This is a genomic window from Bradyrhizobium sp. 31Argb, from assembly GCF_043638955.1.
GTDB lineage: Bacteria > Pseudomonadota > Alphaproteobacteria > Rhizobiales > Xanthobacteraceae > Bradyrhizobium.
In genome coordinates this window covers 1-40,462 of the sequence record NZ_JBEGDB010000048.1, presented here as the reverse complement: position 1 = coordinate 40,462, position 40,462 = coordinate 1, and the positions used below count along the sequence as shown (strand labels likewise).

Here is a 40,462-nt window from a genome sequence, read left to right as displayed (position 1 = left end):
GGCTTCCTCCTAAAAGAAAGCCTTGAATCACGTTCAATCTGATTTGAGAATCCCAAGAGTCCACACGGCCTAGCGGGGGTTCCCTCGAATTTTACCAAATCCGGGAAAGCCTTCTTGAACCCTTCGTTCTACTTTCACCAGTGGGGCTAGGGGACATTGATGTCTAAAATTAATTTCAACCGCCACCGCGCCAAACTCAAGAATCTTCTGGGTATCCGCGGGCGGCTGGCGCTGCTTGCGCTGTTGCTGGTGGCCCCCATGATGCTGGACCGCGTCCGCACCCTGGAGGATTCGCGGGCCAAGCAGATCGCACACGCCGCCGAGGAATTCGCCGCGCTCGCGGCACACAGCGCCGACGCCCAGCGCGAGGTCATCTCCTCGGTCGAGACGGTGCTGAAATCCGCCGCCTATATCCGCGCCTCTGCCGGCGGCATCGGCAAGAGTTGCGAGATCCTGCGCGCCAGCGTGCCCGTCAACATGCCCTGGATCCGCAGCCTGATGTTCCTCGGCAGCGACAATCGGATCCAGTGCTCGACCAATAACGCCTATGTCGGCATCGATCTCAGCGACCGGCCCTATGTGACCGAAGCCCGGGCGCGCCGGGAATTTGTCTTGAGCGATTTCATCGCGGCCCGCCCCACCGATACGCCGGTCGTGATGGCCGCTTACCCGGTGGCCGCCATCAACAGTGAAACCGACTCGGTGGTTCTTGCCGCGCTCAATCTGGACTGGATGTCCAGGATCATGAGCAATTACGGCGGACGTGCCGGCGTTTCCTCCGTCCTGGTTGACAGCGCCGGTACGGTTCTCGCGGCACCGCTGGATCAGGCAAGCATGATCGGCCGCTCGCTGGACACCCTGCCGCTGATGTCCGCGATCGCGGATAAAGCGCTTAGCTATGGGGAGTCCTCAGGCTCGATTTCCTTCACCGCGGCGGATGGCACGAACCGCACGATCAGCTTTGCCCGCATTCCGGGCACGCGCTCGCGGCTGATCGTCAGCATCGATGAAGCCAAGGTGACGGCGGCGATCGATCGCGATATCCGCACCGCCTATTTGCAGCTCGGCTTCGTCTGCCTGCTTGTGCTGTTCGGTGCGCTGGTCGGCGCGGAGAAATTGATCATCCATCCGATCGACGTGATGACCCGCACGGCCAAGCGTTTCGGCGAGGGCGACTGGTCCGTCCGCGTCGCAAAGAACAAGCTGCCGGCAGAGTTCGTGCCGCTGGCCCGCGCCTTCAATGCGATGGCTGCGCAGCTCAGCCAGCGCGAACGCGATCTCGTCGCGACCAACGATCGCCTGACGGTGATGGCCTCGATCGACATGCTCTCGGGGCTCGCCAATCGCCGGGGTTTGCAGAGCCGGCTCGATTTCGAGTGGATGAAGGCGCAGCAATATGATTGCGAGCTGTCGCTCCTGATGATCGATGTCGATCATTTCAAGCTCTACAACGACACCTACGGCCATCCCGAAGGCGACGCCTGCCTGACCAGGCTCGGCGAGACGCTCTCCGGCATCGCCGCCGATACGCTGGGCTTCGCCTGCCGCTATGGCGGCGAGGAATTCTGCCTGCTGCTGCCGAACACCGGTGCCACACGCGCAAAAGAGATCGGCGAGATCGTGCGCGCCACGGTGCAGGATCTCCGCCTGCCGCACGCAACCTCCAGCCACCAGATCGTCACCGCCAGCGTCGGCGTCGCCTGCACCAAGCCAAGCCCGGCGCTCCGCCCCGGCGACCTGATCGAAGCCGCCGACGCCGCCCTCTACGCCGCCAAACATCTCGGCCGCAACACCGTCGTCGAGCACGGCCTGGTGCGAGGCTCGGGGAGCGCGGCTGAGATGGCGATGGCGAGCTAACTTCGCTGCTGTCATTCCGGGGCGCGACGAAGTCGCGAGCTATGATGTGCAATTGCACATCAGAGAATCCATTGCGCCACCGGCGCGAGCGGAGACATGGATTCCGGGCTCATCGCTTCGCGATGCCCCGGAATGACGGCGGAGAAAAATTCACCAGCGATTCCAACCTGATTTGCCCCGTCCAGCCCTCGCACAAAAAACATTCCGCTTCCGCCGTCGGGCAAATCAGCACTATTAATCCGCGCGTCTCAGCGCGAATGAGGGGCGGCTCGCGATCGTCACGAACGTTGCGGTGAGATGCGGTGGACGTGAAGTGTGTGACTGACGAGCACGCGCATCACGGACGGCGAAGTCGTGTGGTCCTGGCGCCCCGACGCTGGCGCTAAGTTCGTAGAGATAATCTGCGGGCGACGGTGGCAAGAAAGCCCGGTCACCGGGGAGAGCACGAAGTAAGCCGTAAACCATCGCGCAGGGAAAGCCGGAATGCTTCGGTTGAACCTGTGGTCCTACCCCCCGTGCTTTTTGTTGCACGGGACCCACGGGTGCAACCAGCACCCGGCTTTCCCTGCGCCCTCTATTCGATGAGGGTGGAAAGTGAAGCAAAGCTCGGACGCAACGCGCCGCGAGAATGCGGATTCACATTCTCTCACCAACTCCACCGTCATGCCCCGCGCAGGCGGGGCATCCAGTAACCGGCGGCTTCTCGGCTCAAGCACTGCTGCCTCTGGAATACTGGATCGTCCGCCTTCGCGGACGATGACAGCGGGGAGCTGTTTGACATTTGAATCAGAAACCAAACCCACGTCGTCCCGGGCTTGACCCGGGGCCCATAACCACCGATCTGAGTTGTGGCGCGAGCAAGCGGCCCGAGTTTTCGCATCCCGAGCACCTGTGGCTATGGGTCCCGGGTCAAGCCCGGGACGACATCGAGAATGACGTGTAGAGCGGCGCACATGACCTATCTGCCCTTGCCGCGCGGCGAGCCCCAACCCGTTGACCCCGCAGCCAATTCTATGGCCTAGTCCGCCGTCTTCTAAACGGCCGAAAGGCCCCCAAGAGCCCTGCTCCATGACCTCCGAACGTTACAACGCCCGTGAATCCGAGCCGCGCTGGCAACGCCAGTGGGACGAGAAGGCGATCTTTGCGTCGAAAAACGACGATCCGCGGCCGAAATACTATGTGCTCGAGATGTTCCCGTACCCGTCCGGGCGCATTCATATCGGCCATGTCCGGAACTACACGCTCGGCGACGTGCTGGCCCGCTACATGCGCGCCAAGGGGCTCAACGTGCTGCATCCGATGGGCTGGGACGCATTCGGCCTGCCGGCGGAGAATGCGGCGATCGAGCGCAAGGTGGCGCCGAAGGCATGGACCTACGACAACATCGCGGCGATGAAGAAGCAGCTTCGCTCGATCGGCCTGTCGCTGGACTGGTCACGCGAGTTCGCGACCTGTGACCCCAGCTACTACAAGCATCAGCAGAAGATGTTCCTGGACTTCCTGCGCGCCGGCCTCGTCGAGCGCGAAAAGCGCAAGATCAACTGGGACCCGGTCGACATGACCGTGCTCGCCAACGAGCAGGTGATCGACGGCCGCGGCTGGCGCTCCGGCGCGGTCGTCGAGCAGCGCGAGATGAACCAGTGGGTCTTCAAGATCACGAAATATTCGCAGGAGCTGCTGGACGCGCTCGACGGGCTGGATCGCTGGCCCGACAAGGTGCGGCTGATGCAGCGCAACTGGATCGGCCGCTCCGAGGGCCTCTTGATCCGCTTCGCGCTGGATCGCACAACCACGCCGGACGGCGAGCGCGAATTGAAGATTTTCACGACGCGGCCGGACACGTTGTTCGGCGCCAAGTTCATGGCGATCTCGGCGGACCATCCGCTGGCGCAGGCTGCGGCGGCGAAGGATCCGAAGCTTGCCGAGTTCATCACTGAGGTCAAACGGATCGGCACCGCGCAGGAGGTCATCGACACCGCCGAGAAGCAGGGCTTTGACACCGGCATCCGGGCGATCCATCCGTTCGATCCGAACTGGAAATTGCCGGTCTATGTCGCGAACTTCGTGCTGATGGAATACGGCACCGGCGCCATCTTCGGCTGCCCGGCGCACGACCAGCGCGACCTCGACTTCGTCAACAAATACGACCTCGGCAACACGCCTGTTGTCTGTCCGGAGGGGCAGGATCCGAAGACGTTCGTGATCACGGACACCGCCTATGACGGCGACGGCCGCATGATCAATTCGCGCTTCCTCGACGGCATGACCATCGAGCAGGCGAAGGAAGAAGTTGCGAAGCGCTTGGAGAGCGAACTCCGTGGCAACGCGCCCGTCGGCGAGCGCCAGGTGAATTTCCGCCTGCGCGACTGGGGCATTTCGCGCCAGCGCTATTGGGGCTGCCCGATCCCGATCATCCACTGCCCCAAATGCGACGTCGTGCTCGTGCCCGACAGCGCGCTGCCGGTGACGCTGCCGGAGGATGCGACCTTCGACAAGCCGGGCAATGCGCTCGACCACCATCCGACCTGGAAGCATGTCACCTGTCCGCAATGCGGCGGGCCGGCACAGCGTGAGACCGATACCATGGACACCTTCGTGGATTCGTCCTGGTATTTCGCGCGCTTCACCGATCCCTGGAACGAGACCTCGCCGACCACGCCGGCCGTCACCAACCGGATGATGCCGGTCGATCAGTATATCGGTGGCGTCGAGCACGCGATCCTGCATCTGCTCTACAGCCGCTTCTTCACCCGCGCGATGAAGGCGACCGGCCACATCGCGATGGATGAGCCGTTCGCCGGCATGTTCACGCAGGGCATGGTGGTGCACGAGACCTACCAGAAGGCCGACGGCACCTTTGTGATGCCGGCGGACGTGAAGATCGAGGTCATCGGCGGCGACCGGCGCGCCACCACGATCGACACCGGCGAGGAGGTCACGATCGGCCCGATCGAGAAGATGTCGAAGTCCAAGAAGAATACGGTCGACCCCGACGACATCATCGCGACCTATGGCGCCGACGTCGCTCGCTGGTTCATGCTGTCGGACTCGCCGCCGGATCGCGACGTGATCTGGAGCGATGAGCGGGTGCAGGGCGCGGCGCGCTTCGTGCAGCGGCTGTGGCGGCTGGTGAATGAATCCGCAGAGGTCGCGAAGGGTACGCCGGCGGCCCGGCCTGCGTCATTCGGCCCCGAGGCGACCGCCTTGCGCAAGGCGGCCCATGGCGCGCTGGACAAGGTGTCCTCCGGGATCGAGCGGCTGCATTTCAATGTCTGCCTCGCCCATATCCGGGAATTCACCAATGCACTCGCCGAGACCCTGGCCAAGGGCGGCAAGCCTGCCCCCGACGTCGCCTGGGCGGTTCGGGAAGCCGCGGTCATCCTCGTTCAACTGTTCGCGCCCATGATGCCGCACCTCGCCGAGGAATGCTGGCAGGTTTTGGGCCAGGAAGGGCTGATTTCGGAGGCGTCCTGGCCCCAAATCGAACGCGATTTGCTGGTTGAAGACAGCGTGACCCTGGTCGTGCAGGTCAATGGCAAGAAGCGGGGTGATGTTACCGTGCCACGGGCGGCGGAAAATCCTGAGATCGAGGCTGCCGTTCTGGCGCTTGATGCGGTAAAAGCCGCCTTGGACGGCAAGCCCGTCCGCAAGGTGATCGTGGTGCCCATGAGGATCGTGAATGTCGTCGGCTAGGATCCGGATCGCTCTCCGGCTCGTCGCGGTGGCCGCTTTGGCCGCGGTGACGGCAGGTTGTTTCCAGCCGATGTATGCCGAGCATACCGACGGCACGCCGGCGTTGCGCGAGAAGCTGATGGGCGTCGAGCTCCCGCCGATCAGCGACAAGCCGAACGCGTCCCGCGAGGCCCGCATCGGCGTGGAAGTCCGCAATGCGCTGGCGTTCAAGCTCTATGGCAACGCCACCGGCATGCCGCCGACCCATCGACTGGTGATCCGGTTCACGACCAGCCGCTCCTCGCTGATGATCGATCCGAACACCGCGCTGCCGACCGGCGAGAATTTCGGCATCGACGCGCAATACAATCTGGTCGATATCGCCTCCAACAAGTCGGTGATGACGGGCTCCACCTTCTCGCGGGTGTCCTACGACATGCCGGGCTCCTACCAGCGCTTCACCCGCACGCGCGCCTTGCGCGACGCCGAAGATCGCGCCGCGCAGGAGATCGCGGACAACATCAATACCCGGCTGGCGTCCTTCTTCACCGCCGGGACCTGATCGCCGTTGGTCGCGCTCCGCGGAAAAGAAATCGACGCCTTCCTCGCCCGGCCCGATCCAGGCCGTCCGATCATCCTGCTCTACGGCCCCGACGCCGGCCTCGTGCGCGAGCGCGCCGATGCGCTGATGGCTTCCGCAGTCGATGACCCCAACGATCCGTTCTCTCTGGTCCGCCTCGACGGCGACGACCTTGCCGCCGAGCCTTCGCGATTGGTCGATGAAGCGATGACGGTGCCGCTGTTCGGCGGGCGGCGCGCGATCCGCGTCCGCGCCGGCTCGCGCAATTTTGCCAGCGGCGTCGAGACGCTCGCCGATTCGCCGGTGAAGGATTGCCGCATCGTGATCGAGGCCGGCGATATCAGGCCGGACTCGCCGCTGCGCAAGATCTGCGAGCGCGCCAAGAATGCGGTGGCGATCGGCTGCTATCCCGACACCGAGCGCGATCTCGCCAAGCTGATCGACGACGAACTGCGGGCCTCCGGCCTGCGCATCGCGTCCGACGCCCGCGCGGTGCTGATGTCGCTGCTCGGCGGCGACCGCCAGGCCTCTCGCAACGAAGTGCGCAAGCTCACGCTCTACGCCCATGGCAAAGGCGAGGTCACGCTCGAGGATGTGATGACGGTGGTCTCCGACGCATCCGAGCTGAAGCTCGATCCGATCGTGGACAGTGCCTTCGCCGGCAATGCCGCGGCAGTCGAGACCGAGTTCGCGAAAGCGATGGTCGCCGGCACCTATCCCGGCGTCATCATCGCAGCCGCGCAGCGCCAGGCGGCCTGGCTGCACAAATCAGCGCTGGCGATTGCCGATGGTGCGCCGGCCTCGTCGGTGCTGGAGGGCGGATTTCCGCGATTGCATTTCTCGCGGAAAGGCGCGGTCGAAATCGCACTCCGCAATCTCAGCCCGCAGCGGCTGGTCGGCATCATCGAGCAGCTCGGCACCGCGGCGCTCGACATGCGCAAGCAGAATGCGCTCGCCGCCGTAATCGCGCAACGCGCCCTGCTCTCGATCGCCGCGAATGCGCGGCCGCGGGGATGAGACACGACGCACCCCAAGGCGTCATTGCGAGCGAAGCGAAGCAATCCATCTCGCTACTTGCGGCAGCATGGATTGCTTCGTCGCTATCGCTCCTCGCAATGACGAGGCGGGACGAGCGTGGCTAAACTAACCGCCCTCGAGCCGGCGCATCACCTCGTCGAGCTGCTCGAGGCTGCGGTAGCTGATCTGCACGGTGCCGCCGGGGTCGCGATGGTTGACGCTGACGGTCAAGCCCAGCGCATCGGAGACGCGCTTCTCCAGCGCGAGCGTGTCGGGGTCCTTCTCCTTGCCGGCGCCGGCGCGCGCCTTCTGCGGCTTGCGCACCGGCACGCCCTCGTCATGCGCCAGCGCTTCGGCCTGGCGCACGTTGAGGCCTTCCGCGACGATGCGCTTGGCGGCGCTGACAGGATCGGGCACGCCGATCAGCGCGCGTGCATGCCCTGCCGTCAACTCGCCGCTCGCGATGAAGGCCTGCACCTCGGCGGGCAGCTTGGTCAGCCGCATCATGTTGGCGACATGGCTGCGGCTCTTGCCGACGTCCCGCGCGATATCTTCCTGGCTGCGTTTGAACTCGTTGGCGAGCGCGTGATAGCCCTGCGCCTCTTCCATCGGGTTGAGGTCTTCGCGCTGCACGTTCTCGATGATCATCATCTCGAGCGCGTCGCTATCGCTGACCTCGATCGGGACGATCGGGACCTCATGCAGGCCGGCGAGCTGGGAGGCGCGCCAGCGCCGCTCGCCGGCGATGATCTCGTAGCGGTCCTGCGCGCCCTTGACCGGCCGCACCACGATCGGCTGGATCACGCCTCGCTGCTTGATCGAATCGGCGAGCTCACGGAGCTCGGCATCGGCAAAACTGCGGCGCGGATTGCGCGGATTGGCCTTGAGGAATTCGATCGGCACCTTGCGCTGCGTGCGCGGCCGCTCGACATGCGCGGCCTCACCGCCGACGTCTCCGATCAGACTTGCAAGCCCACGGCCCAGTCGCGAACGCGCTTCGTCGGCCATTGTCGCCAGCTCCCTTGGATTCACGTAGCAAACTCCGAAAACAGAATCTTGGATCGTAGGGTGGGCAAGGCGAAGCGTGCCCACCAGGCGGCGTGGAGGAAGATGGCGGGCACGGCGAAGACGCCTTTGCCCACCCTACCCTCGTCAATCCGCGCGCAACTCGCGTTCGCGCTGGATCACTTCGGTGGCGAGCTTGAGGTAGGCTTCGCTGCCGACGCATTTGAGGTCGTAGACCAGCACCGGCTTGCCGTAGGACGGCGCTTCGGAGATGCGCACGTTGCGCGGGATCATGGTGTTGTAGACCTTGCTGCCCATGAACTGCCGGACGTCGGCAACGACCTGGTTCGACAGGTTGTTGCGGGAATCGAACATCGTCAGCACGATGCCGTGGATCGACAGGTTCGGATTGAGCGTCGAGCGCACCTGCTCGACCGTCTGCAAGAGCTGCGACAAACCTTCGAGCGCGAAGAACTCGCACTGCAGCGGCACCAGGATCGCGTCCGACGCCGCCATCGCATTCACGGTCAGCAGGTTGAGCGACGGCGGGCAATCGATCAGCACATAGGTGTAGTCGGCATCCGGCGAGGTGTTGTTGTTGAGCCCGGCGATCGCGTCGCGCAGACGGAACGCGCGGCCCGGCGTCGTGCCAAGTTCGAGCTCGAGACCGGAGAGATCCATGGTGGAAGGAGCGATGTGAAGTCGCGGCACCGCGGTCGCCACTACCGCCTCGCGCAGCGGTGCCTCGCCGATCAGAACGTCATAGGTCGAGCAGCCCCGATTGCGCCGGTCGATGCCGAGCCCGGTCGATGCATTGCCCTGCGGGTCGAGATCGACAACCAGGACCCGCTCGCCGATGGCCGCGAGTGCAGTCCCAAGATTGATCGCTGTGGTTGTCTTACCGACGCCCCCTTTTTGGTTGGCGAGCGACAAAATGCGCGGATGGCCGGCTGGTTGTGGCGGCCTATCCTCTTGATAAACCTCATCAATTACGGTCATATCGTTGCCCTGCTGATCCCCTGCGTGAAGCTCAACGTCGCCCAATGGAGTCGAGCTCGACAATCCAGCCGTGCCCGCCGGTTCGGCTGGGATGAAGTTGCGGCTTAATTGTCCAATATTTAGTGGCTTCGGTCAATTCAGCCCCTACATCTTGGCCCTTGAGAAACAGCGCTTTTGCACCCTTTCGCACAAGCGGTTCCGCGAAGCCGATGAGCTGATGTAGCGGAGCCAGCGCCCGCGCGGTCACGCAATCGATGGGCCCGCTGATTCTTTCCACAATATCCCCGATGTCAGCCAGATGCACCGTCCCCGGCGCATCAGTCACGCGCAACGCTTCGCGAAGAAAGGCCGCTTTCTTGGCGTTGCGCTCAACCAGATGGACGGAGGTGCCAGGCGTATGTGCGCGCGCGCAGGCGAGCACAACACCGGGAAAGCCGCCCCCGCTGCCGAGGTCGACCCAGACCTTGGCCGTTGGAGCGAGGTCAAGCAATTGCAGCGAATCAGCGATGTGACGGGTCCAGAGTTCGGGCAGCGTCGATGGCGCGACGAGATTGGTCTTGGCCTGCCACTCCAGGAGAAGCGCGACGTAGCGATCGAGGCGGGCTTCCGTTTCACGTGAAACGGGGGTGAGGGTGAGTGCCGCCGTCTTATCGGCAACCGCGCTCCGTTGTGCTGTATTCGGCGGTGCTTTGATCATCGGTTCGGGAGTGCCAGTCTGGAAGCAAGCCATCATTGCGAGCAAAGCGAAGCAATCCACTGATTCGATCCGCGAGGGAAGATGTGGATTGCTTCGCTGCGCTCGCAATGACGACGGCGTTGGAGGACCGCGCCTGTTTCACGTGAAACGCCTACGCCGTCGCCTTCGCCATCTTCCGCCGTGCCTCACGGCGCAGATAGGCGGCCAGGATGCCCAGCGCCGCCGGGGTCATTCCGTCGATCCGTCCTGCCTGACCGACGGTCCGCGGCCGCGCAGCCTTCAGCTTGGCGCGCGCCTCATTGGAGAGGCCGGGTACGTCATCATAGTCGACGCCGGTCAAGACAAGTCCCTCGTCGCGGCGGAAAGCGTCGACATCGGCGATCTGGCGCTTGAGATAGACATCGTATTTCGCGTCGATCTCCAGGTGGACGGCAATCGATGGATCAATGGCCGACAGCTCCGGCCAGATGCCGCGGAGCGTCGACCACTCCACTTCGGGGTAGGAGAGCAGTTCAAAGGCGGAGCGACGGACGCCATCGCGGTTCAGCGCGAGCCCGTGTTTCGTGGCCTCGTTGGGTGTGATGGAAAGCGATCTGGCCAGCGCCTTGGCAGCATTCAGCGCCGCCATCTTCGCGGCGTGGCGCCTGGAGCGAGCCTGGCCGACGCACCCCAACGCAATCCCTTTATCCGTCAGCCGCTGATCGGCGTTGTCGGCCCGCAGCGTCAGCCGGTATTCGGCCCGGGAGGTGAACATCCGATAAGGTTCGGTGATCCCGCGCGTGACGAGGTCATCGATCATCACACCGAGATAGCCGTCAGCGCGGTCGAAAACAATCGGATCGGTGCCGCCGGCAGAGAGCGCCGCATTCAAGCCGGCGACAACCCCCTGCCCCGCGGCTTCCTCATATCCGGTTGTGCCATTGATCTGACCAGCCAGGAACAGGCCTGGCAATCGCTTGGTCTCAAGTGTCGGCTCGAGCTCGCGCGGATCGACATGGTCGTACTCGATCGCATAGCCCGGCCGGATCATCCTGACCTGCTCGAGACCCGGAATGGAAGCGAGGATCGCCTGCTGAACCTCCTCCGGGAGCGAGGTCGAGATACCGTTGGGATAAACGGTGTTGTCGTCGAGGCCTTCGGGCTCCAGAAAGATCTGGTGGCCATCGCGGTCCCCAAAGCGGACAATCTTGTCCTCGATCGAGGGGCAATAGCGCGGCCCGGTGCTCTTGATCTGCCCGGAATACATCGGTGATCGGTGCACATTGGCCCGGATCACCTCATGCGTGCTGGGTGTGGTGCGGGTGATCCCGCACTGGATCTGCGGCGTGGTGATCCGATCCGTCATGATGGAGAACGGCTCAGGCGGATCATCGCCGGGCTGCATCTCGACCGCAGACCAGTCGATCGTGGTGCCATCCAGGCGCGGTGGCGTCCCGGTCTTCAAACGGCCAAGCGTAAAGCCCAGGCGCTCGAACGAGGCCGAAAGCCCCATGGCCGGCGCCTCGCCGACGCGGCCGGCCGGCCAATTCTTCTCGCCGAGATGGATCAAGCCGCGCAGGAAGGTGCCAGTCGTGATCACGACGGCGCCGGCAGACAGGACCCGTCCGTCCCCAAGGCGGATGCCGCTGATACGCCCATTGGAGGTCAGAAGATCATCCGCCTCACCCTCCACCACGCTCAGGTTGGCGGTTTCGAGGATCGCGGCCTGCATGGCAGCGGCATAGAGCTTCCGGTCTGCCTGAGCACGAGGCCCGCGGACGGCAGGGCCCTTGCGACGGTTCAGCATCCGAAACTGAATGCCGCCGGCATCAGCGACCCGACCCATCAGACCGTCCAACGCGTCAACTTCGCGGACCAAATGGCCCTTGCCGAGGCCCCCAATCGCGGGATTGCAGGACATCGCGCCAATGGTCGAAAAACGGTGCGTCACCAGAGCCGTCTTCGCGCCCATCCGGGCGGCCGCGCTGGCGGCCTCGCAGCCGGCATGGCCGCCACCGATGACGATGACGTCGAATGAAAGCGATTGGGTAGACATGCGCGAACTTCTAGCGCGGAGCGGTGAAAGTCGAAAGACAAGTTTCAACGATCTGATCTGGCGCTGTTTCACGTGAAACAAGGTGCGAGTCTTGGCTCACGGTCCCATGTGAGCCCCGCCGGCTGTTTCACGTGAAACAGCGACCCGCCCTTTTCACTGACTCAGGGGCCTACTGATCCAGCGGCCTACTTCCCGACGCAGAACTCTCGAAAGATCACGTCGAGGATGTCCTCAACGTCCACACGGCCGAGAAGCCGTCCAAGGCTATAGGAGGCCGCCCGCAGCTCCTCCGCGGCCAGTTCTTCGCCCGCCCCGACCACGTCGATCGCCCGACGCAACGAGTCGGCCGTCTCCTGCAAGAGCTTGCGCTGACGCGTCCGGGTAATTAGACCGCCTTCACCCGATCCGAAATAGTCGTGCGCAAAGCCAACGAGGGCTGTGATCAGTTCCGGACTGCCGTCCCCATTCCGAGCCGAGATCCTGAAGGAGGCGGACGCAGATCCAGATCCCGACAGTCCGGAGGTCGAAGCATCCAGATCGATCTTGTTACGCACCAGCCAAACCGGCACCGATCCTTGATGTGAAATCGCCGCGCTCGTCCGGTCGGTGAGCCACAATACCAGGTCGGCCTCCTCGGCGCGGGCACGGGCGCGGCGCACCCCTTCCTGCTCGACCGGATCGTCGGTCTCGCGGATCCCCGCGGTGTCGATCACCGTCACCGGGTAGCCGTCGAGATCGAGCTGCACTTCAATGACGTCGCGCGTGGTGCCGGCGTGCGGCGAGACGATGGCGACGTCGCGCCGCGCAAGCTGGTTGATCAGGGTCGACTTGCCGACATTCGGGGGGCCCGCGATTGCGACCACCAGGCCATCGCGGAGTCGTTCGCTCTGCGCCTGGGCCGCCAGCACCTGCTGAATTTCAGTCAGTAGCGCTTTGACCTTCCTGAGCGCCGGCGCGATCAATTCCGCCGGCACATCGCCCTCGTCGGAAAAATCGATACCGGCCTCGATCAGCGCCGACGCCTCGATGATCTCAGCGCGCCAGTCGCGTGCGCGATCGCCGAGCAGCCCCTTCAACTGGCGCAGCGCCTGGCAACGCTGCCGGTCCGTGTCGGCATGAATAAGGTCGTCGAGACCCTCGGCCTCGGTCAGATCGAGCTTGCCGTTCTCGAATGCGCGGCGGGTGAATTCGCCAGCCTCGGCGGGCCTAATGCCATCAACCCCAGCTATCGCATTGAACACCGCGCCGAGCACAGCCCGCCCGCCATGGACATGAAATTCGGTGACGTCCTCGCCCGTGGCGCTCGCGGGCGCGGGAAACCAGAGGACCACCGCATCGTCGATCGGCTGGCCGGCCGCATCCTGCAGCAGTGCTCTGGTCGCCATCCGCGCCGACGGAATCCTGCCGGCCAACTTCACCAATACCGGACCGGCTTGCGGCCCCGACACCCTGACGATGGCGATCGCACTTGGCGGCCGCCCCGAGGAAAGCGCAAAGATGGTCTGGTCTCGCGGATGCATCGCGTATTTGTTAGCGAACGGCCGGGAAAGCAACGCACAATTCGCGCGCTTGATTGTTCGCGCTTTTGCTGCGGTGCAACAAACAGTCTCTCTTGTTGTAGCAATTGTGCAGCAATCTGCTGCGACACCCGCGCCGCAAACCTGCCAGCAGGTCCGCCCGTCGAAGAAATATAGGACTTGTCAGATACTTAGATGACAGGAAATTTTGGGCAAACAAACACCCGCTTATGCTGCAGCCGTGCCGCAGCATAAGCGGGTTTATTGCGTCGCAACGTAAGCGGGCCAACCGGCCGCCGCTTACGTGTTCATCGAATCGAAGAACTCGGAGTTGCTCTTGGTGTTCCGGAGCTTGTCGAGCAGGAAGTCGATGGCGTCCATCGTGCCCATCGGATTAAGGATCCGGCGCAGCACGTACATCTTCTTCAGGAGCTGCGGATCGGTGATCAGCTCTTCCTTGCGCGTGCCGGAGCGGGAAATGTCGATCGCGGGGAAGGTCCGCTTGTCCGAGACCTTGCGGTCGAGGATCAATTCGGAGTTACCGGTGCCCTTGAACTCTTCGAAGATCACTTCGTCCATGCGGCTTCCGGTATCGACCAGCGCGGTGGCGATGATGGTGAGCGAGCCGCCCTCCTCGATATTGCGGGCCGCACCGAAGAAGCGCTTCGGCCGCTGCAGGGCGTTGGCGTCGACACCGCCGGTCAGCACCTTGCCGGATGACGGCACCACCGTGTTGTAGGCGCGGCCCAGGCGCGTAATCGAGTCGAGCAGGATCACCACGTCGCGGCCATGCTCGACCAGGCGCTTGGCCTTCTCGATCACCATTTCTGCCACCTGGACGTGACGCACGGCCGGCTCGTCGAAGGTCGAGGACACCACCTCACCCTTCACCGATCGCTGCATGTCGGTGACTTCTTCCGGACGCTCGTCGATCAGAAGCACGATCAGATAGCATTCGGGATGATTGTGCGTGATCGAATGCGCGATGTTCTGCATCAGCACGGTCTTACCCGTGCGCGGCGGCGCCACGATCAAGGCGCGCTGGCCCTTGCCGATCGGCGCAACGATGTCGATCACCCTTGCAGAAAGGTCTTTTCGCGTCGGGTCATCGATTTCCATCCGAAACCGCTGATTGGGAAACAGCGGCGTCAGGTTGTCGAAATTGACCTTGTGCTTGGACTTCTCTGGGTCCTCGAAATTGAGCGAATTGACCTTCAGCAGTGCAAAATAGCGCTCGCCCTCTTTCGGGCTGCGGATGTGGCCTTCGATCGTATCGCCGGTGCGCAGGCCGAAGCGGCGGATCTGCGAGGGCGAGACGTAGATGTCGTCAGGGCCCGGCAGATAATTGGCATCGGGCGAACGGAGGAAGCCGAAACCATCGGACAAGACCTCGACGACGCCTTCGCCGATAATGTCGGTTTCCTGGATCGCGAGCTGTTTGAGAATGGCGAACATCAGCTCCTGCTTACGCATGGTGCTGGCGTTTTCGACCCCATTTTCCTCGGCAAACGAGACAAGCTCGGCCGGCGTCTTGGACTTGAGGTCTTGAAGTTTGATTTCCCGCATGGGGGTGGTCCTGTGGAGCATTTTTTGAGAAGGGTCTTGCGAGGTGGCTTTGAGAAAAAGCGGACGCAAAAATGAAGGTCCGCAGGTCTAAGCAAGGAAAGCGCCGGTGGGGCTTCAAACCTGATGTGGCGGCCGGCCCGTTGATGGAACCGGAACGCGATCACATCCGCCTGCGTGGGGTGGGATTGAGACAAATATAGAAAATCGGTTTGCGCTCCGCAAGAAGGACTGAAGCCTGATTCGTGGGCAATGAGCCTGCCTAGAACGGCTTGACCACCACCAGGATCACGATGCCGATCATCAGGACCGTCGGCACCTCATTGATAATCCGATAGAATTTCTGACTTCGGGTATTCCGGTCGGCGGCAAAATCCTTCATCCAGCGGGCAAAAAATCCGTGGACGCCGGAGAGCACGAGCACCAGCAGAAGCTTGCCGTGAAGCCAGCCGGAGCTGAACCAGTGACCAGCCCAGGCCAGATAGAGGCCCGCGAGCCAGGTGATGATCATCGCCGGATTGATGATCGCCCTCAGAAGGCGCCGTTCCATCACCTTGAAGGTCTCGGACTGCTTCGAGCCCTTCTCGGCCTCGCAATGATAGACGAACAGCCGCGGCAGATAGAGCATGCCGGCCATCCAGGAGATGACCGCAATGATGTGCAGCGCCTTGATCCACTCGTAGATCCACCCTTGCATCGTGATCGCTGTGCTCCTGGAACATCTCGGACAGTCTCATCGTTCTCTGAGAAGGCCTGCCAGCGAGGTCACCGATACATATCCGCAAGCACCGCTCTCTTAAAACTAATAAATTTTAGAATCTTAGGTTTGAGTCTAAGTGGCCGTGGATTTGACTCACGCAACGCGATCCCTCCGTTCTCGAGCGCTTGTTCACACCGCTCAACAATTCCGCCCCTATCGTCGCGCAGCGAAATATCGTCCGGTGCCTCAAGTGCTTGCAGTGTTCCTTGGCCAGCTTATCAAGAGACAAATTCACATATTCTCACTATCATCCCACCGGCACGGCGGACTTGTCCTCGCAGGAGGCGCTGTGAAGAAAAGGTTTAGATATCCCTAAGGCGGCGATCTCGGCTGAATAGTTGTAGGCAACCTCCACAGGGATTCACAGGATAGACAGAGGTTCTGGTGCCCACATCAGGCAATTACTTTCACCTGCATCTGGTGTCGGACTCAACCGGCGAGACGCTGATCACAGTGGCGCGCGCGGTGGCCGCGCAATACGCCAATGTCTCTCCGGTCGAACACGTTTATCCGCTGGTGCGCAGCCAGAAGCAGCTCGACCGCGTGCTCGATGAAATCGAAGAGTCGCCCGGGATCGTGCTGTTCACGCTGCTCGAGAAAGATCTCGTCAGCCGGCTGGAAGCCAAATGCAGGGAGATCAACGTTCCGAGCCTGTCGATCATTGGCCCGGTGATGCAGTTGTTCGAGGCGTATCTGGGTGCGGCGACCTCGGGTCGTGTCGGCGCGCAGCACGTACTGAACGCGGAATATTTCAAGCGCATCGATGCGCTGAACTACACGATGATGCATGACGACGGCCAGCATGTCGAAGGCCTGGAGGAGGCCGACGTTGTGCTGGTCGGAGTATCCCGCACCTCGAAAACGCCGACGTCGATCTATCTCGCCAACCGCGGCATCCGCACCGCGAATGTCCCACTCGTGCCGGGCATTCCGCTGCCGCATCAACTGGAGCACCTCAAGAAGCCGCTAGTGGTCAGCCTCCATGCGACGCCGGAGCGCCTGATCCAGGTCCGGCAAAACCGGCTCTTGAGCATGGGCGCTGCTTCCGGCAACGACGAATATATCGACAGGCAGGCGGTCGCCGATGAAGTCGCGTTCGCGCGCCGTCTGAGCGCAAAATTCAACTGGGCGCTGCTGGATGTCACGCGACGCTCGATCGAGGAGACCGCCGCAGCGGTGATGAAACTCTATAACGACCGCCAGCGGCAGCGGCCGTGGCCGCCGGAGTGATTCGGCGACCATGACGATCTGGCGCGGAAAAGATCCGCTGATTCTTGCCTCGCAGAGCCGTGCGCGAAAGATGCTGCTGGCCAATGCGGGGATCGAGTTCGAGGCTCTTCCGGCGGATATCGACGAACGGGCGATCCAGGAAAATTCAGGCCTTTCGGCGCCGGCGGAAATTGCGTCGCTGCTGGCGCGCGAAAAGGCCTTGTTTGTTTCCTTGCAGCGGCCGGGACGATTCGTCGTCGGCGCCGACCAGACGCTGGCGCTCGGCGATCGATTGTTCAGTAAACCTGCCGGCCGCGTTCAGGCGGCCGAACAATTGCGTGCGCTCGCGGGTCGGGTTCACGAATTGCATTCCGCCGTTGCCGTCGCCCAAGACGGTAAAATACTGTTTGCCGACATCAGCGTGGCGCGCATGTCGATGCGCCCGCTTCGCGAGGACGGGATCAACGCCTATCTGGGCCAGGCCGGCGAGGCCGTGACCACCAGCGTTGGCGCCTATCAGCTCGAGGGCCTCGGGGTACACCTGTTCGAGCGCATCGACGGCGACCATTTCACCATCCTCGGCCTGCCGCTATTGTCGTTGCTAGCCTTCCTGCGCAGCGAGAATTTGCTGGCAATCTGACATGTTTCCGAGTGATGACTGAAAGATGCTGATACTAGGACTGACCGGCTCGATCGGGATGGGGAAATCCACCACCGGGAAACTGTTCGCGGAAGCCGGCGTTCCCGTCTATGACGCCGACGCGACCGTGCACAAACTCTACGAAGGCGAAGCGGGGCCGGCGATCGAAGCCGCTTTCCCGGGCACCACCGCTGATGGCAAGGTGGATCGCGCAAAGCTTTCCGCGCGCGTGGTCCACGATCCCGCGGCCATGAAGCGGTTGGAGCAGATCGTCCACCCGATGCTCGGCGCCTCCCGGCAGAGATTCTTTGCGGATGCGGAAGCCTCCGGTGCGCCCGTCGTGGTCGTCGACGTGCCGCTGCTGTTCGAGACCGGCGGAGAGAAAAGGGTCGATGCGGTGGTCGTCGTGACGACCTCCCCGGAAATACAGCGCGAGCGCGTTCTGGCACGGGGCACGATGGACGACGAAAAGCTCGATGCGATCCTGGCGCGACAACTGCCCGATGCCGAGAAACGCAAGCGGGCGGATTTCGTGGTGGATACCTCACACGGCCTTGATCCCGTGCGCGCGCAAATCAAGGACATTCTGGCTGAGGTCGTTAAGATGCCGAAGCGGCGAATCTGATTCGCTGGGTATTCTCCGGTCCTAAAAAGTCCATGCGCGAAATCGTTCTCGATACCGAAACCACCGGCCTTGATCCCTTGCGCGGCGATCGGCTTGTCGAGATTGGTTGCATCGAGATCTTCAACCGCATGCCGACCGGCCAAGCCTACCACGTCTACATCAATCCCGAACGGGACATGCCGGCGGAGGCCTTTGCCGTTCACGGCCTCTCGACCGAATTCTTGGCCAGCAAGCCGGTGTTCACCGAAGTGGTCGACGAATTCCTGGCGTTCATCGCCGACACCCCGCTGGTGATCCACAACGCCTCGTTCGACATCAGCTTCATCAATGCCGAACTCGATCGAATCAAGCGGCCGGTGATCGCCAAGGAGCGGCTGGTCGACACCCTGCTGCTGGCGCGCCGGAAACATCCGGGCGTGTCGAACCGGCTCGACGATCTCTGCTCGCGCTATTCGATCGATAATTCCCGCCGCACCAAGCACGGCGCGCTTCTCGATGCCGAGCTCCTGGCGGAGGTTTATGTCGACCTGATCGGGGCGCGGCAGTCGCAACTCATCCTGGCCTCGGAAGCCGCGATCACCCAGGTTGGCCATGGCGATATGCCGCGGCGGCAGCGCGAGATTCCGCTGGCGCCGCGAGTGACCGCCGCGGAGCGCGAGGCACACCGCGCCTTCATCGCGACCTTCGGCGACAAGCCGATCTGGAACGATTACCTACCGGCGGCGGCCAAAGCCGCCGCTTAAATTCCTTAAGATCAGCTCGGTTTCACGCCGGGCGCCGGGGTGGCTTGTGTCGCTGCCTGCCGCTCCATGTTCTGGCGGTACAGGCCGACGAAATCGACGGGATCCAGCATCAAGGGTGGGAAGCCGCCATCGCGTACGGCGGTGGCGATGATCTCGCGCGCGAACGGGAACAACAGCCGCGGGCACTCGATCATCACCAGCGGGTGCAGATTCTCCTGCGGCACGTTCAGGATCCGGAACACGCCGGCATATTGCAGATCGAAGCTGAACATCACCTTGCCGGCACTCTCGGCCTTGCCGTCGACCGAAAGCGTCACCTCATATTCGCTCTCGGCGAGGTTCTGGGCCGAAACATTGATCTGGATGTTGATCGCCGGTTGCTGCTGCTGCGGCCCGAGCGAGGCCGGCGCGTTCGGGTTCTCGAACGAGAGATCCTTGGTGTATTGCGCCAGCACGTTGAGCTGGGGCGGGGCCTGCTCGGGGGGTGCGCCGTTGCCGTTGGTCATGGGAAGCTCTCCTGAGCACTGGCGATCGGAGACGGTCTGACGTCCGAAGCCGCAGTTAAGGTTTTGGAAATGCTGGTGCCGGGCGAGTGGCTATCATAGCCCCACAGTGCTCCACAAGGCGACAGTCCTTGATTGCCAAACCTTCGCCGATTTACCGCCGGGATCGTCAATCGCGGCTGAAAGGCGGCACCATTTGCTCCCTAAACATTTGAAGATGCGTGATTTCCAGGCATCATCGGATTTCCCCTCGCCGCCAAAACGCGCTACAATGCCCGCGCCAAAACGCGCCATTGGCCGAGCGGAGTTTCGTGCCTACATGCTGCGGACTCAATTGGCGAGGTAATCTCCGCCGTTCCCTGAGCGGAACGCCCGCTGGGGCGGACCGTTGCCGGTGCAGATCAGAAAGCGAACACGACGTGGATATCTACACCATCATTTTCCTGGCGCTGGCCGTCTTCATTTTCCTGCGCCTGCGTAGTGTCCTCGGACAGCGCACCGGCAGCGAGCGGCCCCCATATGACCGTGCGGCCCCGAATGTCCTGCAGCGGGACAATAATGTCGTCCCGATGCCGGGCTCGGTGATCGACCAGCCGCCTCCGCTGCCGAGCAAGGACGTGACGCCGCCTTCCGATCGCTGGAAGGGAATTGCCGAACCCGGCACGGCGCTGGCGCAGGGGCTGGATGGCATTGTCGCCCAGGACTCTTCTTTCGATCCGCGCCATTTCATCTCGGGTGCGCGGAGCGCCTACGAGATGATCGTGCTGGCCTTTGCCAACGGCGATCGCCGCGCGTTGCGCGACCTGTTGTCGAGCGAGGTCTATGACAGCTTCGATGCCGCGATCAAGGATCGCGAGAAGCACGAGCAGAAGACCGAAACCCGCTTCGTCTCGATCGACAAGGCCGAGATCGTCAGCGCGGAAGCACGCGACCGTGCGGCGCAGGTCACGGTTCGGTTCGTGTCGCAGATGATTTCCGTCACCCGCGACAAGGCCGGTACCATCGTCGACGGCAACCCGGAAAAGGTCGCCGATATCACCGATGTCTGGACATTCGCCCGCGATACGGCGTCGCGCGATCCGAACTGGAAACTGGTTGGCACTGGAAGCGCCCACTGATCGGCTTCGCCTTGCGCGTCTCACGGCCGCGTGCTGCGCAATCGCTCTTCTATGCTCGACCGCCGCGCTAGAGGCGCGGCCAAGGCACGCCGCGAAAGCGACCAGGCACTCGGCCGTCCAGCACACTCGTCACCTCCCCTATCCGCACCTGGAATTGCCGCTGCAGATCAGCGGCAGCCAGTATGAACCGCTGGCCTGGACCGACATGCCAGGCTGGAGCGATGACGATCACCTTGCGGCCTACAAGGCGTTTCGTGCGAGCTGCCGGCCGATCGCCGCCGAGCACGGCCTGCCTTCGGAATCGAAGGCACTCGGCACCTCGTTGCGCGATCCCTGCCGCATCGCCAAGGGCTTGGAACTCACCGACGAGGCCAAGGCGAAAGCGTTCTTCGAGGAGCATTTCCTTCCGCTGCGCATTTCGCGGCTCGGCGAGGGCGAGGGTTTTGTCACCGGCTATTACGAGCCCGTGCTGGATGGGTCGCGGACCCAGACCGACGTCTACAACGTGCCGGTCTACCGCCGCCCCTCGAACCTGTTCGTCCGCGGCGCCAAGCAGAGCTCGAGCGGCCTGCCGAACAAGGGCCAGGTGTTCCGCAAGATCGGCCGCCGCAAGCTCGTGCCGTATTATGATCGCGCCGAGATCGAGGACGGCGTGATCGCCGGCCGCGGCCTCGAGATCTGCTGGCTCAAGGAGCAGACTGATCTGTTGTTCGCGCAGATCCAGGGCTCGGCGCGGGTGCGCTTCGAGGACGGCTCGACATTGCGCATCAATTATGATGCTCACAACGGCTATCCCTATACGCCGGTCGGCCGCATCCTGATCGACCGCGGCATCGTCCCGAAAGAACAGATGTCGATGCAGAAGATCAGGGACTGGATGGCGCAGAACCCTGATGGCGCCAAGGAATTGCGGCGGCAGAACCGCTCCTATGTATTCTTCCGCGAGGTGCAGCTCTCCGACAAGGATGAAGCGGTCGGCGCGCAGGGCGTGCCGTTGACGCCGGGTCGTTCGATCGCGGTCGACAAGGCGCTGCACGTCTATGGCACGCCGTTCTTCATCGAGGGCGAATTGCCGATCGAATCCGAGCAGTCGAAGACGCCGTTCCGCCGCCTGATGATCGCGCAGGATACCGGCTCGGCGATCGTCGGCCCCGCCCGCGCAGACCTTTACTTCGGCGCCGGGGCCGATGCCGGAAAAGTCTCGGGCCGGCTGCGGCATAGTATGCGCTTCGTGATGCTGGTGCCGAGGAGCCTCGATCCCGTCGCGCGCGGGCGCAGGATGCCGGTGCCGGATGAGCGGCCGTCGGAAAAGATCGCGAAGCTATTTCCGCAAACCGATCCGAAGGAAAAGAGCGCGGCGAAGCCCGTGGATGCTTCCGCTGCATCGGGCGCGCAAGCTGCATCCGTCGCAAGGCCGCTGCCGCTGCCGCTGCCGGAGCGGCGGCCTGGCATCAAGGCGGGGAATGAGCGGCGCCATCGGCATTTCCGCCATCACCGCTATTACAGATGAAGCGTCCGGTTCCGATTGCAGATCCCGCGCCGCCGCGGCGGAGGCGCGCGCTCAGCGAAGAAGAGCGTGCGCTGTGGGAAAGCGTTGCAAAGCAGGTCAAGCCACTGCGCAAACGCCATCCCGTTGCGAAGGCGCACGCCGCGCTTGAAGCAGAGATGAAGGCCATCGTGAAGCCGGTTGCCGCCACGAAGCCGATTCCGGTCAAGTCCGCACCCGCGCCGCGTCCGCAGACGCCGCCGCCACTGGCGCCGATCGGCCGCCGCGAGCGCGCGCAACTCTCGCGCGGGAAGAAGGAGATCGACGCCCGGCTCGATCTGCATGGCATGACGCAGACACGCGCGCATCGCATGCTGCTTGCGTTCCTGCAGCGTGCGCATAGTAACGGGCTGACTTTCGTGCTCGTCATCACCGGCAAGGGCAAAGCCGGCGGCGCTGATGCCGAGCGCGGCGTCTTGCGCCGCCAGGTGCCGCAATGGCTGAGCCTGCCCGAATTCCGCGCGCTCGTCGTCGGCTTCGAGGAAGCCCATATCGGCCATGGCGGCGAGGGCGCGCTTTACGTGCGCGTGCGGCGCGCGAGGATTTAGTCCGGATGCGATGGACCGTGTTTCCCCTCACCCTTCGAGACGCGCGTTCCGCGCTCCTCAGGATGAGGGTCTAGCTGTTACAGTCGCCTACAAAATAAACCGGCTCAGGTCGGTGTTCTTGGCGAGGTCGCCGACATGCTTGCGGACATAATCGGCATCGACCGTGATGGTGTCGCCATGGCGATCGGGCGCGGTGAAGGAGATCTCGTCCAGCACACGCTCCATCACCGTCTGCAGCCGCCGCGCGCCGATATTCTCGACCGTGGAATTGACGGCGACGGCGACGTCGGCCAGCTCGTCGATGGCGGAGTCGGTAATCTCGAGTTTCACGCCTTCGGTTTGCATCAGCGCAACATATTGCTTGATCAGCGACGCTTCGGGCTCGGTCAGGATGCGGCGCATGTCGTCCCGCGTCAGTGCCTGCAGTTCGACGCGGATCGGCAGGCGGCCCTGCAGCTCCGGCAACAGGTCGGAAGGCTTTGCGATATGGAACGCGCCGGAGGCGATGAACAGGATGTGATCGGTCTTCACCGGGCCATGCTTGGTCGAGACTGTGGTGCCCTCGATCAGCGGCAGCAGGTCGCGCTGCACGCCCTCGCGCGAGACGTCGCCGCCGGCGCGATTCTCCCGCACGCAGATCTTGTCGATCTCGTCGAGGAACACGATGCCGTTGTTCTCGACCGCGTTGATCGCTTCCTGCACCAATTGATCGGTGTCGAGCAGCTTGTCGGATTCCTCGTTGACGAGGATTTCGTGCGAGCCCGCCACGGTCAGACGCCGGGTCTTGGTGCGGCCACCCATCTTGCCGAAGATGTCGCCGATTGAAATGGCGCCCATCTGCGCGCCCGGCATGCCCGGGATCTCGAACATCGGGAAGCCGCCGGAGGACTGCGTCTCGATCTCGATCTCCTTGTCGTTCAATTCGCCGGCGCGCAATTTCTTGCGGAAGGATTCCCGCGTCGCCGGGCTCGAAGCCGGCCCGACCAGTGCATCCAGCACGCGTTCCTCGGCGGCAAGTTGCGCCCGCGCCTGAACGTCCTTTCGCTTGCGCTCGCGGATCAGCGCAATCGCGACCTCGACGAGATCGCGCACGATCTGCTCGACGTCGCGGCCGACATAACCGACCTCGGTGAACTTGGTGGCTTCGACCTTGAGGAAGGGCGCGCCGGCGAGTTTTGCCAATCGCCGCGCGATTTCGGTCTTGCCGACGCCGGTCGGCCCGATCATCAGGATGTTCTTCGGCAGCACTTCCTCGCGCAGGGAACCGGAAAGCTGCAGCCGCCGCCAGCGGTTGCGCAAGGCGATGGAGACCGCGCGCTTGGCGTCGGTCTGGCCGACGATGAAACGGTCGAGTTCGGAAACGATTTCGCGGGGGGAGAAGTCGGTCATGTCACCTAGCTAGGGGTTCAAGGCTGCCAGAGCAAGCTGAGGTTAGATTGCCGGCAGGCCGGAAATCATGTCGAGTTTGTAACCTGCGGTCATGCGTCACAGACCATCAAGAGAGCCGGGCCGTCGGGCGTGTCGATCATGCGGACTTTCTCAAATCCCGCTTTCTCATAGGCGCGCACGGCGCGAGTATTGTTCGGATCGGGATCGGTGACGATGCGCGGCGCGCCCTGCCCCAACCGCTCGATGACGAAGCGGCGGATCAATGCCGAGCCGTGCCCGCGTCCGATCATGTCGGACTCGCCGATGAAGAGATCGATGCCGCGTGTGCCTTTGGGATGTGCTCCGAAACCTTCATTCCAGGCCGTCAACGCGTAGCACTGGATGTAGCCGAAATCGCTGCCATCGACTGAGACGATGAACTGGTCCATCGCCGGCTCATCGAGATCGCCACTCACCAGCGCATATTGCTCGGATGGATCGCCCCACCATTCCCGGACATGCGGCAGCGCCAGCCAGCGCTCGATCAGCGCAAGGTCGGCCGCCGCCATCTCTCGGAAGGTGTAAGACTGCAAGGTTCAGCCGCCCAGCGTCTCGACTGTCACGTTACGGTTGGTATAGACGCAGATGTCGGCGGCGATATCGAGCGAGCGGCGCACGATCGCCTCGGCGTCCTTGTCGCTGTCGATCAGGGCGCGCGCCGCGGCCAGCGCATAATTGCCGCCCGAGCCGATCGCCATGACGCCGGCCTCCGGCTCCAGCACGTCGCCGGTTCCGGTGAGGACGAGGGAGACGTCCTTGTCGGCGACGATCATCATCGCCTCCAGCCGCCGCAGATAGCGGTCGGTGCGCCAGTCCTTGGCCAGCTCCACGGCCGCCCGGGTCAATTGTCCCGGATATTGCTCGAGCTTGCTTTCCAGCCGCTCGAACAGGGTGAAGGCATCGGCGGTGGCGCCGGCAAAGCCGCCGATCACGTCGCCCTTGCCGATCCTGCGCACTTTCTTGGCATTGGCCTTGATCACGGTCTGGCCGATAGAGACCTGTCCGTCGCCGCCGATCACCACCTTGCCGCCCTTGCGGACGGTGACGATCGTGGTGCCGTGCCAGACGGTCGGCTCGTTTTGGGATGCTTGCATGGGGTACCTCTTTGTCCGAGCAGATTTAGGCGGTCGGCCAGTGGCTTACGATCGGCTGATTTGAAGCCTGTTCGGTCACCATGGCCGCAACTTGGCCGCTTTTTGCGTCATCCCGCAGTAGCGAAGGGGTCATCGGCCTGTTAAAAGACGCCCGTTTTCGGCACGGGAAAGCTCAATTTTCATGCGCACGGCGACGATCAAGCGCAAGACCAAGGAGACGGACATCGAGGTGGCGGTAAACCTCGACGGGTCCGGTGTGTCCCAGGTTTCGACCGGGATCGGCTTCTTTGACCATATGCTCGACCTCCTGGCGCGGCATTCGCGCATCGATATCACGGTCAGGGCCGAGGGCGATCTCCACGTCGATTACCACCACACCACTGAGGATGTCGGGATTGCGCTCGGACAGGCCGTGAAACAGGCGCTTGGCAACATGGCGGGCATCACCCGCTATGCCTCGATCCACATGCCGATGGACGAAACGCTGTCGCGCGCGGTGATCGACATTTCGGGCCGTCCGGTGCTGGTGTTCAAGGTCGCCTTCCCCCGCGACAAGATCGGGGAGTTCGACACCGAGCTGGTGCGCGAATGGTTCTATGCGTTTGCGATGAACGCCGGCGTGACTTTGCACGTCGAGACCCTATATGGCGAGAACAGCCATCATATCGCCGAATCTTGTTTCAAGGGTCTTGCGAGAGCGCTTCGCGCGGCTGTCGCGATCGATCCGCAGGCCGCGGGCGAAGTGCCCTCCACCAAGGGCAAGCTCGGCGGTTGATTTCCCGGGCATGGTCCGGAAAACTCGGTCCCGGCTTTCCCTCGCGACAAACGCGAAGCGTTTGCGCGGAGATCATGCTCAAACCAAAAGTTCGCGGCGGAGAGTTTTGATGCCGGTCTACACAGTGCATGCCCCCGTAGGGAACAATGCCGATCTTGCGGCAACCGACAAGTTCACCTTCGTGCGCGACGGCTTTCATTTCTGGGCGGCCATTGCGAGCGTGATCTGGCTGGCCTGGCACCGGCTGTGGCTGGCGCTGATCGGCTGGGTCTTGCTGATGGCGGCGATCGATTACGGCTTGGCAAAGCTCGGCATCGGCCGCGGCACGATCCTTGCCGTGGATGTCGTGCTGGCGCTGCTCTTGGGATTCGAGGCTGCAAGCCTGAAGCGCTGGACATTGTCGCGCGGCAGATGGCGCCAGCTCGACGTCGTCGTGGCCGATGACGAGGAATCCGCCGAGCGCCGCTTTTTCGATCGCTGGACCGCGGCGCATCGTGGCCTCGTCAACGACCAATGGTCGGTCGACCGCGGCGGCCCGCCGCCGACGCGGAACAATCCGGGCCATCCGTTCTCCAAGCCGCCGCCGCTGCCGCAGGGCGGCATTATCGGGTTGTTTCCAGAGCCGGGAGGATCGCGATGACGGTTGCCATCATCGATTACGGCTCCGGCAACCTGCACTCCGCCGCGAAAGCGTTCGAGCGCGCCGCGCGCAGCATGGAAGATCCGCAGAAGATCATGGTGACGCGCGATCCCGACGCGGTGTTCCGCGCCGACCGCATCGTGCTGCCGGGCGTCGGCGCCTTCGCCGATTGCCGCCGGGGCGTCGATGCGCTCGACGGTATGCTCGAGGCGTTGACGGAAGCCGTGCGGGTCAAGGCGCGGCCGTTCTTTGGCATCTGTGTCGGCATGCAGTTGATGGCGACGCGCGGCAAGGAACACGTGACGACCGACGGCTTCAACTGGGTTGCCGGCGACGTTGAAAAGATCCAGCCTCGCGAGGAGAACCTGAAGATCCCGCACATGGGCTGGAACACGCTCGAAGTGCTGCGCGAGCACCCGGTGCTAGAGCGCCTGCCCCTTGGGCCGGACGGCCGCCACGCTTATTTCGTGCACTCCTATCACCTCAACGCGGCCAATGAGCAGGACGTGCTGGCGCGCGCCGATTACGGCGGGCCGGTTACAGCCGTCGTTGCAAAAGACACCGCGATCGGCACGCAGTTTCACCCCGAGAAGAGCCAGCGCTTCGGGCTGGCGCTGATCTCGAATTTCCTGAAGTGGAAGCCGTGATCCTCTTTCCTGCCATTGACCTCAAGAACGGACAGTGCGTGCGCCTGGAGCAGGGCGACATGGCGCGCGCCACCGTGTTCAACCTCGATCCGGCGGCGCAGGCGCGCGCCTTCGCTGCGCAGGGGTTCGAATATCTGCATGTGGTCGATCTCGACGGCGCCTTTGCCGGCAAGCCGATGAATGCGCAGGCCGTCGAGGCGATGCTGAAGGCGGTCACGATGCCGGTGCAGCTTGGCGGCGGCATCCGCGATCTCAGGACGGTGGAAGCCTGGCTGGAGAAGGGCGTGGCGCGCGTCATCATCGGCACCGCGGCGGTCCGCGACCCCGAGCTCGTCAAGAGCGCCGCGAAGAAGTATCCCGGCAGCGTCGCAGTCGGGCTCGATGCCCGTGACGGCAAGGTCGCGGTTCAGGGCTGGGCCGAAACATCGGAGGTGACGGCGCTCGAGATCGCGCAGCGTTTCGAGGACGCCGGCGTTGCCGCAATCATCTTCACCGACATCGCCCGCGATGGCCTTTTGAAGGGCCTCAACCTCGATGCCACGATCGCTCTCGCCGAGAGCATCTCGATCCCCGTCATCGCTTCCGGCGGCTTTGCTTCGATCGATGATGTGAAGGCATTGCTGGAGCCACGCGCGAAGAAGTTGGCGGGTGCTATCGTCGGCCGCGCGCTCTATGATGGCCGGCTTGATCCTGCAGCCGCATTGCAACTGATCCGCAGCGCCAGCGCCGCGGCTTAGGAGACGATATGTTCAAGGTCCGCGTCATTCCCTGCCTCGACGTCAAGGACGGCCGCGTGGTCAAGGGCGTCAATTTTGTCGATCTGCGCGACGCCGGCGATCCCGTCGAGGCCGCGATCGCCTATGACGCCGCCGGCGCCGACGAGCTCTGCTTCCTCGACATCACCGCGACCCACGAAAATCGCGGCACCATGCTGGACGTGGTACGGCGGACCGCCGAGGCCTGCTTCATGCCGCTGACCGTCGGCGGCGGCGTCCGCACCATCGACGATATCCGCACGCTCCTGCGCTCCGGCGCCGACAAAGTGTCGATCAATTCCGCAGCGGTCAGCCGTCGCGAATTCGTCAAAGAGGGCGCCGAGAAGTTCGGCGAGCAGTGCATCGTGGTCGCGATCGATGCCAAGCGCGTCAACCGCGCGGGCGGCTCGGACCGTTGGGAGATCTTCACCCATGGCGGCCGCAAGGCCACCGGCATTGAGGCGATCGAATATGCCCAGGAGGTGGTCTCGCTCGGCGCCGGCGAGATCCTGCTGACGTCGATGGATCGGGATGGCACAAGGCAGGGCTTCGACCTGGAGCTGACGCAGGCGATCGCTGACAGTGTCCCCGTACCGGTCATCGCGTCCGGCGGCGTCGGCAACCTCGATCATCTCGTCGACGGCATCCGCAAAGGGCACGCTACCGCCGTCCTGGCCGCCTCGATATTCCATTTCGGCGAATTTACCATCCGCCAGGCCAAGGAGCACATGGTGCGTGCAGGGCTGCCCATGCGTCTCGATCCCTAGGACTCGCCGTCACAAAAGTGCTAAGTCCCCTCCGGGGGAAATTGCCGGCTTCCGGCCGGTCCGGGTGCTCAAGTATGTCGCGTTTCACGGTCCACGATCTGGCCGCCATCATCGATGCCCGCGCGGCGTCGGGGGGAGAGGCGTCCTATACGAAGAAGCTGCTCGACAAAGGCGCCGAGCATTGTGCCAAGAAGCTCGGCGAGGAAGCGGTCGAGACCGTGATCGCCGCGATCGAGAACGATCGCGATCATCTCATCGCCGAAAGTGCCGATCTGGTGTTTCACCTGCTGGTGCTGTTGAAGGCCCGCGGCGTGAAGCTCGAGGACGTCGAGGCGGCGCTGGCGCAGCGCACATCCATGTCCGGGTTGGAAGAGAAAGCGGCGCGCAAGCGCGATTAGGGCACGGCCATGGATATTCAGGCACCCGACCAGCAATATAATCCGTACCGGATCTTCTCGCGCGAGCAATGGGCGAAATTGCGCGACGACACGCCGATGACGCTGGAGCCAGGCGAATTCGAGCGGCTACGCTCGATGCACGATCGGCTCGACATCCACGAGGTCGAGGACATCTATCTGCCGCTGTCGCGGCTGCTCTCGATCTATGTCGACTCCACGCAGCGGCTCTATTACGCGCAGCGGCAATTCCTCGGCATCCAGGACCGCAAGATGCCCTACATCATCGGCGTCGCGGGCTCGGTCGCGGTCGGCAAGTCCACCACCGCGCGCGTGCTGCAGGCGCTGCTGGCGCGCTGGTCGCCGCGGCCCAAAGTCGACCTCGTCACCACCGACGGCTTCCTCTATCCCAACGCCGTGCTCGAGCGCCTGGGATTGATGCAGAAGAAGGGTTTTCCGGAAAGCTACGACCAGCAATTGCTGCTCTCGTTCGTGAGCGACATCAAGGCCGGGCGCCGGCCGGTGCGCGCGCCTGTCTATTCGCACCTGACCTACGACATCGTTCCGAACCAGTTCATCGAGATCGATCGTCCCGACATCCTGATCGTCGAGGGTGTCAACGTGCTGCAGACAAGCCGTTTGCCGCGTGACGGCAAGGCGGTGCCGGTGGTTTCTGACTTCTTCGATTTCTCGGTTTATATCGACGCCGATGAACCTGTGTTGCGCGAGTGGTACGTCAAGCGCTTCCTTGCGCTGCGCGATACCGCGTTCCACGATCCCCGCTCCTATTTCCACCGCTATGCCGTGCTGTCGGACGAAGAGGCGACCGCCACCGCGATCGCGATCTGGGAACGCACCAACCGCGCCAATCTCGAGGATAACATCCTGCCGACCCGTCCGCGCGCCACGCTGATCCTGAAGAAGGGCGCCGACCACGTGGTGGAGACCGTCGCGCTGCGGCGGCTGTAGCTGCTGTCGCCCGGCATCGTCATTGCGAGCGCAGCGAAGCAATCCATCGCGCCTCACATGCGGAAGCATGGATTGCTTCGCTGCGCTCGCAATGACGGCGGAGGCAGCGGAGGCTACGCAGCCAGATGCCGCGCCGCTGCCAGTCCTCTCAGCGCCTCCTCGAGCTTCTCGCGATCGAGCGGCTTGATCAGAAAGCCGTCCATGCCGGCTTCGAAACAGGCCGAACGATCCTCCGCCAAGGTGTTGGCGGTCAGCGCGAGGATTGGCGTTGGTCGGCCGGGCTGGTCGGCTTCCGATTGCCGGATGCGTTTGGTGGTCTCGATGCCGTTGAGCTGCGGCATCTGGACGTCCATCAGCACGAGGTCGTATGGCGCGCCCGTTGATTTCGCCGACAACCAGGATTGAAGCGCCTCTTCGCCGTTGGTGGTGATCACTACCTTGTGGCCGAGGCGCGTCAGCAGCGAGCGCATCAGGAGCGCGTTGATCTCATTGTCCTCGGCGACCAGGATCGACAGCCCCTTGTCGGACAGGGAGGCCGGTGCCGAGCCAGCCTCGATTGGCTCGACGACGAGCTCTGCGGCGACGCTTGGGGAAGCGATCTCGGGCGTGGCGGTCAGACGAGCGGCGAGCGAGACGGCGCGCAGTGGCTTGACCAGATAGCCGGTGAACGGCGAGTCGGCGGACGGCTGCAGTTCCTGCCGGGTTGCCGGCGTGAACATCACGATCCGCTGCGTCGCATGCATCCGCGCCGCTTCCCCGAGGTGGCCGATCTCGGCCGCTCCCAGCGCGTGGTCGATCAGCACGGCGTGCCATGAACGCTCCGGCAACAGGGCTTCCGCCACCATGGCATCCGACACCATGCAGGTCTGCGCGCCCCAGCGTTGCAGTCTGCGCGAGATCAGGGAGGCCTCGATGCTTTGCGGCGCGACCACCATGATCGACCGGTCCGCAAGCTCGGGCGGGCTGAACACCGGCGGCCCGTTGCTGTCGGAAGCGGCGAGCGGGATCGATAGTTCGAAGGTCGAGCCAGCGCCCGGCGTGCTTGCAAGCGCGATGCGGCCGCCCATGCGCTTGACGATGCGGTCGCTGATGCTCAGGCCCAGTCCGGTGCCGCCATAGCTGCGCGCAATGCCTTCGTCCGCCTGCTCGAACTCGCGGAAGATGCGCTGCTGCGCTTCCGGTGCAATGCCGATGCCGGTGTCGCGGACAAGGAAGCTGATTTCATTCGGCCGGATGCCGGGCTCGACCACCAGGGAGACGCCGCCGATTGCGGTGAATTTGATCGCGTTGCCGGCGAGGTTGAGCAGCACTTGGCGCAGCCGGGCCGCGTCTCCGATCACCTCCATCGGCAATCGCTCATCGATATAGGCGGCGATCTCGATTCCCTTTGCCTCCGCCCTCGGTGCCAGCAATTCGGTGATGTCCTCGATCAGTTTCGAGAGCGCGAACGGGCGCTGCTCGAGATCGATCTTGCCGGCCTCGATCTTGGAATAGTCGAGGAGCTCTTCGATCAGCGACAGCAGCGCGTCGCCGGAGGTCTTCACCGCCTTGGCGTAGGTCATCTGCTCCGGCGTCAGCGGCGTATCCATCAAGAGTCCGCTCATGCCGATGATGCCGTTCAGAGGGGTGCGGATCTCGTGGCTCGCCATTGCGAGGAAGCGCGACTTGGCGCGGTTGGCCGCATCGGCCTGATCGCGCGCCTCGGTAAGCACGCGCTCGCTTTCGGTGCGGTCGGTCACGTCACGCCCGACGCTTTGCATTTCCGCAGGCCTCCCAGCGTCGGTGCGGACGAGGCCCTCGCGCCAGGCGATCCAGCGCGGCCCGAAGGGGCCTGCGATCTTCTGGTCGTAGGTGCGGGTGCTGCTTGGCTCCAGCGCGGTGTCGCCCTGTTCCAGCACCTCGAAGGCGAAATGGCTGCCGATCAGTTCGCCGCGCGGCTTTCCCGCGAGGTCGCAATACGCGTCGTTGACGAAGGTGATCATGCCATCGCTGTCACGCAGGACGATCAGGTCGCTCTGCGACTCAAACAGGCTACGCGCGCGTTGCTCGGCTTCCTGCAGTTCCCAGTTGCGGTCGGCGAGCGCCTCGTTGTGCTCTGCGATCATGCGCAGCTTTCCGCGCATCAGCCGCAGTCGGACATTCAGCACGACCAGCGCCACGCAGGAGAGTGCGAACAGCAGACTGACAGCCACGGCAATGGTACGCGGATCACGGTCCGAAACGGCGCCAACGAGGAACGCATAACCGCCGGCGAAGGCTGCGGCGAAGACGATGAAGGCGCGGAGGATGAAGACGATCCAGGGGTGACGCCGCCCGAACCGAAGCAAGCGGAGCCTCAGTCGATAGGTCCACGTCATCGCCGATCCCCTGATCACCTGCTGAAGGCTGGCGGCTTGAGCCGCCCTTGCATGTTGGGTCGACGATGCGTCGGCGACGTTGCGAAGTGCTTGAAATCGTCTCCGGTTCCGGCCCGCGATGCGGACAGGGTTGATAAAGGGTTAATAATCGGTGCTACAGCGACGCCGCTTCTAGCTGGCGGTGTCCGCCATGAGCGCCGACGATGAGCGCCGCGGCATCCCGCACCGAAAAGCTCTTCGAATGAACGAAGATCCGGTAATCGGCCGGACCATCCTGCGAAAGATAGATCACGGGATCGGATGCGGTGGGATTGGCCGAGATCGCCACCAGTTGCGGCACGCCCTTGCTCTCGCAGGCGCCAGGCTCGGCGTCGTCGTCGATATCATCGATAACAGCGAAATCGGCGGCTTCCGCATTGTCGGAGACCTGGACTCGGACGGTGGCGGCAGCCGGGTCGTCCGTGAAGCTGACATGGAGCTGGGCGAGCCAGGGGATCGATGCGATCTGGACGGTGGTGCCGCTGGCCTCGATGCAGGGATGTGGGCCCGGCAGGAATTCACCGCGGGCAACGAGCGCGAACACGGCCAGCGGCACGGCCGAGGCCAGAATCTTCAAACGCAACATGACACCACTCACTCAACCAAAGCTGGCTACGATTGCGCAGGCTTATGGTTGGCGGAGCGTAAAGAGAACTGGTTACCGTCGCGTTGACGCGACGCTGCTGGACGCTTTACGCCGCGCGCCTGATGTCGTCGGCGAGCGCGCGGTAGGACAGGGCCTCCGCGAGATGCAATCGGCCAATCTTCTCCGTGCCGTCGAGATCGGCGAGGGTGCGCGCGACGCGCAGCACGCGGTGATAGCCGCGCGCGGTCAGCCGCATGGTCTCGGCGGCATCGCGCAACAGCTTCTGCCCCTGCGCGTCCGGCTGGGCGATGGTCTCTAACAGCGATGCCGGCGCCTCGGCATTGGTGCGGACTTTCGGCATGCCGGCGGCGGCATAGCGCGCAAGCTGGATGTCGCGCGCCGCGGCGACCCGCGCCGCGACTTCCGCAGATCCTTCCGAGGGCGGCGGCAGGATCAGGTCGGCGGCGGTCACCGCCGGCACCTCGATCCGCAGGTCGATGCGGTCCATCAGCGGACCGGAGATGCGCATCTGGTAATCGGAGGTGCAGCGGTCGATCGGCCCGCGCTTGCAGGCATAGCCGGGCTCATAGGCGTGACCGCAGCGGCACGGATTCATGGCCGACACCAGCATGAAACGCGCCGGATAGGTGACGCGGTGATTGGCACGCGAGACGGAAACCTCGCCTGTCTCCAGCGGCTGGCGCAGCGAATCCAGCACACGCGGATCGAATTCCGGCAGTTCGTCGAGGAACAGCACGCCCTGATGCGCCAGCGAGATCTCGCCGGGCTTGGCGCGCATGCCGCCGCCGGTCAGCGCTGCCATGCTGGCGGAATGATGCGGGCTGCGGAAGGGCCGCCGCGCGGTCAAGGCGCCGTCGCGGATCTCGCCGGCCACCGACGCGATCATCGACACTTCCAAAAGTTCCGACGGCGACAGCGGCGGCAGGATCGAGGGCAGCCGCGCCGCCAGCATCGATTTGCCGGCGCCGGGCGAGCCCATCATCAGCAGGTGATGTCCGCCAGCCGCCGCGATCTCGAGCGCGCGCTTGGCGCTTTCCTGGCCCTTGATGTCGCGCAGGTCGAGCAGCGTCTCCTTCTGCTCATGCACCTTCGGCTGTGGGCGCGACAGCACCTGCGTGCCCTTGAAGTGATTGGCGATCTGGATCAGCGAGTGTGCTGCGATGATCTGGATGTCCGGGCTCGCCCACGCCGCTTCGGAGCCGCAGGCCGCGGGGCAGATCAGCCCCTCGTCGCGCGAATTGGCGCCGATCGCCGCTGGCAAGACGCCCGCAACCGGAGCGATCGAGCCGTCCAGCCCGAGTTCGCCCAGCACTGTGAAGCCGTTGAGCGCATCCGGCGGGATGGCCCCGATCGCCGCCATCAGCCCGAGCGCGATCGGCAGGTCGTAATGGCTGCCTTCCTTGGGCAGGTCGGCCGGCGCCAGATTGACGATGATCCGGCGCGCCGGAAGGGCGAGGCCGGAGGCGATCAGCGCCGAGCGAACCCGCTCCCGCGCCTCGGAGACGGCCTTGTCCGGCAGGCCTACGATCGCAAAAGCCGGTAGTCCCGGCGCGACCTGCACCTGCACGTCGACCGCACGAGCCTCGATCCCCTCGAAAGCGACGGTGGAAACGCGTTGAACCATGCTGCCCCCTTGCCACAATCGAGGGTAGCCGAAGGCAACGCCAAGCGCAAGAACATTACGGGAACATGGGCTCCGGGGCCGCTTTTCCGCTGTCCCGGAGCCCACGCAGCTTACAGCGTCATCTGCATCGGTTCGGGATAATAGTGGAAGCCGTCGCCGACCTTGGCGACATGGCCGTAGCCGGGCCAGGCGAAGTGGTAGGACATCACGGGGGTCTTGTTGGCCGCCAGCATCTCCAGCAGCCTCACCCGCGAGGCCGCCGCCTGTTTCGGGTCGGTATCGTAGGAGAATTCCATCCGCGGCCGCTCGAGCAGCAGCACGGCGTGGTGCGAGAGGTCGCCGAGGAAGGCGAAGGATTTGCCGGCCGAGGTCACCATAAAGATGTGGTGGCCGATGGTGTGGCCGGGCGCCGCGATCGCCTGCACGCCGGGCAGGAATTCCTGGCCGTCCTTGAAGAACACCAGCCGGTCCCGGACTGGCAGCAGATTCTTGCGCGCGTGAACGACGAAGTCCTTCAGCGGGCTGCCCATCTTGCCTTCATCGGTCCAGTAATCGAAATCGCTCTGGGCGATATAGACCTGCGCGTTCGGGAACAGCGGCTTGTCGTTGGCACCGACGATGCCGCCGATGTGGTCGATATGCGCATGCGAGCAGACGACGGCGTCGATGTCCTCCGGCTTGATGCCGGCTTCCGCCATGCTCTTCTGCTGGCGGCCGGTGGTCGGACCGAACGCTTTCGAAGTGCCCATGCCGGTGTCGAACAGGATCAGCTTGTCGCCGGTATTCACGATCGGAGAATTCTGCTCCAGCACGACATTGTCGGGCGACAGGAAGTTGTCCGACAACATCTTCTTCACTTCTTCCTTCGGCACGCCGGTGAAGGTGCCGGAGGGATCGCCAAGCGGCAGCGGGCCGTCGGAGACGACGGTGACTTCGGCATCGCCTAGAATGAAGCGGTGCCAATACGGCGTTTGCGTGCCGAGCTTCGGCGCGCGTGCCAGCGCGCTGCCCCCGAGCAGCGTGCTTGCACCAAGGCCGGCGCCGAGCGCGAGCAGGGACCTTCGCGAGACGTTGATTGTCATGCTTTTCCTCCACGATTTTTATCGAGTTATATTTTGGCAATCATCGCGTTGCCGCCCGCGAGCAGGTCCTGCCCCACGACCTGAAGGCGAGCAAGGCCATGCTGCGCTCGCCGTCGCAAGCTGACAAGAGGTCTCAGAGCGGAAGAAAGGCAGACGCGCCCTAAGATTTTGCGCGCTTCGCCTCGATGACGTCCCAGATCCTGGCCGCCACGTCCGGGCCGCCGAGCCGCGCAATGGCGCGGATGCCGGTCGGCGAGGTGACGTTGATCTCGGTGAGATAGCCGTCGATCACGTCGATGCCGACGAACAACAGGCCGCGCTCGCGCAGCGCCGGGCCAAGGGTTGTGCAGATCGCGCGCTCGCGATCGGACAGCTCGGTCGACTGCGCCGCGCCGCCACGCACCATGTTGGAGCGCAGGTCGTCCGCCGCAGGCACGCGGTTGACGGCGCCGGCGAACTCGCCATCGACCAGAATGATGCGCTTGTCGCCATGCTTGACCTCGGGAAGGAAGCGCTGGATCACCCATGGCTCCTTGAACGTCACCGTAAACATGTCGAACAGCGAACCGAAATTCATGTCCTGCGGCATCACGCGGAACACCGCCGCGCCGCCATGGCCGTGCAACGGTTTCATGACGACGGCGCCATGCTCGTCGCGGAACGCGTTGATCTCGTCGAGGTCGCGCGAGATCAAGGTCGGCGGCATCAACTGCGGAAAATTCATCACGAACAGCTTTTCCGGTGCATCACGGACGCTGGCGGGATTGTTGACGACCAGGGTCTTCGGGTGGATACGCTCGAGGAAATGCGTAGAGGTGATGTAGGCGAGATCGAACGGCGGATCCTGCCGCAGCAGGATCACGTCGAAATTGGTCAGCGGCTCGCGCTTGGGCTCGCCAAGCGTGAAGTGATCGCCGACCTCGTCGCGCACGGAAAGGATCTGCACCGGCGCCACCAGCTCACCGCCGCGCAGCGAGAGCTTGTCCGGCGTGTAATAGGAAATGCCGTGGCCGCGCTTCTGCGCTTCGAGCAGCAGCGCGAACGTCGAATCGCCGCGAATGTTGATGCGCTCAATGGGATCCATCTGGACGGCGACGTTCAATTTCATGGGCTTTGGGTCCGGTCTCTCGAGGAAGTCATGCGCTGGCGTCGAATGCCGCCAACAGATGGCGCGGCAAACGCTTGGGCGCAATCAGCATGGCGTCGAAACGCATGTCGAATTCCGCATGTTCGGGATGCGTCATCAGCCAGGCCTGGGCGGCCGCAATGATGCGCTGCTGCTGGCGCGGCGTGACGGCATAGGCGGCCTCATCAAAGCTGGCGCGGGCCTTGACCTCGACGAAGGCAAGCAGGTTGCGCTTGCGCACCACCAGGTCGATCTCGCCATAGGGCGTGCGGAAGCGCTTGGCGAGGACGCGATCGAAGCAAGCCTCGTGGCTGCGTCCTGCGGCGAGGTGCCGTCATTCTTGGCCATCGTCGCCCCGCCGTTCTTTTGCGAGTTCGAGCGCGCGGGCATAGACCTCGCGGCGCGGCCGGCCGGAAAGCTCGACTGCATGCGCAACCGCATCCTTGACGCTGTCGCGCAGGAGCAAGGTGCGCAGCAGTTCGTCGAGCTGATCCTGCCCCATCGTCTGCGCATCCGCCGGCGGCGGACCGATCACCAGCACGAATTCGCCGCGCGTCTCCAGGTCGTCTTTTCCTGCCGCCAGTTCGGCGATCGGGGCGCGCCTGATCTCTTCGTGCAGTTTCGTCAGCTCGCGGCAGATCGCGGCATCGCGTCCGCCCATGATCGCGGCGAGGTCGGCCAGCGTCTCCTGCACGCGGCTGCCGGATTCGAACAGCACCAGCGTTGAGTCGATCCTGGCGAGCTCAGAGAGGCGCGTGCGCCGGGCCTGTTCCTTGGCAGGCAAAAAGCCCTCGAAGAAAAAGCGGTCGGTCGGCAGCGCCGCGACCGAGAGCGCCGTCAGCACCGACGACGCCCCGGGCACCGCGACCACGTGATGCCCGGCGGCGCAGGCCTCGCGCACCAGTTTGAAGCCGGGATCGGAAATCAGCGGCGTGCCGGCGTCGGAGACCAGCGCGATCGCGGCGCCCTCGGCCAGCCGCTGCAGGATTTTTGGCCGGGCCTGGGCCGCATTGTGCTCATGGTAGGGGGTCAGCTCGGCCGTAATCGTGTAACGCTCGGTCAAACGGCGGGTGATGCGGGTGTCCTCGCAGGCGATCAGGTCGGCGCCGGCCAATGTCTCCAGCGCGCGCAGGGTGATATCGGCGAGATTTCCGATCGGTGTTGCAACCAGATGGAGGCCGGGAACCGGCTTTGGCGCGTTCAGCACATGACCGCCGATGGAAAATGTCCTGTTGGGGACGTCCATCCCGGCGTCAGCACCGTATCTTGAGCTGGCTTTTGCGCGCATAATGCCAATCTAGAGCATGATCCGGAAAAGTGGACACCGGTTTTCCCAAAGATCGTGCTCGAACGAAGAGTGGGGAAGCGCCGGCGCCATAACGTGCTTGCGTCTTGCAGAGTGAGGGCGGCTGTGCTGCGCATTTGGTGAGGGGTTCACGGTCCACAGCCGGCAATTCGCCATGGGGATAATCCCGTTGTTTTGGTTAACTATTCGCCGACAATATGCCTGATTCCATCCCCCATTTGTTCGGCAGTTGGAATCCCGGCCCGAGCACGGCTGGTCAAGAGAAGAGACGAGATGGTGGGCCCGCATAGTCGCAAACCAAAATCCTCGGGTCTGCAAGGTTCCGCCGCGACCCGCCGGACAGCACTCGGCCTGATGCTGGGTGCTCCCTTGCTGGCCGCGTGCTCGGGGGTGCAGCAGACCCTTAGCCAGTTTACCAGTCCGTCGAGCCCGTCGCAGCCGGAAGCGCCCGCCGGCCCGCAACAGCAGCCGCAGGCGATCGGCAACGGGCAGGTCAAAGTGGGGCTGATCCTGCCGCTCTCGGCGGCCGGCAATGCCGGCCTCGCCGGGCAGTCGATGAAGAACGCCGCCGAATTGGCGCTGGCGGAATTCCAGAACCCGAATATCCAGCTCCTGATCAAGGACGACGGCGGCAGTCCGCAAGGCGCCTCCCAGGGCGCGCAGCAGGCGATCGGCGAGGGCGCGGAGATCATCCTGGGCCCGCTGTTCGCCCAGTCGGTGCCGGCCGTCGCCCAGGTGGCGCGCGGGCGCGGTATCTCAGTAATCGCGTTCTCGACGGATTCGAGCGTGGCGGGACGCGGCGTCTATCTCCTGAGTTTCCTGCCGGAGTCCGACATCAACCGGATCGTCGAATATTCCGCGAGCATTGGAAAGCGCTCCTTTGCCGCGCTGGTGCCCGACAATGCCTATGGCAATGTGGTCGAGGCGGCGTTCAAGCAGGTGGCCGGTCGCAAGGGCCGCGTCGTTGCATTCGAAAAATACGGCGCCGATCGCGCCACGCCGGCACGTACAGTGGCGCAGTCGCTCGCGCAGGCCGACGCGCTGTTGCTCGCTGATGACGGTGATTCGGTGGTGGCGACGGCAGACGCGCTGACCGCAGCCGGTGCCAATCTGCGCAACATCCAGCTTCTCGGCACCGGCCTGTGGGACAATCCGCGCGTGTTCTCAAGCCAGGCGCTGCAAGGCGGCCTGTTTGCCGCGCCGGATCCGTCCGGCTTCCGCGCCTTCGCCGGTCGTTACCGCAGCAAATACGGCTCCGAACCCGTGCGCACCGCGACGCTCGCCTATGATGCCGTTGCGCTGGTGGCCGCACTGGCGCGAACGCAAGGCGCTCAGCGCTTCCAGCAGGAAACGCTGACCAATCCTTCCGGCTTTGCCGGTATTGACGGCCTGTTCCGTTTCCGCGCCGACGGCACCAACGAGCGCGGACTTGCGGTGATGAAAGTCGCCAGCGGCGGCACGCAAGCGGTCGCGGGGTCACCGAAGAGCTTTGGGGCGTGAAGAAGCTGCCGTAGCCCGGGTGAAGCGCACAGGCTGGGCAAGAATTGGGATCAGGCGACCAAGTGGAGACTGAAGGGACTTGGCGCGGGATTTTGATGCAGGCGGCGGCGAAAGTCGCCTATGAGGACCGTAGCGAGACCTGCGATGGCCGCGACGGCGCGCAAAATGCAGATCGCGGCCAGGCTGCTCGCCTGTCTGCTCGCCAGGCAGGCGATGAAGCCATCGAAGCCGAGGATGCTCAGCAGCCGGCTGAAGTTGTAGCAGAGCGCCATCAGGCTCCATTCGCCGCGGACCTTGTCGAGGCCGCGCACCAGGAAGTGGCGATAGCCGGCGCGGCATTTGAGTGTGCCGAAGGGGTGTTCGACCAGGCTGCTGCGCCGGCGCATCGGGCTATCGGCGTTGCGCATCCGCGCCTGGTGACGTTCGATGACGTCTTCATGCACCCAGCGATAGATCGTGCGCGTTTGCGAGCCCTTCTCGACGCAGCGGCCGCGCAACGAGCAGCCATCGCAGACCGCCTTGCGGCTGACATAGCGGCTCTCGAGCCGGCTCCCATTGGTCTTGAGGCTTGGCGTCGGTGTCAGAAGCTCGCCCGCCGGGCAGCGATACGCGTCGGCGTCAGCCACATAGCTGAACTCCGCGTGGCTGAAGCGCCCCTGCGCCGTCAGCCTGTCCGTGCGCTTGGCTTGCGGAACATAGGCGATGATCCCGGCGTCC

General features: G+C 63.8%; 38 protein-coding genes and 1 pseudogene. 19 read left to right on the top strand and 20 right to left on the bottom strand.

Translation table 11 applies throughout. The features are described 5' to 3' along the window. Nucleotides 1–159 precede the first annotated feature (159 nt). Nucleotides 160–1,857 (top strand): diguanylate cyclase domain-containing protein, encoded by a 1,698-nt coding sequence (locus AAFX91_RS12545; protein ID WP_130581785.1) that lies wholly within the window; start codon nt 160–162, stop codon nt 1,855–1,857. A gap of 59 nt (nt 1,858–1,916) precedes the next feature. Here AAFX91_RS12545 and AAFX91_RS12540 read toward each other — a convergent pair whose 3' ends face one another. Beyond that, a complete protein-coding gene (locus AAFX91_RS12540) occupies nt 1,917–2,060 on the bottom strand; it encodes a hypothetical protein (protein ID WP_165421370.1) in 144 nt (47 codons plus the stop codon). Nucleotides 2,061–2,925: 865 nt separating this feature from the next. On the opposite strand from AAFX91_RS12540, the gene leuS reads away from it, so the two are divergent. The 3 genes from leuS to holA are packed head-to-tail and all read left to right on the top strand — an operon-like array spanning nt 2,926 to nt 7,126. Further along, on the top strand, nt 2,926–5,550 hold the full coding sequence (leuS, locus tag AAFX91_RS12535) for a leucine--tRNA ligase (RefSeq protein WP_394566669.1): 2,625 nt from the start codon (nt 2,926–2,928) through the stop codon (nt 5,548–5,550). Next, a complete protein-coding gene (gene lptE / locus AAFX91_RS12530; protein WP_282531429.1) occupies nt 5,537–6,091 on the top strand; it encodes an LPS assembly lipoprotein LptE in 555 nt (184 codons plus the stop codon). The genes leuS and lptE overlap by 14 nt, the downstream gene beginning before the upstream one ends. A gap of 6 nt (nt 6,092–6,097) precedes the next feature. Next, nucleotides 6,098–7,126: a DNA polymerase III subunit delta gene (gene holA, locus AAFX91_RS12525; RefSeq protein ID WP_394566668.1), complete on the top strand. Its 1,029-nt coding sequence runs from the start codon at nt 6,098–6,100 to the stop codon at nt 7,124–7,126. A gap of 126 nt (nt 7,127–7,252) precedes the next feature. Here holA and AAFX91_RS12520 read toward each other — a convergent pair whose 3' ends face one another. From AAFX91_RS12520 to hemJ, 7 genes are all read right to left on the bottom strand, one after another. After that, a complete protein-coding gene (locus AAFX91_RS12520; protein WP_165421339.1) occupies nt 7,253–8,134 on the bottom strand; it encodes a ParB/RepB/Spo0J family partition protein in 882 nt (293 codons plus the stop codon). Nucleotides 8,135–8,278: 144 nt separating this feature from the next. Beyond that, nucleotides 8,279–9,130 carry a ParA family protein gene (locus AAFX91_RS12515; protein ID WP_130581419.1) on the bottom strand — a complete coding sequence of 284 codons (852 nt, stop codon included), beginning with the start codon at nt 9,128–9,130 and terminating at the stop codon, nt 8,279–8,281. A 31-nt stretch (nt 9,131–9,161) separates the two neighbouring features. Next, nucleotides 9,162–9,827 carry a 16S rRNA (guanine(527)-N(7))-methyltransferase RsmG gene (rsmG, locus tag AAFX91_RS12510; protein WP_394566666.1) on the bottom strand — a complete coding sequence of 222 codons (666 nt, stop codon included), beginning with the start codon at nt 9,825–9,827 and terminating at the stop codon, nt 9,162–9,164. A 151-nt stretch (nt 9,828–9,978) separates the two neighbouring features. After that, nucleotides 9,979–11,862 (bottom strand): tRNA uridine-5-carboxymethylaminomethyl(34) synthesis enzyme MnmG, encoded by a 1,884-nt coding sequence (mnmG, locus tag AAFX91_RS12505; RefSeq protein ID WP_394566664.1) that lies wholly within the window; start codon nt 11,860–11,862, stop codon nt 9,979–9,981. A 185-nt stretch (nt 11,863–12,047) separates the two neighbouring features. Next, a complete protein-coding gene (gene mnmE / locus AAFX91_RS12500; protein WP_394566662.1) occupies nt 12,048–13,382 on the bottom strand; it encodes a tRNA uridine-5-carboxymethylaminomethyl(34) synthesis GTPase MnmE in 1,335 nt (444 codons plus the stop codon). 297 nt (nt 13,383–13,679) lie between these two features. Next, nucleotides 13,680–14,945, bottom strand: coding sequence for a transcription termination factor Rho (rho, locus tag AAFX91_RS12495; RefSeq protein ID WP_130225505.1), 1,266 nt, complete (start codon nt 14,943–14,945; stop codon nt 13,680–13,682). Between the two features lie 259 nt (nt 14,946–15,204). Beyond that, nucleotides 15,205–15,627, bottom strand: coding sequence for a protoporphyrinogen oxidase HemJ (gene hemJ / locus AAFX91_RS12490; RefSeq protein ID WP_130581424.1), 423 nt, complete (start codon nt 15,625–15,627; stop codon nt 15,205–15,207). Nucleotides 15,628–16,086: 459 nt separating this feature from the next. Between hemJ and AAFX91_RS12485 the strand changes: the two genes are divergently transcribed. From AAFX91_RS12485 to dnaQ, 4 genes are read left to right on the top strand one after another with little or no spacing between them, the layout of a single operon-like run. Further along, nucleotides 16,087–16,932: a pyruvate, water dikinase regulatory protein gene (locus tag AAFX91_RS12485; RefSeq protein WP_130581417.1), complete on the top strand. Its 846-nt coding sequence runs from the start codon at nt 16,087–16,089 to the stop codon at nt 16,930–16,932. A gap of 10 nt (nt 16,933–16,942) precedes the next feature. After that, complete coding sequence (locus tag AAFX91_RS12480; protein ID WP_130581416.1) at nt 16,943–17,551, top strand: Maf family protein; 609 nt, start codon at nt 16,943–16,945, stop codon at nt 17,549–17,551. A 25-nt stretch (nt 17,552–17,576) separates the two neighbouring features. After that, nucleotides 17,577–18,176, top strand: a complete 600-nt coding sequence (coaE, locus tag AAFX91_RS12475; RefSeq protein ID WP_130581415.1) for a dephospho-CoA kinase — start codon at nt 17,577–17,579, stop codon at nt 18,174–18,176. 32 nt (nt 18,177–18,208) lie between these two features. Continuing rightward, the gene (dnaQ, locus tag AAFX91_RS12470; RefSeq protein WP_394566659.1) at nt 18,209–18,919 is read left to right on the top strand and encodes a DNA polymerase III subunit epsilon; all 711 of its coding nucleotides are present in this window, start codon (nt 18,209–18,211) and stop codon (nt 18,917–18,919) included. Between the two features lie 11 nt (nt 18,920–18,930). Here dnaQ and secB read toward each other — a convergent pair whose 3' ends face one another. Further along, nucleotides 18,931–19,425 carry a protein-export chaperone SecB gene (gene secB, locus AAFX91_RS12465; RefSeq protein WP_394566657.1) on the bottom strand — a complete coding sequence of 165 codons (495 nt, stop codon included), beginning with the start codon at nt 19,423–19,425 and terminating at the stop codon, nt 18,931–18,933. A 416-nt stretch (nt 19,426–19,841) separates the two neighbouring features. Between secB and AAFX91_RS12460 the strand changes: the two genes are divergently transcribed. The 3 genes from AAFX91_RS12460 (at nt 19,842) to AAFX91_RS12450 (ending at nt 22,634) form a co-directional block, all read left to right on the top strand. Further along, nucleotides 19,842–20,540, top strand: coding sequence for a Tim44/TimA family putative adaptor protein (locus AAFX91_RS12460; protein ID WP_394566656.1), 699 nt, complete (start codon nt 19,842–19,844; stop codon nt 20,538–20,540). 154 nt (nt 20,541–20,694) lie between these two features. Then, nucleotides 20,695–22,050, top strand: coding sequence for a murein transglycosylase A (locus AAFX91_RS12455; RefSeq protein WP_394566654.1), 1,356 nt, complete (start codon nt 20,695–20,697; stop codon nt 22,048–22,050). After that, nucleotides 22,047–22,634, top strand: coding sequence for a Smr/MutS family protein (locus AAFX91_RS12450; protein ID WP_394566653.1), 588 nt, complete (start codon nt 22,047–22,049; stop codon nt 22,632–22,634). The genes AAFX91_RS12455 and AAFX91_RS12450 overlap by 4 nt, the downstream gene beginning before the upstream one ends. 87 nt (nt 22,635–22,721) lie before the next feature. On the opposite strand, the gene hslU is transcribed toward AAFX91_RS12450, so the two are convergent. The 3 genes from hslU to hslV form a co-directional block, all read right to left on the bottom strand. Then, on the bottom strand, nt 22,722–24,023 hold the full coding sequence (gene hslU, locus AAFX91_RS12445) for an ATP-dependent protease ATPase subunit HslU (RefSeq protein WP_394566652.1): 1,302 nt from the start codon (nt 24,021–24,023) through the stop codon (nt 22,722–22,724). A gap of 89 nt (nt 24,024–24,112) precedes the next feature. Beyond that, nucleotides 24,113–24,571 carry a GNAT family N-acetyltransferase gene (locus AAFX91_RS12440; protein ID WP_394566670.1) on the bottom strand — a complete coding sequence of 153 codons (459 nt, stop codon included), beginning with the start codon at nt 24,569–24,571 and terminating at the stop codon, nt 24,113–24,115. Between the two features lie 27 nt (nt 24,572–24,598). After that, entirely contained in the window at nt 24,599–25,156 is a 558-nt protein-coding gene (gene hslV, locus AAFX91_RS12435) for an ATP-dependent protease subunit HslV (RefSeq protein WP_394566650.1), read from the bottom strand. 181 nt (nt 25,157–25,337) lie between these two features. On the opposite strand from hslV, the gene hisB reads away from it, so the two are divergent. The 7 genes from hisB (at nt 25,338) to coaA (ending at nt 30,104) form a co-directional block, all read left to right on the top strand. Next, nucleotides 25,338–25,931: an imidazoleglycerol-phosphate dehydratase HisB gene (gene hisB, locus AAFX91_RS12430; RefSeq protein WP_394566649.1), complete on the top strand. Its 594-nt coding sequence runs from the start codon at nt 25,338–25,340 to the stop codon at nt 25,929–25,931. Between the two features lie 109 nt (nt 25,932–26,040). After that, nucleotides 26,041–26,571 carry a DUF2628 domain-containing protein gene (locus AAFX91_RS12425; RefSeq protein WP_394566647.1) on the top strand — a complete coding sequence of 177 codons (531 nt, stop codon included), beginning with the start codon at nt 26,041–26,043 and terminating at the stop codon, nt 26,569–26,571. Further along, entirely contained in the window at nt 26,568–27,218 is a 651-nt protein-coding gene (gene hisH, locus AAFX91_RS12420) for an imidazole glycerol phosphate synthase subunit HisH (RefSeq protein WP_282531414.1), read from the top strand. Before AAFX91_RS12425 ends, hisH begins: the two co-directional genes overlap by 4 nt. Further along, complete coding sequence (gene hisA / locus AAFX91_RS12415; protein WP_282531413.1) at nt 27,215–27,955, top strand: 1-(5-phosphoribosyl)-5-[(5-phosphoribosylamino)methylideneamino]imidazole-4-carboxamide isomerase; 741 nt, start codon at nt 27,215–27,217, stop codon at nt 27,953–27,955. Before hisH ends, hisA begins: the two co-directional genes overlap by 4 nt. 8 nt (nt 27,956–27,963) lie before the next feature. Then, entirely contained in the window at nt 27,964–28,740 is a 777-nt protein-coding gene (hisF, locus tag AAFX91_RS12410) for an imidazole glycerol phosphate synthase subunit HisF (protein ID WP_282531412.1), read from the top strand. Nucleotides 28,741–28,814: 74 nt separating this feature from the next. Beyond that, nucleotides 28,815–29,138 (top strand): phosphoribosyl-ATP diphosphatase, encoded by a 324-nt coding sequence (locus AAFX91_RS12405; RefSeq protein ID WP_130578039.1) that lies wholly within the window; start codon nt 28,815–28,817, stop codon nt 29,136–29,138. 9 nt (nt 29,139–29,147) lie between these two features. Then, nucleotides 29,148–30,104, top strand: coding sequence for a type I pantothenate kinase (coaA, locus tag AAFX91_RS12400; RefSeq protein ID WP_028164789.1), 957 nt, complete (start codon nt 29,148–29,150; stop codon nt 30,102–30,104). A 113-nt stretch (nt 30,105–30,217) separates the two neighbouring features. Here coaA and AAFX91_RS12395 read toward each other — a convergent pair whose 3' ends face one another. From AAFX91_RS12395 to rsmI, 7 genes and pseudogenes are all read right to left on the bottom strand, one after another. Beyond that, nucleotides 30,218–32,461: a response regulator gene (locus AAFX91_RS12395; protein WP_394566645.1), complete on the bottom strand. Its 2,244-nt coding sequence runs from the start codon at nt 32,459–32,461 to the stop codon at nt 30,218–30,220. A gap of 154 nt (nt 32,462–32,615) precedes the next feature. After that, nucleotides 32,616–33,086, bottom strand: coding sequence for a hypothetical protein (locus AAFX91_RS12390; RefSeq protein ID WP_394566644.1), 471 nt, complete (start codon nt 33,084–33,086; stop codon nt 32,616–32,618). Between the two features lie 106 nt (nt 33,087–33,192). After that, on the bottom strand, nt 33,193–34,731 hold the full coding sequence (locus AAFX91_RS12385; protein WP_394566642.1) for a YifB family Mg chelatase-like AAA ATPase: 1,539 nt from the start codon (nt 34,729–34,731) through the stop codon (nt 33,193–33,195). 110 nt (nt 34,732–34,841) lie between these two features. Next, complete coding sequence (locus tag AAFX91_RS12380; protein WP_130578037.1) at nt 34,842–35,813, bottom strand: MBL fold metallo-hydrolase; 972 nt, start codon at nt 35,811–35,813, stop codon at nt 34,842–34,844. A 160-nt stretch (nt 35,814–35,973) separates the two neighbouring features. Then, complete coding sequence (gshB, locus tag AAFX91_RS12375) at nt 35,974–36,921, bottom strand: glutathione synthase (protein WP_394566640.1); 948 nt, start codon at nt 36,919–36,921, stop codon at nt 35,974–35,976. Between the two features lie 28 nt (nt 36,922–36,949). Further along, a pseudogene (locus tag AAFX91_RS12370) lies at nt 36,950–37,231 on the bottom strand (YraN family protein); the annotation flags it as partial. Nucleotides 37,232–37,273: 42 nt separating this feature from the next. Further along, nucleotides 37,274–38,227: a 16S rRNA (cytidine(1402)-2'-O)-methyltransferase gene (rsmI, locus tag AAFX91_RS12365; protein WP_394566638.1), complete on the bottom strand. Its 954-nt coding sequence runs from the start codon at nt 38,225–38,227 to the stop codon at nt 37,274–37,276. Nucleotides 38,228–38,518: 291 nt separating this feature from the next. Here rsmI and AAFX91_RS12360 point away from each other — a divergent pair, with 291 nt between their 5' ends. Continuing rightward, entirely contained in the window at nt 38,519–39,745 is a 1,227-nt protein-coding gene (locus AAFX91_RS12360; RefSeq protein ID WP_394566636.1) for a penicillin-binding protein activator, read from the top strand. A gap of 50 nt (nt 39,746–39,795) precedes the next feature. Here AAFX91_RS12360 and AAFX91_RS12355 read toward each other — a convergent pair. Next, a partial coding sequence (locus tag AAFX91_RS12355; RefSeq protein WP_394566634.1) for a transposase occupies nt 39,796–40,462 on the bottom strand: 667 nt, incomplete at its 5' end.

Bases quoted from the DNA above. Each gene is read 5' to 3' on its own strand.
- AAFX91_RS12545 (WP_130581785.1), top strand. From the start codon at position 160: ATGTCTAAAATTAATTTCAACCGCCACCGCGCCAAACTCAAGAATCTT.
- AAFX91_RS12540 (WP_165421370.1), bottom strand. From the start codon at position 2,060: ATGTTTTTTGTGCGAGGGCTGGACGGGGCAAATCAGGTTGGAATCGCT.
- leuS (WP_394566669.1), top strand. From the start codon at position 2,926: ATGACCTCCGAACGTTACAACGCCCGTGAATCCGAGCCGCGCTGGCAA.
- lptE (WP_282531429.1), top strand. From the start codon at position 5,537: ATGTCGTCGGCTAGGATCCGGATCGCTCTCCGGCTCGTCGCGGTGGCC.
- AAFX91_RS12520 (WP_165421339.1), bottom strand. From the start codon at position 8,134: ATGGCCGACGAAGCGCGTTCGCGACTGGGCCGTGGGCTTGCAAGTCTG.
- AAFX91_RS12515 (WP_130581419.1), bottom strand. From the start codon at position 9,130: ATGACCGTAATTGATGAGGTTTATCAAGAGGATAGGCCGCCACAACCA.
- rsmG (WP_394566666.1), bottom strand. From the start codon at position 9,827: ATGATCAAAGCACCGCCGAATACAGCACAACGGAGCGCGGTTGCCGAT.
- mnmG (WP_394566664.1), bottom strand. From the start codon at position 11,862: ATGTCTACCCAATCGCTTTCATTCGACGTCATCGTCATCGGTGGCGGC.
- mnmE (WP_394566662.1), bottom strand. From the start codon at position 13,382: ATGCATCCGCGAGACCAGACCATCTTTGCGCTTTCCTCGGGGCGGCCG.
- rho (WP_130225505.1), bottom strand. From the start codon at position 14,945: ATGCGGGAAATCAAACTTCAAGACCTCAAGTCCAAGACGCCGGCCGAG.
- AAFX91_RS12480 (WP_130581416.1), top strand. From the start codon at position 16,943: ATGACGATCTGGCGCGGAAAAGATCCGCTGATTCTTGCCTCGCAGAGC.
- coaE (WP_130581415.1), top strand. From the start codon at position 17,577: ATGCTGATACTAGGACTGACCGGCTCGATCGGGATGGGGAAATCCACC.
- dnaQ (WP_394566659.1), top strand. From the start codon at position 18,209: ATGCGCGAAATCGTTCTCGATACCGAAACCACCGGCCTTGATCCCTTG.
- secB (WP_394566657.1), bottom strand. From the start codon at position 19,425: ATGACCAACGGCAACGGCGCACCCCCCGAGCAGGCCCCGCCCCAGCTC.
- AAFX91_RS12450 (WP_394566653.1), top strand. From the start codon at position 22,047: ATGAAGCGTCCGGTTCCGATTGCAGATCCCGCGCCGCCGCGGCGGAGG.
- hslU (WP_394566652.1), bottom strand. From the start codon at position 24,023: ATGACCGACTTCTCCCCCCGCGAAATCGTTTCCGAACTCGACCGTTTC.
- AAFX91_RS12440 (WP_394566670.1), bottom strand. From the start codon at position 24,571: ATGGCGGCGGCCGACCTTGCGCTGATCGAGCGCTGGCTGGCGCTGCCG.
- hslV (WP_394566650.1), bottom strand. From the start codon at position 25,156: ATGCAAGCATCCCAAAACGAGCCGACCGTCTGGCACGGCACCACGATC.
- hisB (WP_394566649.1), top strand. From the start codon at position 25,338: ATGCGCACGGCGACGATCAAGCGCAAGACCAAGGAGACGGACATCGAG.
- AAFX91_RS12425 (WP_394566647.1), top strand. From the start codon at position 26,041: ATGCCGGTCTACACAGTGCATGCCCCCGTAGGGAACAATGCCGATCTT.
- hisH (WP_282531414.1), top strand. From the start codon at position 26,568: ATGACGGTTGCCATCATCGATTACGGCTCCGGCAACCTGCACTCCGCC.
- hisF (WP_282531412.1), top strand. From the start codon at position 27,964: ATGTTCAAGGTCCGCGTCATTCCCTGCCTCGACGTCAAGGACGGCCGC.
- AAFX91_RS12405 (WP_130578039.1), top strand. From the start codon at position 28,815: ATGTCGCGTTTCACGGTCCACGATCTGGCCGCCATCATCGATGCCCGC.
- coaA (WP_028164789.1), top strand. From the start codon at position 29,148: ATGGATATTCAGGCACCCGACCAGCAATATAATCCGTACCGGATCTTC.
- AAFX91_RS12395 (WP_394566645.1), bottom strand. From the start codon at position 32,461: ATGACGTGGACCTATCGACTGAGGCTCCGCTTGCTTCGGTTCGGGCGG.
- AAFX91_RS12390 (WP_394566644.1), bottom strand. From the start codon at position 33,086: ATGTTGCGTTTGAAGATTCTGGCCTCGGCCGTGCCGCTGGCCGTGTTC.
- AAFX91_RS12385 (WP_394566642.1), bottom strand. From the start codon at position 34,731: ATGGTTCAACGCGTTTCCACCGTCGCTTTCGAGGGGATCGAGGCTCGT.
- AAFX91_RS12380 (WP_130578037.1), bottom strand. From the start codon at position 35,813: ATGACAATCAACGTCTCGCGAAGGTCCCTGCTCGCGCTCGGCGCCGGC.
- gshB (WP_394566640.1), bottom strand. From the start codon at position 36,921: ATGAAATTGAACGTCGCCGTCCAGATGGATCCCATTGAGCGCATCAAC.
- rsmI (WP_394566638.1), bottom strand. From the start codon at position 38,227: ATGCGCGCAAAAGCCAGCTCAAGATACGGTGCTGACGCCGGGATGGAC.
- AAFX91_RS12360 (WP_394566636.1), top strand. From the start codon at position 38,519: ATGGTGGGCCCGCATAGTCGCAAACCAAAATCCTCGGGTCTGCAAGGT.